Consider the following 41,573-nt stretch of genomic DNA (forward strand, 5'->3'; position numbering starts at 1 on the left):
GATGGCGCTGCCGCTGATCCGGGAGTCGGTGATCCCGGTGACGGTCACCGGTGATCAGCAGGTCGAGATGCCCGTGGACCGGGCGGCGCAGGCACCCGGGAGCGCGGAGGTGTCCTACCAGGACCGGTGGACTGACCTGCTCCCCGTCTACGGCGGCGCCCACCTGTCGACCAGCGGCGGGGGTTGCAGCACCGCTTTCGCCATGCAGCGCAAGGAGCCTACGAGCAGCAACATGCGCGACATCATGCTGACGGCGGCGCACTGCCTGACGGACGATCCCATCGGGGCCAAGGTCAAGGTCGGGCAGACGAGTGCGGTCGTCCTCGACAAGCTGCCGTACAAGGACGTGGCCGTCCTGGACATGAAGGCCCTCAACACCGGTCAGGGCCGGACCTGGTACGGCCCGTACATGGGGATCAGCGGCCTGACCGTCAAGAACGTCAAGGGCGCCAAGGGCAACTACGTCAACGAGTACGTCTGCGCCAACGGTTCCAGCACCGGTACGAGCTGCAACGCGAAGGTGGACGCCACCGGAGTGGTGTTCGACTACGGATACAGCGGTGGGCCCGTCCACGGCCTGGTCAAGACCAGCTCCACCGACGGCACGAGTATCGCCGGCAACGGCGACAGCGGCGGTTCCGTCTTCCAACTCGCCGGTGACGGCAACAGCGTCTACGCCAAGGGCGCGTTCGTAGCCTTCAGTACCTGGCCGCACGACCTCACGTCCTGCAAGGGCGCCCCGGCCAGCTCGACCCGCAAGTGCTCGAAGGTCATCTACTACTCGAGTATCTACAACGCCCTCAACCTGGGCTGGGGCTCACTGGTCACGGCGAACTGACGCCGATGCCGTGACTTCCCGGGGCCGTCCCTCTCATCGCGGAGGGCGGCCCCGGAGCGGGCCCCGCCGACGTTTCACCGAGGAGCCGGAGCGCGAAGGGCAGGACGGTCGGGGCGAAGACCGTCAGTAGCCGAGCATCATGTTGTACGTGGTCCGCTCCTGGTTTCCCGGTCGAGGAACTGAGGACCGGTCACGATCGGGGCGGAGCAAGAATAGAGGCGGACGGCAGCGGGACCTGACGTTCACCGCGTAGCGCACCCGGTGTTGCCGCTACTGCCGAAGCCGGTCAACCACGGCCCCCACTGGCCCCGCACCCATGTCGCATCACGTGAGGGACAGGGCCCCGGGTACCGCTTCCGTGACCGGAGGCGGCTGCCCGTGGAGGTGCCGCGCGGTGGTGGCCCGTGGGCCGCGCGGTACCTCCTCAGGCCCCGCCCTCAGTGGTCGGCGGCCCGCCGGACGAGCAGCAGTTGCGTGCGCAGGAGCGGACGATCGATCCCTCCTGGACTCGGAGTTCCTGCGGATCCACGGCAAGCGCGACCGACTCGAAGCCGCTGGTGATCCCCAGGACGGCCTCCTTCAGCTCAAGCCGTGCCAACCAGGCGCCCAGGCACTGGTGCAGCCCCGCCCCGAACGAGAGATGGCCGGGGCGCGGCGACATCGACAGTGCATGCATGTTCGCGGCCTCGACGGAGGGAATGACGGTCTCGCCCGCCGCGACGGTCACCGACCCCAGCCGCACCTCCTCGCGCGCGGCCCGGGCGAACGCGCCTCCGCTGATGTCGTACGGGACGGTGCGCCGGTACGAGGCGACGGCGTCCGGGATCCGGTCCGAGTTCCGCCGCAGCACCGAGAGGGCCTCCGGATCGGTCACCAAGTCCAGGAGGTGGAAGCCCAACCGGCCGGCCGAGGTCTCGTAACCGGTCACCAGGAGCGGCACGAGGAGAAGGACCGCCGCGTCTTCGTTCAGTCGGCCGGCAGCCACCATCCCGGCCAGATGGCTGCTCAGACCGGCTCCCGGCAGGCCACGCACTATTTCAGCGTGGCCGCGTAGCCGAGCAGATCGTCGTGCGCCGGGTACACGGCGACGGGGGCGGGTCCGCGCTGATCGCGAGATCGGCCCACCGGTGGAACTTTTCGCGGTCCGCGGCGGGCACGCCCAGCACCTCGCAGATCACGTCCACCGGAACGGGAAGGCAGTAGGCGGCGATGGCGTCGAAGCTCTGCGGATCCGTGGGAAAGGCATCGGTCCTGACACGCACCAACTAGACGGGCCCGGGGCCGCAGGGCCTCGGCCGCATCGAGGCTGAAGAGGGGGGTGACGCACTCACGGACCCGGTCGTGATCGGAGGAGTCGAGGGAGAGCAGCGAGGTACGCACCAGAAGGCTCGGCATGACCTCGGAGACCGCGTCACCCGCAAGCTCCCGGCTGAATCGGGGGTCGCTGGGGACGGACCACGGCCAGCACTGGTTCGCGCCGCCCGGCGCAGGCGAGGTCGCGCGCTTGAGATCCGCGCTCAGCCCACGATCGCGATCGGCCGGAAGGACGACGGTGTTCAACTGACTGGCATGCCGGTGGTGCGGTTCCTGGGGTGGTCCTGGGCCAGTGCCTCCCGGTACGCCGGGTAATAGCCGCCGGCCGCTCCGGTCTCCCGCAGGAGCAGGTTGCAGGAATTGGTGGCTTTGACATGTGCCGCCTTGGAGTAGCGATCACTCAAGGGTGCGGCGTGCTTGCGTGATCCAATGCTCGTGCGACAAGTCGTTCCCCCGTGACGTCGCCGCAGGCAGCCGCACAGACGGATTGTGCGGCTGCCTGTTGACGTTGTGCGCACCACACTGTGTCCCGCTCGCCGCGCATGGAGCGCTGTCTACTCACGTGCGCGTGCCGGCCCCTGCGCACGATGGAACACCGTACCGGGCCGTGAACGAGGAGAACCCATGCGCAGAGCACTTATTGCATCGATCGGCATCCTGGCCGCACTGCCGTTCTTCGGCACGGCGGCCGCCGCCCATGCCGCCGAGACCCACACCGTGAAGCTCAGCAACGTCAGGATCGAGGTGGACGACGACGACTTCTTCAGCTGGCAGAGCGGGGTGTTCACGCCCCAGCTCTCGGCCAAGACCGTGTCCGCTGGATCCCTCCCGGTGAGCTGGGACGTCTCGAAGTGCATGGATGAGGTGCGGGTCGATATCCACCTAGTGGCCCTGGTCGTCTCCTCCGGCACCGTCCAGGTTCAGGCCGAGCTGCGATTGTTCGAGGGCGACCACTGCGGGGCGATCGACTCCGACGGAGCGGACGACCCCGACGGCAACGCGGACGCGTTCGTCAACGCCACCGCGGGGGGCGCCGCCAGGCACCTGCACGGGTACGTCGACAACACGGACGAACTGCTCGACAATTCACACGCATTCCTCGACCTGGACGTCGAGGTGTCCTGAGCCTGGCGCACGTACGCACCGGGCCGTGAGTAGCGCTCCCTCACGGTGCCGGCGAGGCTGCGGGAGAGCGTTCCGCAAGGGAACCAGCACCGTCCCATGGGTCGCTGACCTGTCGTTTCGTGGACTGTGACCTACATGATCAGCTAACGGTTGTGCTGGGCATGGGGAGTGGGCGGGGGGATGGGTCATTCCGGACGGCTTGCGGGAGTGGGCAAGGCCGTTGTCGCCGACGGCGCGGGTTCGCCCCAGGGCGGCGGGGTCGCGAACATCGATGATGAGGCGGTGTTTGCCGCAATCGTCTACGTACTGGTCAGCGGCTGTGCACCTCCTCGCGCTGGACATCGCTTGCCCTTCAGGTATCGATTCCGTTCGCCCACCACCAGCGGCCGAGCAGGCTCACGCGCCCGCGACAACGGATGTTGCCGCTGACCGCGAGCCGGAGGGTTCTGTAGTAGCGACGGCGTCCCCCGGCCCCGGTCGTCTCACTGCTCTCCGCGCCGGCGGGGATGGTCCCTCCACGCAGGGCCATGCACCTCGTGCATCTGACTCCCGCAGGTCGCCCCGTCTCGTGCAGGACGATGCCAGCGGTCTGCGTGCCCGCGCGGTGGACGCGGCCGCCCGCTTCCTGGCCGAACACCAGAACGTCTTTGATGACGCCGAACGAGCCCAGCAGACTACGCGGGGAGCGCACGCAGCCTGATGCATCTGCACATCGACGTTCCCTGGATTCTGCAGGTCGCCGAGGCTGCCGGAGCGGACGATCTGGCTCCCGGCGACTACGGCGTGCCCGTATCGGCGGTCGCCCGCCACCAGGCAGAGCTGTTCGAGCAGCCCGTCTACGACGGGCCCTACGCCAAAGCGGCCGCCCTCGTGCACACGCTGGGCCGGTGCCTCTGGCTGGAGCGCTCCGACCTCGCCGTCGCCGCCGCTACGGGGCGTCATGTACCTAGAAGCCGCCGGGATCACCGTCAAACCCACCCGCGAGGATGCCGTCGCCCTCAAGGATTTGCTACTCGACCACGCCTGCACCGCCGGGAAGATCGCCGTCCTGCTGCGGGCATGGCCCACCGCCACCGCCATCTGACGCACACAGGACCCGGAGCTGCCCAACCGGGGGCGTCGGCCGGAACCTGGGGCGCCGCGCCGGCCGGGTTCGGGACCCGGCCGGGAATGAGCGGTGAGGCACCTTGCCTCGGTGCCGCGCTCTAGCTTGGCGCTTTCATGAAACGTGCTGTCCTGTCCGACAGGCGGTCGCCTTGGGCGAGGCACTTTCCAGCAGGTACGGAGATTGGCTGCGGGTCGGGCTCCGGACGCCGACGGGCGGGGGACCGTGACTTCGGGCGGTCGGACAAGCAGAATGTTGCCCCTGGCAGGTGAAACGTCGCGGCCCTGCTGAGGCCGGGCAACGCCGGCTTGAACACGGCCATCCACGACATCAGTGCCGCCCGCCTCGCCCTGACCCAGCTGCTGAGAAATACCGGCGCGGTCGACAGACCCTCATCTGCTGCGATTCCGCAGGCGGTACTCAAGAGTTCGCCGCCTGGCTGGCCCGGCACGGGCGCCGGCTGGACGGGCCGAGGCGCGGTGAAGGTGGAACGTCGCTCAGTTTCAGTTTCAACTGACCGACCACCGGCTCGGTCCCACCCCGGGGCGGCCCCCGCCGAGCACGAGCCGACCCACCGCCGTCCCGCAGGCCGAGCCCCGGCCAACCATGACCTCCAGGCTGGCCGAAGGGCCGACCGCGTGCGGGGCGTGCGGGCCGGATCTGCCGCCAGTCGAGAATGAGCGAGACGACGGGCAGGGACAACTCCCGCTTGTCAAATGCGAGATGGATCTCGGTGGTCGACCGCCCCGGGAACAGCCGAGCGCCAGGCGAGCCGCCGCAGGTGACGGTCTTCCGGTTCCTCCCCCGCCATCGCCACCTTCTCGCGGGCAGCTGCAGCATGTTGACGAGCCTGGCTGATCGTGGAGCCGACCGACACGGTCCACTTCACCGCCCCGACATAGGTGTCCTGGACCTGAACCTGTTCCAGCAGACGGGCCCGGGTCCCGTCCGTTTCCCCATCGGGCGAACCGCTCATACGCGGGTGACGGTGCTGGGAGCGATGCGGTGGCTCTGCACAGCGGCGACCAACTGAAGCCCGTCAGCATCGGGGACAGGAGCAGGCCACGACCCCACCCGTCCAGGTCGGTGACCGGGTTTGTCGGCACCTGAGGCCGGGTGACGCTGGCGACAACCGTGTCGATATGGCGTGTTCGGGCGAGGCCCGGTCCCCGGACACCTGCTAGGGGGCAGGGCCACCGGGCGGCCTCGGGCGTTGTTGCCGTACCGAAGCGTTCCTCGTCCTCACTCGAAGTGGATCGACCATCCTTCGATCGTCCCCGTATCGGCCGGAGCCGTGTCAGAAACCCGGAGCTTCCACACACCGTTCCTCTGCGTTCCGGCCGGGAAGTCAGAAGTGGACAGGGTCGTGATGAGGTTGTCCCCCCGCTCACCCGGTGTGGGGTTCTTGAGCACGGAAACGGCACCGGTGGGAGATATCAGTTCCACCTTCAGATCGCCCCGGTAAGTGTGCTTGATGTTCACCCCGACATACACCTTCGCCGAAGCAGGAGTCGGCGCATTGGCTATGGTGATGGGGGTGGCGGTCACGGTGCTGTTATCGGCCAAGGCGGTGTTGTCCACGACACTCGCGGAGGTCACCGGAGCTGCCCCGGCGCAGGACGGGTCGCCACCGGTGACGGGCAGGACGTTGACCGACGTCCAGGCCTTCTGCGTCTCCTGGTACTCGGCACTGCAGTAACCGAATATGTCGGCCGCCGACTTCAGGGTGTCGATCCTGGCGCGGGAGAACGTCTCATCGGACACCATGTACCGATCAAGCGCACGCAGCCAGATCTTGGCGGCCTTCTCCCTGCCGATGCCGGCAAGCGTCGTTCCCTTGCACAGAGGACTAGTGCCAAACGGCGTAGTGTACGGTCCTTCGGCGAGGAGGAAGAAGAAGTGATTGCTGATGGCCGCCGAAATGTGTGCCTCGAGAGTGCTCACCTGGCTGCTCCAACAATTCGGCGTTCCAGGCACCGAGCCCGGATTCACCATGTTCCGGGATCCGTCTCCCACGATGGGGGCAGGGGTCATCTCCCCGATTTTGTAGTCCGGCTTGTCGAAACTGTTACCCGCCGCGAATTCCGACATCGTTCCCAGGATGTCAGCGGTCGATTCGTTGAGGCCACTGGCCTCACCGATTCCCTGGAAGCCAGCGGTTTCTTGCACGACTCCGTGCCCCAGCTCGTGTCCCATGATGTCGATGGTGCCTCTCGACAACGGGGCAGTTGGAGAGCCGTCTCCCACAAAGATCTGCTTGTGCGTTGGGTCCCAATACGCCGTGGTGAGATTCTGATCGTAGTGTACGTTCACGAAGTTCTTGAGACCGTCATCTGTCACCCCGTTCCGGCCCAGCTGATCTGTCATGTAGTCAAACCACTTATTTTGCCCATACTGGGCGTCAACGGCAGCAGATTCCGGATGAGACTGCAGGCCATTTCCCCACTCGGAGTCCGGACCAATGATGTTTTGCGCGCCGCAGATACTGGGGCAGGTACTCTTGGTATTGTTCCAGTTCAGTACCCAATCCAACGCAAATCCGCTGTTAAACGGGCGGTTCTCGACGGGGACGTCACCGACGGTCCGCCCGTGCCCAGTGCCTGTTCCAGCCTCACGCATGTCGGACCACGATGCTACGACGGAACCCGAATCCGCAGCCACGAGGTAATGGCTCGAGTCTTTTTCTGAACGAGAGCTGTGGACGAGCACGTCCCAGACGAGCTTGGGCCCGGCCGGTGCATCTTTGCGAGCTATGGCATCGACTTTGAGCGAAGCGCTGGATCCGGTTGTCGGGTAATCAACCTGAGCGAGCGCTGTGGATATCGCGGAATCCTTTGAGATCTGGGCGTTAATATCGAGTGATATGGGTTGGGACAGTGCAGTGCCGAATGACTCGACCTCATCACTCGCGCCGATATTGAGTACGATGTCGGAACCCAGGACTGGCAGCCCCTTGTACGTTCTGTCCAGACGGACTGTCGCCCCGCCCTCCGGCCGGGCGTATACGCTCCTCGGTCGAAAACCCTCGTCGCTGGACGAGGCGAGCTGCTGACGGCGGTTCGCCGCCGCGCTGATCGACAGCTGCGTGAAGTGGGTAATCGTGGCGGTGTGTTCCGGCGCCGACTCCTTGTCATCGGCGGCAGCAGGCTGCTGCAATAGGGCTATGGATAGCGTGGACACTAGCGACGCAGAAAGCGCGACGCTCGATAGCTTCTTCACGGGGGATCCTTTTGTCTGAGCAGTATGACAATTTACATGGTGCGACGCGCCACATGGATGTACATCCAGGGGAGTGAGGTTCGGGCGACCCGTTCCGAGAATGGCTCTGCCATGAATGTCGTAACAAGCAATCCCCGGTTCCCGCTCGCGGTAGCCCAGCGCGTCGTATGGCGCCCTCAACGACGAAGCCCGTCGCTACTCAGCAATCACTGCTGATCCGTTGTCTCAGTGCGCGCGGGCCCATTCGCAATTGCTCGCTGACTGCACCCACCGCGGAGGCGGCACAACCTGGTGGTCCGGAGCTCGCAGCCCCGCAGGTTGGCCCGCATCGCCCGACATGGCAGCATCGGATGCGGAAACATAAGAGATCAACGTGAAGTCCCCGGCGAACAGGAAGCTTTCGAAAGGGCCTGTCGACCAGGGGCTCTACGACTTTCCGGGGCTGCCCTCACACCTCAGCGGCTCGCAAAAGCATTTTGTTGAGGAACTCACTGCGAAGAATCACCACTTTCTGGTCTGTAGCCTCGGCTGGCAGGCTCGCCATGGCCGAGCCGATCAGCGCGACGACCAGTGCCGTCGCCAGGCCGACATTTTCCGTGTAGGGGATTTTCCTTAATCTCCGAATTTCAGATACTGGCTCACCTTGACTACTCGGGCGAACTACCGAGCCAGGTTGGGTTGAGGTATCGTGATGGCGACATAGGCTGAGAGTCAGGTGCTGGCCACATCGGCTGACGCGGCTGGCTCGCGCCGCCGTGACCTGCACATTCGTGTGATCATCAAGACTATGCATCAGCCCTGGACACTCAGGCAGGTGACGTCTTTCAAAGGCTATCTCCCGTCAGCGGTGCCGAGTGAGTAATTTCTTCTCGTCTCGCTCCGGTTCGGGGTGTTCTTGCGTGAGGGATCCGTCACGTTCCAGGATCGTGGCCCGGCTGGAGGTCGCACGTGTTGCTCGGATCACGTGCAGCTGAGTATTCGAAGGATTCGGCACCGTACGGAGCAATTTGGCCCCGGTGTCCTGACTCAGACACCAGCCGCAAAGTACCGGGGGTGATTACGTTCTCGCCGCCAAAGCGGCCTGTTCGTCGTGTTTACGCGGCATTCAGATGACGGTGGCGGGTAAGCGGTGCTGGCGCTTCTTGCGCCCTCGGTGATGACGAGCCATCTGGAGATGTCGCGCAGGCTTATCTCCTGCTCATGCGGGTGGAAGGCTACGAACAGCAGTGGCCCTCCTGGTTCCGCGCAGTTGGCCATCCGGCCGATCAGCAGACGTGTTGCCACCGTGCTCCGGAATCGTGCAGCTACCGATCGACAGTTGGGGACGGTCGGTCTGTGTCTTGCCGAGGCTGCGCCGAACCGCGGTGCGCCGCTGTCTTCGTCCTGGTACCGGGCACCCGTGCGGCAACCGCTGGGGCATCAGCCGGCTCGACTTGCACCGACCGTCCAGCATCAGATCAGACCCATCGCGTAACACTCAGTCCACCACCGAGGTCTGCCCCGCCCGTAGGTGGGCGGGCGTGAGCAGGGCCTGGTGGTCGGTGCTCAGACGCCGCCATCGGGAGCCGATCTCGCGACGGTGCTGCCGCGGGCGGGTGGACAGGAAGCACAGGGCAGAGGTGAACGCATCGGCAACGAGCCCGATTACTTGCCCCGGAGCCGTTCCACCTCCTCCGGCGTCATACCGGAAAGGATGCCCACGATCAGGCAGGGGCACCTGACTCATGGCGTCCTACTAGTGGCGCATCGACCTGAGCCAGAGCTACGCTGCTGGCTGAAAAAGTGTCGTCTACGCGGACCCGCATGGCGGGTGCCGAGCTGGAGTGCTGATGCGAGCAATCAATACAGCTTCCCATTGGCCTCTGGTCGGGCGACAGACCGAGCTGGCTCAGTTCGCAGCGTTTTTAGGTGATCCGTCCGCTCAAGGGTTTATTCTCAGTGGTCCTGCTGGTGTTGGGAAATCGAGGCTCGCTTCTGAGTGCCTTTGTCAAGCGCGTAAGCGAGGTTTCGCGACCGGTGAAGCCGTTGCAACGAAAGCAGCGGCAGTCATACCGCTTGGCGCCCTAAGTCACCTCCTGCCGGATGGACTTGAATTATCTAATCCAGTTGCCGCCTTTGCGCACATAAGAAATCATTTTAGAACACCTCGAGCAGCAAAGTGGGTTGTTTTTGTTGATGACGTACATCTGCTGGACTCGACGTCGGCAGTGCTACTCAATCAACTAGTCGCTGCAGGAACGGTGCGACTCGTAGGTACGATGCGATCGCAAGCTCGACTGAATCCGGCAGTTGAGGCCCTATGCTCCAAAAGCACGATTCAGAGGATAGAGCTTGGCATTTTCAGTCAAGCTCAGATAGAGCAGATCATAGGCGAGATCCTCAGGAAACCTGCTACCCAGAAGGCTCTTCATGTCCTGCATCGCAACTGCGGTGGCAACGTACTTTTTTTGCGTGAACTGCTCATATCGAGTGTCCAAGCCGGAGTTCTAATCGACAACGGGTATTCATGGGACTGGGAAACAACGCAGGAGCCGCGCGCCGAGAAATTGAACCACCTTATTATGGATCGAATCGCGATCCGATCGAAGAATGAGCGGGTCATTCTCGATCTCACGGCGCTCTGTGAGCCTATCTCGGCTTCGTCCTTGGTCTCACAAACCTCTACGAGCGATGTGGATTCGCTTGAATCAGAGGGCTTGATCAAGGTGCACATGGCTGGTCGGCGAGCCGAGGTGCAACTCGCGCATCCGTTGTACGGGGAATTCCTTCGCACGGCAATGCCTCAGCGCCGCAAGAAGCTACTGCTGAAGCAACAGATCGCCTGGCTTCAGCAACACGCCGGCCGTCGTAGGGAAGATGCACTGCGTCTAGCATCTTGGAATCTTCAGGCGACCGGGACAGCAGATCCGGAAGTGCTTATGAAGGGCGCTCTCCTGGCCCGTCATGCGCACGATTACGCTCAAGTGTCTGAGCTCCTCGCTGCTCTCCCCGACGACTGCATTGATTCATCTGTACTGACGCTTAAAGGCGAGGCGCTGTACTACCTGGGTAATGATGAGGAAGCTGATTCCACTCTGGCAACAGCCTTTGAGGCCGCAGCGAGCGAGGAAGAGCGCATCTCGATCATGCTGCCACGCATGCTCAATCTCTTCTGGGTTGCTGGCAGAAAACGAGATGCCCTACGAGTGATCAAGGAAGCACGGCAGAGCCTGTTGAGCCGATTCGGCGGCATTTTCCTGTCTCTGCTGGAGAGTAACATATACAGTTACTCCGGCGAACCTGAACGGGCTCTTGCCATCTTTCGGCAAATCGAGTCCACGTCTTCGGTTTCTGAACTTCCGCCCGGTGCAGCGCCTCTCCTCCAGTCGATGAAGGCTGGCGCGCTAGCGGTGACGGGGCGCACTCGCTCGGCCATCTACTGGGCTAAGCAAGCTTATCAAGAGTCTCTGAAGAACGATGATCGTGCTTTGCTCCCTCATCCTTCTGCGCAGCTAAACTCTTTGGTTCTGGCACATACCGAGACCGGCGAGATTGAGACGGCTACACGGGTGGGTGAACAGGCTTATCTGGATCTGGTGAATGCGGAGGTGCAAACACCGACAGTAACGGTATGGACGGCGTACTTCATTGCGCGGGCTTTCTGGATAGGTGGCCATGTCCGAAGCGCTGATCATTGGTACAACGAAGCGCTATCTCTGGCGAGAAGCACTCGTAACAAAACAGCGTTGCGCCTGATCCTGTCGAATAAGGCTGCTGTGTGCGCCGTGACAGGACGCGTTGCGGAGGCGGCCATATTGGTTCGAGAAGCGGAAGATTATCCCAACCTCGAACTGTTCGCCGGCGAGGAGCTACTGGGCGAGGCGTGGCTCATGGCTGTGAATGAACGTCCGGATGACGCATGCTCCATCCTTGTGCGTGCGGCCCACCGTGCGCGGATGACAGGGCAGACTACGTCCGAATCTCTTCTACTTGTGGATGCTGCGCGGCTCGGAAGTGAATCCGCAGATCTCGGCAGACTCGAGATAGTCGCTACGCAGTCGGACAGTGATCTCTGCAAAGCAAGGTATGAACTAGCTCTGGCCATGAGGGGCAGGAACTCTGAGAAGCTTGTCGCATTAACTCGCGACTTCACGCGGATGGGGGTAGACGTCCTGGCCGCAACTTCTGCAATGACGGCTTCCCGGATTCTACAGGCGGCCAATGACACGAAGGGGATGGCTGCAGCAGAGACTCTTGCCGCCTCAGCCGCTGCTCGCTGCGAAGCAGTCTCTCCTGTTTTCTGCCCGGCTCCATCTAATCCTGTAAGGTTGACTCCCCGCGAGCGAGAGATAGCTTTGCAGATAATTGACGGTGTGTCGCCCGGGGAGCTGGCAGAAACGCTGCACCTATCATTGCGTACTATAAACAATCACCTGCAAAACGTGTACACCAAACTGGGTGTAAAAAATAGACGCCAACTAGCCGGCGTGAAGGACCAAATAGTGCAGAGATGACATTGGGCGGGAACTTGCCGGCGGGAACAGGCAGGCCGTCAAAGCCATGGTGCTCACCGGCCAGGAGGGCCGCGTGCTGTTCCGCAGCCCGGCCCGCCCGGTGACTGCGCGGGCATTACCTACGCCCACCAGTAAGGGCTGGTCAGGCCCTGGCTGACGTTTCCCGCGGTGAAGACGCGGGCCTGAACTCCCCTCAGCAAACCGCAAAGCGGGCCGCCCGCTTCCTCGGCGTGCGAACCGCCCTCGGGTCGAGCCCGTCGTCGTCGAATTCCATGCGCCTCGAGAGCTCTGGTGTGGTCGTCGAAGAGGGCACGAAGAGGTCCGGCTCGCCCACGCGGATTCGGGCGCGCTCGCTCGCCTTCACGCCTGTGACCGTCCGGCGGCCTCGTTGCGGTTCCCGTGTGGTCCGGTTCGCATGTGCCTGTCCGGTTCCTGCCGAAGCCCTCGGGAGCGAGGGGACACGCACCGGGACGAACTGCGACATCCCGGGTCGCCGCCGGCGGTCACCGCGCTGCCCATCCCGCTGGTGCGGCGCGCAACCGCGGGCGGCAACCGTCTCAGCCCTGCCGTCACCGGTCCGAGGGCCGCAGAGACGGTAAGCGAGTACTCATGAGGGCATGCGGAGACGGGGGGAGGATGGCCACGCCGTGCCGGCGGACCCCGGCCGGATCGGCACGCTGTGCCGTGTACACCAGCCGTCCACCCAGGGGTTTGACGATGAAAGACATGAGACGCAGGGCCTTCCTCGCCAAGACGGCGACCGCCGTGGTCGCGTTCAGCACGGCGACGGGGACGTGGATCACCGAGGCGTCCGCCACGACGCCCGCCCCCGACTGGGCGCACGTCCCCGTCCTGGAAGGTGTGCTGGACTTCCACCCAGCCACGATCCAGGAGGACAGCACCGACAACGGGAACATCGTCTCGGTCACGCCGGCCGCGGTCTTGCGCCCGAAGAACGCCTCCGACATCCAGAAGATGATCCGTTACTGCGCGCGTCTGGGCATTCCGGTGTCGGCCCGCGGCGAGGCCCACACCACTTTCGGGCAGGGGCTGTGCCCCGGCCTCGTCATCGAGATGCGCAGTCTGCAAGGCATCCACGAGATCACCGCCTCCTCCGCCCACGTGGACGCCGGGGTGCTGTGGTCCGAGCTGGTCACCGCCGGTCTGCGGCAGGGCGTGACCCCGCCCGTCTTGACCGACTACACGGACCTGTCCGTCGGCGGGACGCTTTCCGTGGGCGGGGTGTCGCCCAACATCCACCACGGGGCGCAGGTGGACAACGTCCTCGAACTGACGGTGGTCACCGGGCAGGGGGACATCGTCGTGTGCTCGCCCGCCGACAACCGGGAGCTGTTCGAAGCGTGCCTCGGCACGCTCGGCCAGATCGCCCTGATCGTCAGCGCCCGGATCGCCATGGTGCCGGCCCCCGATTCCGTGCGTCAGTACACTCTGCTGTACGCCGACCCCAAGCAGTTCTTCACCGACCTGCGCACCCTGCTCGCCCGCGCCGAACTCACCTCCGTGAACGGTGCGTTCGACGTCGCGGACAACGGCGTGACCCATGTGATCCAGGCGGCCGCGGCCCACGCCGACGGCACCCCTCCGGACGATGCGTTCCTGCTGCGCGGGCTCACCCAGCCGGCCGGGTCCGCCCTCACGTCGAACAGCACCTACGCCGCCTACACGGTACGGGTCAACGAGCAGGTGAACGGGTTCCCGCGCGTTTACAAGGGCTACGCCAAGCCGTGGTTCGACGTGTTCGTGCCCGACACGCAGGCCGAGGCGTACGTCACGACCGCGCTCTCCGCGCTGCGTCCGGACGATGCGGGCAGCACCGGCGGGATACTCCTGTTCGCCATCAAGAGGTCGAAGCTCACCCGCCCGTTCTTCCGGACGCCGCACGACGGCGAGTGGGTCTTCCTGTTCGACATCCTGACCTCGTCCGGGGATACCGTCCCGCCGTACTGGGTGGCGCAGAAGCTGAACCGCAACCGCACTCTGTACGAGCAGGCCAGGGCCCTGGGCGCGACGCTCTACCCCATCGGCTCAACCCGCATGAGCCACGCGGACTGGGAGCAGCACTACGGCGCCGAGTGGGGCACCTTCCAGGACCGCAAGCAGCGCTTCGACCCCGACCAGGTGCTGACGCCCGGCCCGGGGATCTTCTGACACCGGTCCGGTGCGACTGTCCCTCCTCCGCCACGGGGAGGGCGGTCGGACCAGTGCGGGGTCACCGAGTAGCCGCTACTCATGTCCTGTGCACCCTCATGGGGGAGCATGAACCTCGCCGGGCGACGAGACACTGCCTGGGGCGCGCCGCGTCCTTGCCGCCCGCGCACCCGGAGGAAAGGGCGGAGAAGGCGTTGACCAAGGTCATCGGGCTCATAGGCGGTATGAGCTGGGAGTCCACGGCGGAGTACTACCGCCTGATCAACCAGTTCACCCGGGACCGGCTCGGCGGACTGCACTCCGCGCGGTGCGTGCTGTACTCGGTCGACTTCGCAGAGATCGAGCAGCTCCAGACAGCCGGCCGGTGGGACGAGGCGGGCGAGATCCTCGCGTCCGCCGCCCGCGCACTGGAGCGGGCGGGCGCCGAGCTGCTGGTGCTGTGCACCAACACGATGCACAAGGTGGCCGGCCACATCACCGCCGCCGTCGGCGTACCACTGCTGCACCTGGCCGACACCACCGCGGAGGCGGTCCGTTCGGCGGGACTGCACCACGTAGGCCTGCTCGGTACCGCCTTCACCATGGAACAGGCCTTCTACCGTGACCACCTGGCATCCACGGGCCTGCGGGTGACGGTTCCCGGCACGGCATCGCGGGCCCTGGTGCATCAGGTGATCTACGAGGAACTCTGCCTCGGGGACGTGCGGGAGGAATCGCGCCGTGCCTACCAGGACGTCATCGGTGAACTCGTGGCGCACGGTGCCCAGGGCGTCATCCTAGGCTGCACCGAGATTGAATTGCTGATCGGTGCGGAACACAGTCCGGTTCCCGTCTTTCCCACGACTCGACTGCACGCCTGGGCGGCGGTCGACGCGGCATTGCGGACCGACTGAGTACATTTTACTCACGTCCTGATAATTCCCAGTTCCTACGGTGGCGGTATTGACGCATTGCGTTGATACCGCCGATGGAAATGGGGACCGGATATGAGTGTGTACGGGCAGGTGCCACTTCTAGACCCGCTCGTGGGACGAGAAGGCGAACTGAGGGGATTCGCCGAAGTCTGGAACGCCGGCCGCTGCCACAGCGTCATCATCTCCGGCCCCGCCGGGGTGGGGAAGACCCGGCTCGCCGAGGCTGCGCTGACCTACGCCGTGGAACAGGGCTGGAGTGCGGGACGGGCACTGGCGTCCACGGCGGCGGCCACCGTCCCTCTCGGTGCCGTCGCCCATCTCCTGCCCCGCGACGTCGACCTGTCCAATCCGGTCACCGGGTTCGCCGCGGTCGTGCAGGCCTGGAGAGGACGCCGGCCGGCAGAACGCCTGGCACTACTCGTCGACGACCTGCACCTGCTCGACGCCACCTCCGCCCTCCTCCTCCAGCAGCTGACCGGCACCGGTGCCGTACGGCTGATCGCCACGGTCCGCAGCGGAGAGCCCTACGGCGAGGCGATTGAAGCCCTGCTCGGCGGCGACGCCGTGCACCGCGTCGACCTCAGCGCCTTCGACGAGAAGGCCACCGGCGAGATGCTGGCCGCTTCCCTCGGAGGTCCGGTCGACCGGAGCAGCGTGAGGGAGCTGCACGCCACCTCCGGCGGCAATCCCCTGTTCCTGCGCGAGCTCGTCCTCGGGGCACTTCAGCGCGGCGCGATCACCACGGACGGCGAGATGTGGGCCCTCACCGGCAGTCGCCTTCAGGGAACGGTGGAACTGACCGGGCTGATCCGGGCGCGTCTCCAGGCCGTCCCGGAAGCCCTGCCGGTTCTCGAGCTGCTCGCGTGCTGCGAGCCCGTGGCGCTCGCCGATGCCAGGCAGATCACCACCTGGGATGAACTGGCCGCTCTGGAGGAGAAGGGATTCCTGCACGTCACGACGGAGCAGCGGCGCACAACGCTGCACTTGGCTCACCCCCTTCACGGCGAGGTGCTGCGCTCGGCCATGAGCCCGCAGCGCCAGCGCGAGATCCTCCTGGCGCAGGCGGACCGGATCGAGGCGTACGGCTCGAACCGGCGGGACGACGCGCTGTACGTGGCGCGGTGGCGGCTCATGGCCACCGGTACGGCCGACCCCGCCCTGCTGCGGGAAGGGGCGGTGCTCGCCCGCTACGCCCATGACTACCACCAGGTGACCGCCCTCCTGGGCGCGCTGCCCGAAGCGGAGCAGACGACCTACACGCGGTTGATGGCGGGCGAGGCCTTCTTCCAGATGGGCAAGTGCACCGAGGCCGAGACGGTCCTGGCCCGGGCGAGCGCCCTGACCACCAGCGAGGAGGAGACCGTTGCCGTCGCCCTCGCCCGGACCTCCAACCTGGTGTTCAGCGACCGCCCGGTCGAGGCCGCGCTGGCGGCCAACGCGCAGGCCGCGGCCAAGCTCACCGACCCGGGTGCCCGGCGGATGCTGCGTATCAACGAGGGTTACCTGCGGGTGGGTTCCGGTCAGCCGGTGGAGGGACTGGCGCTCCTGGACGACCTGGACGAGGACGGCGGCCGGGCCATGGACGTCAACGCCTGGCTGCGCGGTGTCTTCCTGCGGCCCGCGGCCCTCGCCGCCGTCGGGCGCACGACCGAGGCCATCACCGCGGCGGAACGGGCCTTCACCGTCCACCAGGAGCTCGACGAACAGGCGCTGGTGTCCCACCCCGCCGTCGAGAGGATCCCGCTCGTCGTCGCGCTGACGGACGCGGGACGCCTGAAGGAGGCCGTCGCGGTGGGCGAGTACGCCTACGCCGACATCGCCGCCGCCGGCCTCATGGCCCGCATCTGGATCGCGGCCTCGGTCGCCCGGGCGCTGTGGCTGGCCGGACGCGTGGCCTCCGCCCGTACCTGGTGGGCCGAGGCAGCCGTCCTGGCCCGTGGCACCGAGCACGGTTTCGGACTGCGGCTGGCACTGGGCGGAGTGATCGCCTGTGCCGCGGTCCTTGGGGACCTCGCCGCCGCCGAGGCGACCGCGAAGGAATTCGACTGCCTCGACGAACGGCCCGGTCTGATCTCCGTGGAGGAGGACCTGGGCCCGGCATGGCTCCAGGCCGCCCACGGCGAGTCCGCGCGGGCGTGCCAGGTCCTCGAAGGGATGGCCGCCCGGGCCCGTGCCAGTGGACAGGTCACCGCCGAGGCCATGTGCCTGACGGACATTGCACGGCTCGGCGGAGCGGACGCGGTGGCGGCCCGGCTCGCCGAACTGGCCACGGTCTGTGACGGCGAGCTGATGCCCGCACGGGCCCGACTGGCGGCTGCGCTCGCGCAGCAGGACGGGGACGGCCTGATGGCCGCCGCGCGGCAGTTCAATGCCATCGGAGCGGATCTGATGGCCGCCGAGGCCGCCGCGGCCGCGGCAGGCGCCTGGCGCCGCGACGGCGAACGGCGCAAGGCCGCCGCGGCGACGCAGCGGGCAGCCGTCTGGGCGGCGCAGTGCGAGAACGCTCACACCCCCCTGCTGGACGCGCACGCCACGATGGCACTGCTCACTTCCAGGGAACGGGAGGTGGCGGTGCTGGCCGCCGGCGGCTACCCGAGCAAGGACATCGCCGCGAAGTTGCAGCTCTCCGCCCGCACGGTCGACAACCATCTGCAGCGGGTCTACGCGAAGTTCGGCCTGACCACCCGCAGGGACCTCAGCAGCGTCCTCCAGGACGCCACCCTCGCCGCGCTCCGTCCCCCCGCCCAGGCCCGCCGTAGCGGCACCTGACCGGGCCCGCACCCACCGGCCCGCCAGCCGTACCGAGCGGCCCATAGGTACGAACTACTCATGGCGCGGCGGCCCATCCTGTCCAGGATGGGCCGCGCGGGGTCGGGGCGGGCGCGGGGCCGTATCTCCGCTGTTCGCAGCCCCGCCGGTACTCACCAGGAAGGCTTGTGCATGAGCGTGGGATCGGCCTCCATCGGCCTCTTCACACCGGACTACTACCAGGACCCGCACCCCGTCCTCGCCCGGCTGCGGGACGCGGCGGCGGTGCACGAGTTCACCTTCCCCGTCGGGGACATCCGGATGAAGCTGCTCACCCGGTACGAGGACGTCCGGGCCCTGCTGGCCGACGGGCGCTTCTCGACGGAGGGCAGGACCTGGGCGCGGCAGGACTTCCGCGACGCCGGGCTGGTGACCGGGGCCGGCACCGTCCTGCAGTACTCCCTGCCGGTGATCGACATGCCGTTCCACACCGAGGTGCGGCGGCTGGCGATGCCCTCCTTCACGCCCGCGCGGTCGAGGATGTGGCGGGACCGGATCGACGGATTCGTCCAGCGGGCGCTGGACCGCTGCGCGGAACAGGGCGAGTTCGACGTCATGGACGACTTCGCCGCCGACGTGACGGCCCAGACCGTGGGCGCCTTGCTCGGGTTCCCGGAGAACCGCTTCGCCGAACTGGCCCGCACTATCGAGCAGGGCTTCCCTACCGACCCCGCCCTGATGGACCAGGTACCCATCGCCTTCGGCAAGGTGTGCGCCTACGCGCGCGAGCTGATCGACGAGAAGCGGGCCCGTCCCGGCCAGGACCTCACCTCCGACTTCGTCGCCGCGGCGGACCAGGACGGCGGCATCGGCGAGGACTACCTCGAGGCGCTGGTGGCGGTGGTGATTCTCGGAGGGGCCGACTCGTCGCGCAGTTTCATCGGGAACTCGGTCCTGGCCCTGCTGGACCATCCGGGCCAGTGGCGGGGCGAAGAACCGGCCGCTTCTCCCGTCGGCCCGGAGGCGGTCGAGGAACTCCTGCGGTACACCAGCTCCCAGGCCAGTGCCTTCATCCGGTTCGCCACGCAGGACTGCGACCTCCTGGGTGTCCCCGTGGAAGCCGGCACTCCGGTACTCGCGTCGCTGCTGGCGGCCAACCACGATCCGGAGGTCTACCCCGAGCCGGGGAAGCTCGACTTCGCGCGCCAGGGGCCACGGCATCTGGGCCTCGGGCACGGCCTGCACAACTGTCTGGGCGCGGCCATGGCGCGGCTGCAGGGTGAGGTCGCCCTGGGAGCCCTCACCAGGAGGTTCCCGGGCTTGGAACTCGCCATGCCCCGGGCGGAGGTCCGCTACGCGGAGCACTGGTTCATGCGGCGGGTGATCGCGCTGCCCGTCTCGGGCCGCTGAGGAGAACGGCTACGGACGGCCGCTCCCGCAGGTCGACCGTGACGAGCCCGCGCCCGCCCCCGGGCACCTGCACGTCCTGCCGGAGCCGGCGGGCGTGCAGGACACGGAGGTGGTCCTCGTAGCCGGTCAGTGGCGCGAGCCGCGACGGTCCGCCGGTCCCGCGCGGCGAGGCTCACGTCGGTGACGTCGATTCAGTACCGCCTACCGGCCGAGTGGTTCAGGAATCCGGGCGAGAACGATCCGCCGAATCCGGCGGCGGCGTGAGCGAGGACCTCCTCATGTCCCATGCCGGTCGCGACGACCGCGTACCCGGTCGACGCCGTCGAGCACTCGAGTCCGACGGGCAGCGGCGGCAGGATCAGGACACCGCCGTCGGCGGGCGGGAAGTGACCGTCGGCGGCATCCCGGTAGAGGGAGAGGAGCGCGTGCATGGCGGCCACGAGCGCTTCCTGCGGGGTCATCGGCCCGGTGCGCCGGTCCGGCCCCGGGGCCAGGGGTGCGGCCACCAGGCCCAGGCGCGGGGCCCGGTGCGGTGTCAGCAGGCCCAGGAGCAGACGGGCGTCTTGATCAGGTAGTTGATGCGGACCTTGCCCGAGCCGCTGGTCGAGACGATCTGGCTGTACTGGGGAGCCGCGCCCGGCCTCACCGTGTAGCTGTAGTTGGCGCCGCTGAGCTTGTCGTCGGGATTGAGGCCGTCATCGTGGTCCCACATGTTGGTGGTGACGTGGAAGACGTGTCCGGCCTCCATGGAGTGCATCGTAAGAGTGTCGGTGTTGCTCCGTGAGGTGGCCTGGTCCTCGTAGAAACCGGCCCCAAGACCGCCGGCGAAGGGGTGGCTGCATCCGGGAACGCCTCCGCAACCGGACCCGATGGTGGTGACGGGGTACACCTTGCCGGAGCGGAGGGTCCGCCAGCAGTCACGCCAGCCGTTGCAGTCCCCGATGATGTGACCGCTCGTGCCCGGCGCGCCCTTCCAGTCGGCTGTGGTCAGGTAGTGGTAGTCGTCGATCCAGCCGCCCCAGTCCTGCCACGCCCCCAGCGATCCGTACAGCTCGACGGCATCGTCGTAGTAACCCGCGTCGTCATTGTCGTTCATACCGATGAATTCCACGGACAGGAACTGGACGCTGACGTCGTAACGCCGCGGATCGCTCGCGGCGGAGCTGGGCGATGTGGCGAGTGCGATGAGTCCGAGAACGGACAGGAGGGCCGCCACGATTGTTCTGGTTTTCACGCTTCCTCAATTCTCTTCGAGCTGCTGACAGATTCCTCCCGGGAGAGTCGGCGCCAACAGAGTGGTGATTGCTCAACGAAATGCGGACCGTGCGGTCCCTCTCACATCCGGGTAGTGGGCGGGGGACCGGCGCTGTACGAGGCCGCAGTCACGGGAACCGCGTCGCTGGGCCGCATTCTGGCGACCCGGACATCGTGCGGGTCGGTGTGGCTGAAGATGAAACACATGCGGTTCCATGCTCGGCGCAGGTGCCTCATGACGCCCAGCGGTGTCAAGATCCGCTGCTCGTGCTGGAGCAGGAGACGGCGCTCCTCCCGGTCGGTCAGATGTTGCACGGCTTCTCCTTGGACGGAATGTCGGACGGCTGTGCCCCGGTACGGGGCGAAAACCGGCTACGGACCGCGGAGGAATGGCTGATCCGCCCGCACCGCGTCGCGGTGCGAGGGAGCCCGCAGGTCCGAGCCTCGTCCTCATGATGGAGAAGGAGGGGGGTGTGCAACATGAGTAGCCGGTACCTGCCCGCGCGCCGTCGCGCGGGCAGGTACCGGCTGCGGCTCCGCCGGAGCCGAGGAGGCGCGGGCGTCAGCGCCGGGCGCGCTGGGCGTCGACGATGCCCGTCACCGTGTCGTCGGTGACGCCGAACCTGCGCTGCACCTGCTCGGACAGGGCCGGGAACTGTCCAGCCACGCTACTGAGCATCCTCAGCTCCAGCGGCGCCACATTGACTTCGCACAGGTTACGGGTCACGGCCCGGACGACACCGTCGGCGACCTGCTGGGGCGAGACGGTGCGCATGCCCGGGGGCAGCGCGACGCCGGTCGCGGCGAACATGCCGGCGTCCCTGACGAAGCCCGGCTGCACCAGGGAGACGCCCACCCCGGCCGGTTGCAGGTCCTGGCGGAGCGCCAGGGCGAAGCCGCGCAGGCCGAACTTGGTCGCGTTGTACATGGCGGTCGCCTTCGTTGCGGCCTTGCCGGATATGGACCCGACCAGGGCGAGGTGTCCCCGGCCGGCGCGCGCCATCCGGGGCGCGAGCAGTCGCGACAGCATGATCGGGGCCTCCAGGTTGACCATGAGGGCGCGCCGGATCTGCTCGGGGGTGTACTCCAAAACGTCCCCGCTGGCGGGGAGCGCTGCGTTGGCCACGAGGATGTCGGTGTCACCGCACGTCTCGCAGAGGCGGGCCACGTCCTGCGGGTCGGCCAGATCGGCCGGAACAGCCCGGGCCCCAAGCTCTCCCGCCAGGTCGTTGAGAGCGTCCTTGCGGCGTCCGGAGAGGACCAGCCGGGCTCCCTGTGCCGCGAACGTGCGGGCGATGGTCTCGCCTATCCCGCCCGTCGCACCGGTGATTAAGACGTTCGACCCCGAGATGCGCATGTATGACGTCCTTTCCCGCCCAGGAAGTGCCCGATCGCACGCATCGTAGGCCCCGGAGGTGCGTCGCCGGCGGTGTCATCCGCTGTGTGAGTAGCGCTTACTCATTTCCCGGGAGGTGCCGGCTCGCATGGTGGACGCGGCCGGCCGTCGGCCGGACTCCGGCGAAAGGACACCCGTGTCTCCCGATCTCCTGTTCACCCTCCTCAACGGCGTGGCCGTGCTGTCGTGGATCATGCTCGCCGCGATGCCACGCAAGCGGTGGGTCACGCACGGGCTGACCGCCGTGTGGACGCCCGCGGTGTGCGCTGCCGTCTACACGGTCGTGGTCGCCGCCACGTTCTGGAAGGCCGACGGCAGCCCGTCGTCGCTGACAGGGGTGGGTGAGCTGTTCCGGGAACCCTGGATGGTGCTCGCCGCCACGGCGCACTATCTGACGTTCGACCTGCTGATCGGCAGCTGGGAGGTGCGGGATGCGCAGAAGCACGGCGTCCCGCACCTGCTCGTGGTGCCCTGTCTGTTCCTCACGATGCTGTTCGGACCGGTCGGCTGGCTCGCCTACCTCGGTGTGCGGCTGGCACGTGGCGTCCGCCGACCCGGTCATGGCCTCCCGGCGGGGAGGAACTCCCCGTGCAGCAGGTAGGGCAGTGGGCACGGGAGGTCCAGCCGGGCCAGCTCCTTGCCGACGTCGGTGGCGTCCAGAATGCTCAGGAAGGTCCGGTCGGCCCGCGAGTCGTAGACCTGGCAGAGCAGCCAGCCCTCGTCCTCCTTGCCGCTGCCGGCCGGATCCGGCACGAATTCGGGCTGGCCCGTCACGCAGTGCTCGCCGAAGTCGTGCACCTCGTGGGTGGCCGTCTCCGCGTCGACCTTGACGACCCGGCCCGAACCCGCGATCCCGGCCGCGGTCGCGAAGGCGTAGAGGTAGCGGGTCGGCCGTCCGTGCAGAACCTTGCTGGAGCGGGGTGCCTCGCAGTCGAAGGGGACCAGCTCCTTGCTGGAGCTGCTTCCGTCGGCCGACAGCCGGATCCGGTGCAAACGGTTGGTGAAGTCCGGGTGGCCCGCGTTGTGGTGGAAGGAGGCGGTGAACCCGCGGACCCCGGCGTCGTCGGAGTGGACGTTCATGTCGAGGACCAGATCGTCGCCGTCCTCGAAGGCGTTGGCGAGGTGCACCGGGTAGGAGGGCGGGGCTTCGTACATCCGCGTGGTCCAGGTGGCCCGGTCGATGACGCAGTACCGGGTCGGCTCGTCGGGGTGCCATCCGAAGACCTCGTTCATCGTCGCGAACCCGAGCGTCGCCTTGGTCAGCGGGAGGAATCCGGAGTGGATGGGGCCGAGCGGAACCACGATCTTGGTGGGGGTGATGCCGAAGTCGTGGGGCAGGTAGACGTGGTCCATCGGCAGGTTGACCGAGCGGCGGCCGACACCGTTCGCGTCGACCGTCCACAGGCGCAACCCCGTGTTGATCTCAAGGAAGCAGCGTTCACCGGTGTTGGGGTCCAGGTGGCTCTCCCCGACCAGGTAGAGCTGCCGCCTGGGCAGGGCGCCGCGAAAGTCCTCGTGGCCCTTGAGGGCGAGTGTCCGCAGGTCCAGTGCGTAGGGGATGCCCGCGCCACCGAGGAGGATCAGGGAGTCGCCCATCACGCACGGCACGTGGTTGGGCGTGTCCTTGACTGACTGGTAGCCGGAACTCCACGGGATCAGCGACGGGACGAACATCGAGATCATGCCACGTATGTTGGCGAAGGCCCGGGCTGGCAGGCTGCGTTCGGCCATGGTGCTGAAGGTGGACCCCACCAGGCGTCCCGCGGACTGCTCGCGCCTGCGCACCGGGGTGTCGACGATCTCGCCGCGCAGGGAGACGCCGTCGTCGGTGAAGGTGTACGCGGCGATGTAAGCGTCCGCGTCGCCGAAGGCGTGCGCCAGCGGCGTGCCGTACGCCTCACCCGCTACCGGACCCACCCGGTAGTGCGTCCCACGCAGGCTGTCGGGCACCACACCGGACACGGGCAGCGCGTCGATGCGCAGCGGTGTGGCACGGTCCTGGAACATCGGCACCCAGCGGGGTGCAGGCGGCTGTGTCATGGTCATGTGACTACTCCGATCCTGAGGGACTAGCTCTGTCGGCGTGTGATGAGCCTCGTGAGGGCCATGAGGTCCGAGGCCGCGTTCGTGTCCGGGCAGGTGATGCCGAGCAGTTCAAGGGCCCGGCGGATCCGGCGGGCTGCCTCGCTCCGTGCCCATTCGTGTCCCCCCGCCCTCTCCACGAGGCCGGCGATCCACTCCACGTCACGGGCGTGCACCGAGGCACCCGAGGTGTAGCGCTCTGCCAGCGAGGCACCCTCCGGTGTACCGGAGGCGAGTGCGGCGACGACCGGCAGTGACTTCTTCAGCGCGAGGAGGTCGGAACCCGCAGGCTTTCCGGTGACCGCGGGGTCGCCCCAGATCCCCAGCAGGTCGTCGATGAGCTGGTATCCCAGCCCCAATTCCCGGCCGAAGAGGTCTAGGGACTCAACGACCTCGGCGGGCGCCCCGGCGTAGAGGGCCCCGATCGCGCACGCACAGCCCAGCAGGGCTCCCGTCTTGGCCTCCGCCATCGCCATGGTCTCCGCAAGTCCCACGTCGTTGCGGGTCTCGAAGCGGCAGTCGGCGCTCTGGCCCTCACAGAGTTCGATCATGCAGGCCGTCAGCCGCCGGGCGGCGGCCGGCGCGGCGCGGTGGTCGTCGCGCGCCAGCACCATGAGAGCCAGAGTCTGCAGGGCGTCGCCTGCCAGGATGGCGTCGGTGGTACCGAACACCGACCAGGCCGTCGGCCGGTGCCGACGCAGGGTGTCGGCGTCCATGACGTCGTCGTGGATCAGGGTGAAGTTGTGGACGAGTTCCACCGCGGCGGCAGCGGTGGCGCATGCACCGCTGGTGTCTCCCAGGGCCTTGGCGGACGACATCACCAGGGCGGGACGCAGGGCCTTTCCCGGCGCGCCTTCCTCGGGGACGCCGAACTGGTTCCACCACCCCAGGTGGAAGCCCGTGACCCGTCGCATGGAGCGCGGCAGCTCGTCCACCGCCGAGCGCATGATGGCGTCGATCTCGCTCCGTGCCTGGGCCAGGACCGTCACGGCCCTCGGGTTCTCCTGGTCGAGAATGCGCTGCGTCACGGTCCACCTCGATGGGTCCTGGATGGTCGGTCGTCGCGGGAAGAGAGCCGGGTGTTCCTTTCAAGACCTCGAAGCCAAAGCCGCGTTCGGTGCCCGTCACCACCGCCGCACGAGAGGTCGTCGTACGGCGCGTGCCTGGACCTGGGCGTCCGTGCCGAGGATCAGTCCGTTGACCACCAGCAGGCTCGTGACGGTGAAGAAGACACCTTCTTCCAGCGGCAGGCCGAAGACAGCCCAGCCGCAGGTGTGGTCACCGGAGATGCGCCAGACGCCGAACCCTATGGCGATGCGGTCGACGCTCCACAGGTAAAGGAGAGCGGGCACCAGGATCCGCAGCCGTTCCGTACGCCGTTCCCTGAGCACGTCGGCCCCGGCGAGAGCCTGGACCGCGAGCAGCGGGCCGAACCACACGAGGATGCTCCCGAGGTAGGTGCCGTGCGGACCGGCGAGGGTCAGGGCGAGACCGACGGCGGCCAGCGCCGCCCACCAGCCGGCACAGGTCCGGCGCAATGACGGCACCGGCCGGGGCACGGATGCCGCGGGCCGCTCCGGTATCCGTGCGATGACGCGCAAGGTGAGTGCTCCCACGGCAGCGGTCTGGCCGGCCATGAAGAGGAACTCCTCCAGGGGCACGTGGAAGAGGGCCGCCAGGACCGCTCCCTCGTGGTACTCCCAGACTCCGCGTCGGATGATCCAGCTGTCCCAGGGGGTGGTCCACAGCCAGGCGGCGAGCATCAGGACCAGCAGGAGCCGCGTACCGGTGTGCCGTAGCTCCCCTCGCGTGTCCCGCGTCCGCAGCGAGCGGTGCGCCGCCCAGCAGGTGCATCCGAGCGGTGGCAGGAGGAAGGCGAGCAAAAACTCCGCGTAGGTCATGGGATGCTCCGGCGCAGCCGGCGGCATTCGGCGAAGGCCGGTACCGCCACGCGCAGCCGCGTCGGCAGCCCGACTCCGACGCGGCGGCCCAGGATTTCGTAGTCGGCGTCCTCGATCTTCTCGAGGATGCCGCTGTAGAGGTAGTAGGCCGTCTGGATGCAGGGGCGGCTGGTCGGGGCCAGCATGCGGATGCCACCGACCGCATAGGCGTACAGCTTCCGGGTGCGGTCGATCTCGTACTTGAGCAGTTCCTTGACCCGACCGCTCGCCTTGGTCCGCCGCAGGTCCTCCCGGGTGACGCCGAACTCCTCCAGGTCGGTCGCCGGCAGGTACACGCGCCCCCGGTCGAAGTCCTCCGCGACGTCGCGGAGGAAGTTGCTCAGTTGGAAGGCCTCGCCCATGGCCCGGGCCCGCGGGTACGCCTCCTCCGCGAGCGGTTGCAGGATATGAACCATCTGGAGGCCGATGACGGCCGCCGAACCGTACATGTACCGGTTCAGGTGGTCGAACGTCGGATAGTCCGTCACGGTCAGGTCGGCGGCCATGGAGTCGAGGAAGGCCCGGACGTGGTCGGCGGGGATGTCCCAGCGGCGCAAGGTGTCGCCGAGCGCGGTGGTGACCGGATCGGAGCCGTGGCCGGGGGAGTCGTCGCAGAGGCTGCGCAGGGCCTGCTGCGACCACTGCCGGAAGTGTTCCTCCCGGGTGCGTGGCGGCTCGTTGTCGACGATCTCGTCCGCGTAGCGCGCGAAGCCGTACAGGGCGTGCACGAAGGGGCGTTTCCAGGGAGGCAGCAGGCGCGTGGCGAGGTAGTAGCTGCGTCCGTGGCGCGCGTGCAGGCGACGGCACTCGCTGTAGGCGGCACGCAGCCGAGGTGTCGCGATGCCTGCCGCATCGAGGATATGGCGGTCCACGGTCCTCATCAGCGCGCGCCCCGGGGCCGGCGCAGAGCGGACCGGACCGGCCCGGTGACCCGTTCGGCGGCGAGGCGTCCGCTGATGAGGGCCATGGGGATGCCCACTCCGGGGTGGGTGCCTGCGCCCGCCAGGACGATGTTCTCGCCGGCCAGGTTCGGCGTTCGGAACGGTCCGGTCTGGCGGAACGTGTGCGCCGCACTGAACGGCGTACCGGCGGGACACCCGCGCCGGAGCCAGTCGGCGGGGGTGATGACGTGCCCGGCGCGGGGGTCGTCGGCCAGTGCGGCGTAGCCGTTGCGCCGGAGGATCTCCACGACCTCCTGGCGGTACCGGGGGGCCGCGGTTTCCCAGTCCACGCGGCCGGTGATCAGGTTGGGGGCCGGGAACAGGACGGAGTGGCTGTGACACCCGGCCGGGGCGAGCGAGGGGTCCGTGGCGGTGGGCACGTTCACCATGAACGATGGATCGGTCATCAGGACGCCCTTGTCGATGATCTCGTGGAAGCCCCGTCGCCAGGTCCGCCCGAAGTGGATGTTGTGGTGGGCCGGTGATGTTCCGTCCGTGACGGGACGCGGCGGGCTTCCGGCCAGCCACAGGAAGCAGGACGGGGCGTAGTGCAGTCGGCGGATGCCCCGGGGGACCGTGCCCAGCAGGCGGGGGAAGGCGACGGAGGGGTCCGTGGCGATCACCACGGCGTCCGCGGGTATGCGGATGCCGTCGGTGGTCAGGACCGCCCGGGCCCGTCCGCCCAGGGAGGTCTCGATGCGCTCGGCCGTCGTGTGGTAGCGGATCTTGACGCCGTGGGCCACCGCGGCCTCGGCCATGGCACGGGGGACGGCGTGCATCCCGCCCAGAGGAAAGAACACACCGGACACCGTGTCCATGTACGAGATGATCGCGTAGAGCGCCCGCGCCTGATGGGGAGCGACGCCCGCGTACAGCGCCTGGAAGGAGAAGAGGCGGATCGTCCGAGGATCCTTGAGGTATTGCCTGACCTTCCCCTCCATGCTGCGGAACGCGCCGTACGAGACGAGCCTCGCCAGGTGGGGCAGGGCCAGGTCGAGCGGGCTGTCCATGTTGCGGTTGATGAAATGCTCGTACTCGCAGGCGTACAGACGCTTGAGGAACCCGACCAGGCGCCGGTACCCGACGGCTTCGGCGGGTCCGCAGACGCGTTCTATCTCGGCTGCCATGGCACCGGTGTCGGTATGCACGTCCAGTGAACTGCCGTCGCTGTAATGCGCCCGGTAGGCGGGTGACACGGGCAACAGCGTGAGGCGCTGCTCCAACTCCTCGCCCACTGCCGCGAAGGCCTCCCGGATCAGGTCCGGCATGGTCAGGACGGTTGGGCCGTTGTCGAGGGTGTAGCCGTCCTGCCGGAAGGCGCCCGCCTTCCCGCCCGGCTCGCCGCTCTGCTCCAGGACGGTAACCGACCGTCCCGCTCCTGAGAGGTGCAATGCGGTGGACAGTCCCGCCAGACCGGCGCCGATGACGACGACGTGGTCCGTGATCCCTTGCACGGTGCGGATGGTCACTGGCCGCCTCCCGGGTCCGGCTTCACGAGACGGGCGGGCCGGCACCCGGGCCGGTGCCCGCGCGCAAGTGGCAGAGTGCGCGCGGGCACCGGACGCCTGGAGCGCCGTTGCCCGTCCGGTCGGTCGCGCGCGGTCCCTGCGAAGGCGTGAGACCGCGAGATCGAGAATCGCGATGCACACGAGAGTTTCCTCTGCCCGGTCGGGCGGGAGGTGAGTATTCGCTACTCACCCGGATCGGGTCCGGGACGGTGCCCGGTGGGCACCTTCCAGACCTCTTGGAATGCGTGACATACGGTCGATAACGGGTTTCGGGACGGCGATGTCCGGGCGGATCATCATGGAATGAGGCTATATGTCCACACTCGGCGCATGTCCGGCTATCGAACGTGCTGCTCCGCCGCGCCCCATAGTCGGAGTGACCGCTGGGGTCGCCACTCACCAGGAGGAACCATGGGAACCCGAACCCGGATCGCCGTCAGGGGTGCCGCTCTGCTGTGCGCCGGCCTCGCCGCCGTTGCGGCGGCGTCCTCGTCCGCCTCAGCTGACACCGGGGCGTCGATCGCGGCGTGGAAGCCCCCCGTGGGCATGGAGTTCTCGGGCTCGGGCACCGCGCTGAGCGCGGCGCAAACGCAGGCCGAGCTCCAGATGCACGCCTGGGAAGACGCGAACCACGCGTTATGCGTCAAGCGCTCGTCCACAAGCGGACCGGCCGCCGGGGGCTGGGTCTACGCCATCCAGGCGGAGTGCTTCTTCAGCTGACGCAGCTCCGCCACTGGTTTCCGCCGGGACGGCCCATCGGGCCGTCCCGGCTTTCCTGTCGTGAGGCAGGCAGCGCGGGCCTGGAAAATGAGGACGGGGTACTCATCCGCCTTTGAACGGCGCGGATACGCTGACGCGGACAGGCGGCCGGAGCCTCATCCGGATGTGACCGGAGGCTCGCCGCCCCCGGCGGAACCGGGTGAAGTCCGCCCCCGCACGCGCCGACCGGGGGTACTCCTCGGCGCAGCGTCCCCGCATCATTGCCGGCGCTATGGCGGCACCCGGGCGGAAGGCCGGACGGACTGCCCACCCCTCCGAGCACGAAGGAACGTCATGCTGAAGCGCGGTCAAATCCTCACAGCCATCGCCGGACTTCTGACGACTGCGGTCCTCGCCGGTCCCGCTTCCGCGGCCACCGTCCGGGCGGAGCAGGAGTCCGGCCCCTCGGCCGTCCGGCTCCAGGTTTCGCGCGAGGCGGCCGTCCTCGATGCCGACGCGGTGACCGCGGTACGCAGGCACTGGACGGCCGAACGCCTCAAGCAGGCGATCGGGGCCCCCAAGAGCCTGGAGCTGCCCCCGTCGGTCGCCGGGCCGGTCGGCGAGCCCGATGCCAGGATGCACGAACCGGTCCGCCTGGCCCCCCGCCGGGGCCCGGTCGAAGCGGCCGGGTCCGCAGCTTCCCTGACCGGCACCTTCGGCACCCGCCAGTGGACCGGGGGGCCGACGCGGAAGCCCGCTTCGACGATCGGCAAGCTCTTCTTCGACGACTCGCACGGTCAGCCCGCATCGTGCACCGCCACCGTGGTCGAGGCGGCCACCGGAAAGCTCGTGCTCACCGCCGGGCACTGCCTCATGGACCTCGGCACCACGTCCTGGAACAGCAATGTGGTATTCGCGCCGGGCTACTCGGGCCAGGTGAACTACCAGCTCGGCGGCCTCTGGGTGGCCTCCGGGTACGGGGTCACCGGCGGCTGGAGCACCACCAAGGACTCGGCGCACGACGTCGGTTTCGTCGCCCTGTCCGCTCAGAACGGCCTGGAGATCGAGGACCAGGTGGGCGCCCAGGGAATTGGGTTCTTCGAGGCCGCCCAGCAGAAGGTCCGCCCGTTCGGGTACCCGCACAACTACGGCGGCGGTCAGTACCTCTACACGTGCGACCCGGTGACCACGAAGACGACGTCGTACCACCCGGGGGCCATCGAACTCACCCCGTGCGACATGGGGCCCGGGGCCAGCGGCGGTTCCTGGCTGGCCGATTTCGACGAGACCGGCAAGACGGGCGTCGGCTACGCCGTGAGCGTCACATCCCTGTACCGGCCGTACGCCTTCCCCTTCGAGCCTGGAGAGATCGGGCCGCAGTTCCGCGACCAGGAGTGGGACCTCTACAACCTCATGCTGGGCTACTGACGGCCCCGAACGCCGGGCGTGGGGCGCTGAGGGTCCGGCTACGCGGCGCGCGACGCGATGCTCCGCCAGCCGTAACGTGACCGTTCCACCCGGCCGAAGATCACCAGGTCCCGGCACAGCGGCTCGGCACATGCGGCCGAAAAGCGTTCAGTTCCGCCGTTCGCGATGCCGGCGGCCAGCGCTGCATGCCCATCCCCTGCACCCGTCGTCCCTCGGTCGCACCGCGCGCACCGGACCCGTGAGACGCCATGCCCGTTCGGCACCGGTCATCAGCCCGGGCCGCGGCGGGCACCGGATTCGCGCGGCCGGCTCCCGGGCCGCCGAGTAGCCGTTACTCAGGCCGCACTCCGCAGGATCCGCGACGGTGGGACCACGAACCGGCGTACCTGGATGGGGCGAACGCATGGGCACACAGGCAGTGCGGCACTTTCCGTTCCGCGAGAGCGCGACGGTGGAAGGGCCGGAGGAGTTCTACCGCGATCTGCTCCGGGAGCAGGCCGATCCCGTTCGCGTGGTGCTGCCCCACGGGGGCGAGGCGTGGCTGGTGTGCCGCTACGACGACGTACGGCTGGTACTCACCGATCCGCGCTTCAGCCGGGCCCGAGCGGTGGAGACGGTGAACGAGATCCTGCCGAGTCTGCTGGTGCGGACCTCCCTGCTGTCCCTGGATCCGCCGGAGCACACCAGGGTCAGGCGTGCGGCCGCGGGCTTCTTCAGCCCCAAGTCCGTCGAGGCGCTGCGCCCCAGGATCCGGCGCCTGATCGACCTGCGGATGCGGGAGCTGCCCCGGGCCCCGCAGGTCTTCGACGCGGTCGCGCAGTTCTGCCTGCCCGTGCCCGTGGATGTCATCTGCGAGGTCCTGGGCGTCCCGCAGGAGGACCGGGACGACTTCCACCGCTGGTCCGACCTGGCCCTGAGTATGGTGGCGGACGAGAAGGACATCGCGGCCGCGCACGACAGCCTGATCGACTATTTCGGCAGGATCCTCGACGGCAAGGGCCTGGAGCCCGGACCGGATCTGTGCTCCGGCCTAGCGGCACGGGTCCGGGAGGGCTCGCTGGAGCGGGAGGAGGCGATTTCCCTCGTGGCCCTGGTCCTGATCGCCGGCTACGAAACGTCCGCCTGCCAGCTCGGCTTCTACCTGCTGGACCTGGCCTCCAGCCCCGCAACCTTCCAGAGGCTGAGGCAGCGCCCCGAGCTGATCCCCGCGAAGGTCACCGAGTACCTGCGTACGACGGTGTTCAATCATCTCGGGGGCACTCTGGCACGGGTCGCGGTGGAGCCCGTGCGGATCGGTTCCGTGACGATCGCGGAGGGGGAGGCCGTGCTGCCGGCCTCGGACGCCGCGAACGTGCACTCGCTCGGTCTCGATCCGCAGCCGCAGCACCTGTCCTTCGGTGCGGGCCTGCACCGCTGCCTGGGCGCAGGACTGGGGCAGCTGGAACTGGAGGAGGCGCTGTACGCGCTCGTCGAGCACTTCGACGCGCTGGAACTGGCCGTGGAACGCTCGTCGCTGTGTCTGAAGGCCGGATCGGTGGTGCGGGCGCTGAGCTCACTGCCGCTGCGGGTGTTCCCTGCCGAGGCGGCCGGAGCGCCGTCGGCGGAGAGCACGGCCCACCGTGGTGCAGGCGGACTCGGGGCTGGCAGGCTGCGGTCATGAACGAGACACCGCGTGAGGACCTGGCCGCCAACCGAGCGCTCTGGGACGCGCGTGCCCGGATCCACGGGACCACACCCCAGGACACGTTCTACGACGTGGACACCTTCCTGGCCGGCCGGCAGACTCTCTTCGGCCTCGAACGGGAGCTGGCCGGTGACGTCACGGGTCTGGATCTGCTGCACCTGCACTGCCACTTCGGTATGGACACGCTGAGCTGGGTCCGTCTGGGCGCGAAGGCCACCGGGGTGGACTTCTCCGGGACGGCGGTCGCACGGGCCCGGGACCTGGCCGCCCGGGCCGGACTGGACGCGGTCTTCGTTCAGGCGGACTCCCAGAACCTGCCCGCCGCACTGGCCGGGCGGTTCGATCTCGTGGTGGGGACCTACGGGGTCCTGTGCTGGGTCAGGGACCTCGACGCGTGGATGCGCGGCGCGGCCGGGGCCCTGCGGCCCGGCGGCAGACTGGTCCTGGTCGACCTGCACCCCGCCTATCAAACGGTGGCCGGCCTGGAGCCCCTCGTCGCCGACTGGCCCTACGGCGGCGGCGCGCCACAGCGGGAGACGGTGACCGGGACGTACGCCGGACCGGACGTGCCGATCGCAACGTACGAGGTGTTCAACTACCCGCATTCGCTGGGCGAGATCGTCACGGCCGCCGCCGGTGCCGGGCTGACCGTGGAGCGGCTGGGAGAGCACACGGAGGTCGAGTTCGACGGACGCAACCTGCTGCCCCGCGGCGCCGACGGGCTCTACCGCTTGCCGGTGAGCCGGACCCATTTCCCCGTCCTCTACTCGCTGCGCGCACGCGCACCGCTCGCAGCGGAAGGGTGACGGGCCCGTCGGCAGCCCCCGTGGACGCGCTCTCACCTGGGGGCCCGCCAACGGGATGGGCAGGATTTACTCAGGCACGGGGCGGACGGGCCTGTTTGACTGGCGCGGAGCCGCCCGTGGCGGCGGCTCCCCCAACCCGTCCCCTTCGATTGGCCACCTGTGCCCTCTCTGGTTCCCCCCGTGCTGCGAGAAGAACCGCAGTTCACCCGGCTCTTCGTCGGGCAGTCCCTGTCCGTCCTCGGGGACCGCGTCTCCTTCGTGGCAGTCCCGTTCGGCGTGCTCGCGGCCGACGGCTCCGCATCGGACGTGGGACTGGTGGCCGCCGCCGGGCTGGTGCCCGTTCTCCTGTTCACCCTGCTCGGCGGGGTGTGGGCCGACCGCTTCCCGCGCCACCGCATCATGATGGTCTCCGACCTGGTCCGGTTCGGCGTTCAGGCGACCGCTGCCGTACTGCTCTTGACCGGCCGGGCCACCGTCATTCATCTCGCCGTACTCATGGGGGTCTTTGGCACCGCCGACGCGTTCTTCCTGCCGGCAGCCACGGGCCTGCTCCCGCTCGTCGTGAGCACCGGACGGCTACGGGAAGCCAACGCGCTGCGCGGCTTCGCCCAGTCGACCGGCCTGGTGCTCGGCCCGGCCCTGGCCGGAGGCCTGCTCGCGCTCACCGGCCCCGGCGGTGCGCTGGCGCTCGACGCCCTGACGTTCGCCGTCAGCGCCGCCTTCCTGGCAGGGCTGCGCCCGCGTGCGGCGAGCGCCGCATCGACCGCCGCGGAGCGCACGGCGTTCCTGGAGGATCTGCGCACTGGCTGGCGGCACGTGCGGGGCCGTAGCTGGGTGTGGGCTTCGATGGCCGCCATGGGTGTCTTCCACGTCGTCGTGCTGCCCTCCGTCTTCATCCTCGGACCGGTCCTGGCCGAACGCGAGTGGGCGGGCGCGGCCAGCTGGTCGACGGTGGTCGCCGCCTTCGGTGTCGGCTCCGTCGCCGGGAACGCCTGCGCCTATCGGCTGCGCCCCGCGCGCCCGTTGACGGTGGCCGCCGTGGCACTGGCCGTGGGCACGTGCCAAGCCGTGATCATCGGGTCCGGCGCGCCCCTCGCCGTGATCGCGCTCCTCGAAGCCGTCACCGGCGCCGCCGTCTCCCTCTTCTTCGTCCTGTGGGAGACGGCCCTGCAGACTCACGTGCCCGATCACGCGCTGTCCCGCGTGAGCTCGTTCGACTATCTGTTGTCGGCCGGTCTCATGCCGCTGGGACTGGCACTCGCCGGGCCGGTCTCCGATGCCGCGGGGGTCCGGGCCACGCTGTACGCGATGACCGCGCTGGCCCTTCCGTGCGCTCTGGCGCTTCTGTGCGTGCCCGCCGTACGCCGACTGCCCGCGCACGCTGCGCCGGCACCGGACGCCGCCGGTGTCCGGGCCTCCTGACCGCCCGCCCTTAGGACCGCAGGAGCGCGGGGGGCCGGCGCCCCGTGTCAGACCCCACCGAACTGGGACCGCAGCTCGCCCCGGCTGGTCACGCCCAGCTTCTTGTAGGCACGCTGCAGGTGGTTCGTCACCGTACGCTTCGACAGGAAGAGCTGTTCGGCGATGTCGTGGCTGCGCATGCCCTCGGTGACCATGAGGGCGATCTGCGTCTCCCGGTCGGTCAGCGGGGTGACCGCCGCCGATCGGGTCAGCAGGGGAGTGCTGATGCCCTCGCACCGCAGCAGGTTGTTCTGCGCCGTGTGCGCCGCGGCCGTGGCGCGCCGGTGCTGTCCGCCCTCACGCCACCGGGCCGAGGCCACGGCCGCGGCCTCGGCGGCCTGCAGCCGGGCGCCGACGGCGGCCAACACCTCGGCGCACCGCTCCAGTTCGACCGGATCGCCGGTGGCCAGGGCGGCGGCGAAGCGGACCCGGGCCGGTGCCAGCGCGCCGTCGCACCGGGGCAGCAGGTCGGCCAGCTGCTCGTGAGCCTCGCGGGGTGCGCCCAGCCGGGCCAGGTCGGTCAGCAGGAGCATGGCCGAGGAGACGTGTCCCGTCTCGCGTGCGCTGTGTACGGCACCGCGCAGGATCTGCCGGGCCGACGCCACCCGGCCGCCGAGCGCGGCGCGCCAGGCGTCGCCCAGGCGCTCCTCGCCGCACAGGAAGCCCCGGCGGGCCGGTTCATCCTGCGCCGATGGCCGTGACACGGCACCCGCCGGGCCGAGGTCCCCGCAGAGGGCCGCGCTGGCCGCCGTGTAGCCCCGAACGACGGGCGCAGCCATGGCATTCTCGTGTGTACTCGACAACGCGAGCGCTTCGGTGAACAGCCGGTGTGCCGTCCGCACCCGCCCGGCCAGCCACTCCGCGCGGCCCAGTTGGAAGGTGACCCAGATGAGCGGCATCCGCTCACCGACCTCCATCAGCTGGGTCACGCCGAGCCGGCCGTAGCGGCGCGAGTTGTCCAGCGCGCCTGCCTCCTGGTCGGCCAGGCACAGGTGGATGAAGTTGGTCGCCGGATGGGGCATGAAGATCTGTGCGTCCAGGGCGCTGTGCAGTTCGAAGAGTTCCTCCGCGACCGCCTTCGACTCGGCGGACCGACCGGTGACCGCCAGGCCGATGGTCCGCATGGCCTGGCCGTAGAGCCAGATGGGCGGGAACGGGGCCTTCTGCAACGGCACCTGGCTTTCCTCGACCATACGAAGACCGGTGACGGGCTCGCCGGAGATGAGCCGGTTGGCTCCCTCATTGACGCGCAGCGCCCGCCGTGCGTCGGCTCCCACCCGGTGGGCGGAGGCGTTGCCCACCTCGACGGCCCGGCCCACGTCGGAGGCCGCCCAGGTCAGGTTCATGGTCCTGGCCATGGTCACGGTCAGGATCTCGTGTTCCGACGCGGCACTGCGGTCGGCGCTCTGCAAGATCGCCTCCGCTTCGCGGAACTCAGTGCGTTCCCAGTACGCGTCACCGAGTAACAACTTGCCGGGCAAAGGGAGTTCCTCCGCCGGCACCGCCGTCAGGAGGCGCACCACCATGGCGTAGTCGTGGGCGTGCCTGGCCAGGACCGCTCCTTGCAACAAGAGGGCGGGATCCGCGGTGCCTTCCGCCTCCAGGCGCCAGGCGGCGATGTGCAGGGAGTCGTCACGGCGCCGGGCGCCGTGACGGGTGATCCGGTCGGCCTGCCCGCTGATCAGCTCCCTGCGCGTCGCGGCGGGCAGTTCCGCCGTCACGGCTTCCGCGTACAGGGGGTGGGACAGCTCCAGCGTGGTGCGCCGCTCGTCCTCGACGACGCGGATGATGCCCTTCTCCTCCAGCGCGGCGACGGTTGCCTCGTCGCTGAGGGCCATCGCGTCCCACAGGCCGACCGGTTCGCACAGGGCCAGCAGGGCCAGGACGGGGCGGGCCCGTGCGGGCGCGGCCGCGAGCCGGCCCCGGATCAGCTCCTTCAGTACCGGCGTGCGCAGCAGGCTGTCCTGCGGAATTTCCCAGAGCCCCTCCACGTTGAGCAGGAGACCGTCACGGCGGATGCCCGACACGATCTCCCGCAGGAACAGGGGGTTGCCCTGCGACGCGTGGTGGAGGCGGGCGACGGTGAAACGTCCCACCGGGCCGCCCAGCACCGTGTCGAGCAGGTGGTGCACGTTGTCCACGGGCAGCGGGTCGAGGTCCATCCGGATCAGGGGGGTGCTGCTGAGCAGCGCGGTCACAGCGTTGTTGAGCGGCTCACCGGAGCGGACGGTGCCGATCAGCCGGATCGCCCCGGCATTGACCAGTTGGTGCAGGAGCAGGGCCGACGAGGAGTCCAGCAGGTGCATGTCATCCACCCAGAGGGCGGTGGAACCGCCCCGGGAGGTGCGCTTCAGCCGGCCGGTGATGGCGGCAAAGCTTGCGATGGGGTTGCGCAGGTCGATGTCATCATCCACCAGATGGCGGATCGCGCCCAGAGGGACTGTCGCCGTGGAGGGGGTGGCCTTGGCCCGGCTGGTGCGCGCGCCGGCCGTGCTCGCCTCGGCGAGGAACTCCTCCGCCAGCCGGGACTTGCCGACACCCGCCGTGCCATGGATGACGACGCCGGCGGTCGGGTCGTGCAAAATCCTGCGGAACCGGTCGAGTTCCGGGTCCCTGCCCTCCAGGGGCCAGGCCACCTGTCCGTCCTTGCTCCCCGGCATGAGTCCCTTTCCACCATCCCATCGGGTCCTCAGAGGCACACGGGGTATCGGGCGGTGCCTCCGAGGCGACTTTGCGTCCTGGGTGCGGGCCGAGTCAACCGGGGCCGCGAGGGCGTCGGCCGTCTCGCCCCGCAGTGGCCGGACGCGCGGTCGCGCGCAGCCGGGGGCGAGCCGAACCGGCATGGTGGAGACGTCGTTCAGGCCCTCGACACGTTCACGGTGTACTTGAAAGTTCCCGAGCCGTCCTGCGACGCTGCCGTGACGGCGTCACCGGCTGTCGGCACACCGTCCAGACTCGTCTGCAACGTCTTGGAAGCCGAGGCGCTGAGAACAGCCGAGTCAGGACAAGCGGTGCCGGAACCTGCCCCGTGCAACAGGCTCACCTGCGCCGTGTGGGCGACCGGGTATTCCGGGACCGGAATGTAGGTGCTCACCAGGTGGACGTTCACGCGGACTTGGTCGACACATCCGTGGAAGTCCCAGGAGACTTCCCGGTGCGCGGAATCCACGAATCCGTCGGGGAGTGCCAGATTCAGGGTGACGGTCTGGTCGGGACCCTCGAACAGGCCGCCGACGTCGGTGACCTTGAGGGTGGCGTTGCTGTAGTGGACGCGCACGAGTGGAGCGTCCGCTGCCTGCGCCTGAGCTGTCGTCGCCAGGACGGATGCGGCGGTGGCTAAAGCAGCGGTCAGCATCCTCTTTCTGTTAAGCACCATGATTCCCTGCTGAAGTAGGAGGACCTGTTCGCCCTGGTACGGCGCGGCAGGTCCGGTTGCGGAACATCTGCCTGGCAGCGTAGGCGGTGGGCGCGGGAACCGAATCAGTAGCGGGTACTCCTTCGGCCCGCGGTGCTCGCTGTCAGGCCGTCGTTTGCTGTGCCCGCAGCTCGCCGGGCCGCTGCTCGTGCCAGCGCTGGTCGTCTTCCAACTGTGCGGCGAGGGAGATCAGGAGCGGCTCGCTGTCGGCCGGTCCGAGCAGCTGCACGCCCAGCGGCAGTCCCGCCGCGGTGAGCCCGGCCGGGACGCTGAGCGCGGGCCAGCCCAGGACGTTCCAGGGCCACGCATAGGGACAGCAGGCGATCATCGTCCGGTTGGTACGGCTGTGGGAGAGGCCGTCGAGGGCGCCGATGCGCGGCGGCGGGGTGGCGGTCGTCGGAGTGAGGAGGACGTCGAACCGCCGGAAGATGGCACCGATCCGGCGCTGGAGCCGGCCCTCGGCCGCGCGGGCGGCGCGCAGCGCCGGCCCGGCCAGCAGGCGGCCCAGGCGCGCGTTGCTGCGGGTACGGGGATCCAAGAGCTTCTGTTCGGGTACGCGTGTGCTCCATTGCGCGATGCCCGCCATTCCTCGCGGCACTTGGGTCAGGCCGATCAGGCCGTAGCGCGGTTCGGCCTCTTCGATGTCGTGGCCGAGCGCCGACAGGGCGTCGGCCACGGCGAGCGTGGCCCCGCGCACCTCGGGGTGGAGCGGCGTGGGGGTGGCGGCGAACGCGGCGCGCAGGGACAGAGCGATGCGCAGTCGGCCCGGATCGCGGCCGGCCGCGGGCAGCATCGACGCGCGGGGCGGCCGGTGCCGGTCGCCGGGGTGGTTCCCGGCCGCGGCGTCCAGCAGGAGCGCGGCGTCGGCGACCGTGCGGGCGAGCGGACCCGGAACGGTCAGCCCTTGGAAGGATTCGGCGTCCGGCCAGGTCGATATCCTGCCGCGCTGGGGCTTGATGCCCACCAGATGCGTCCACGCCGCCGGGATACGGACCGAGCCGGCGCCGTCCGAACCCAGGGCTGCCGGGACCAGGCCGGCGGCCACCGCTGCCGCGGCGCCCCCGGAGGAACCGCCGGGGGTGTGGTCCGGGTTCCACGGGTTGCGCGTGGCGCCGAAGGCGGTGCCCTCGGTGAACGGCCACTGGCCCAGCTCCGGGGTGTTCGTCTTGCCGACGATGACCGCGCCGGCCGCCCGCAGTCGGCGCACCGCTTCGCCGTCGGCGGATTTTGGCGCGAAGTCACCGGCACAACCGAACGCGGTGGGCTCGCCCGCCAGGTCCGTGTCGTCCTTGACCGCGACCGGTACGCCCAGCAGGGGGAGCTGCTGCCCGGCAGCCAGCCGCCGGTCGGCTTCGTCGGCTTCGTCCAGCGCCGCTTCCGGTCGTAATCGCCGGAAGGCGTTGAGGGCGGGCTGCGCCGCCATGATGCGGGTGAGCGTCTCCTCGACCAGGACGCGGCTGGAGACGCGTCCTTCGGCGAGGGCCGCGGCCTGCTCCGTCAAGCCGGCGGAAGAATAGGGGGACATGGGCCTCGGCTCTCGTCGGTTCTCCTGTGGTCTTCGTTCGAACATTAGAGGAGAACCGACGGCTTCCGGAGCCCGGATCAGAGCCTGTCCGCAGGGCTGTTGAGTTCCTCCGTCGCTCCGTCGCTCCGGCGCCCAGGCGCGAGCGCGGTGCGGGGCCCGGGCGCGTGCCGCCCGGGACAGGGCGTGCGAGATATGGCGGGACAGGGGGAGTCGATGTGTGTGTGGAAGCGGACCAGGTACCGTGGGGCGGCGTCACCACGAGCTGCTCCGATGGGGTGCTCAGCGCGACCTACTGTTCCCGGGCCAGGTCGGCGATTGTGGCCGGCCGCACTGATCCGTCCAGGTGGCAGTGCAGCTAGCTCGTCGAGGGCTGGTGCGCCGACGGGTGCTCCATGGCGAGGTCCGCTTCGCCCCGCAACTCCGAACGCCTCGTACAGGCTGATGTCCCGGCCGCTGTCAGAGGGCGGTGGTCACCGAGCCCCAGTTGTGCTTCTGCGAGGCGGCGATGTCCGTGTAATAGATGTGCTTGGAGCAGTACCGGTCTTCCTGGCCCAACTTGAGGACTCCGGTGCAGGCCACGTACTCGTGAGGCCACGCGGACATGTTGGTCAGGATGCCGCGCGCGCGGACGCCCTGGAGGTCGGGGTCCACGCTGAACACGCCTGTACCGCTGTCACCGTGGCCTCCGGCGTTGCTCCCGTCCCACGAGTGAGCCTCGACGCTCTGGTAGGTGACGCCCCCGTACCCCGAGGCCACGATCTGGTCGACGGCATCCACGATGAGTCCACAGCGCGTGCCCGAATAGGCACCTTTGGTGCAGACGTAGTCGTTGACGTGGTTGCCGACAACACCGCGCACCGTCATGTACGTCAGGTTGGCGTTGCCCTTGGCGTCACCGAACCAGGTGCGGGCAGCCGATACGCTCTGGCCCTTCAGATCGATGACCGCGAGGTCGCGCGAATCCCACTTCGCCTTGACGAAGTTCTTGGCGACGACCCCTACCCGGACATCGGCGGTCGGGTCATCGCCGACCGGGGTCTTGGCCAGACAGTGCGCGGCCGTGAGCATGAGCGGGTGCCCGGTGTTGTCGTGGAGCGGGAAGCCCACCGTGCAGCCCGGGCCATTGGCCCAGAGGTGAGCATCGCCCCAGTTCGGGGCTGTGTCGGTCCAGCGGTCGAGCGTCGAGGCCAGCGACGGGGATGCGGAAGTCGGCGAGGCCTCGTCGGCGACCACAGCGTTCTTGACGGCCTGGTTGGCGGTCACCCGTACCGGCATGCCCAGGGACTGCACGGCAGCGAGGGCACTGCCCTGGTCGGCGCTGCCGGACACGCCGATAGCCAGTCCCGACGCATCCGCGGCGGGACCGGCGGCGACGATCCGGGTGGCCTGGTCGTTGCGGCGCTGCATGACCTGCTCGGCGGCCTCCAGCATCTGCTCGCGGGTATAGGCCGCCTGGGAGACCAGCACCCGGTCGGGAGCTCCGGAGACGATGTTCTGGACCTCGCCCGGCAGCGAACCCTTCCAGTAGAGCTTGATGCGGTGGTTCGGCAAGTCGATCGCGACGGAGCCGTAACCGGAGCCGCTCTCGGGCAGGGTCCCGATGATCTTGTCGGCCAGGGTGTCGAGCGTCTGCTGCTCGGCCAGGGCCTGGACCAGGAGGCGTACCCGGCGGGTGGCGGGGTGTCCTGGATCCAGGCGTTGCTCTGCACGCCCTTGGTGTCATCCACCGCGAGGGCGTGGCTGCTCGCCTGGACGGTACCGGCCGTGAGCATGAGCAGTACGCTCGCAGCGGTCCCGATGAACCTGATCTTCTTCAGAGTAGAGGGACTCATGCTTGTATCGCCCTCCTAGTTCCTCCCGGGATTCGCTTCCACGTGTGGCGAGTGAAACCGAAATCGCAGATGCGATTGCCCGGGTTGTCAAACGTTGAGATCCTAGGGTGTTTATTCCATGCAGCGGTGAGTAAAAGGTGCTCCAGCTCGTTCCCGGAGCCTTCTATCGGTCTTAGAGGTCCTAACAAAGGCGTTGGACGTGTCTATGTGTGATCAGGCAGGTGGCAAGGCCGAGGAAGGCCTCGTGCATGTCGTCGCGTCGCTCCC

The 41,573-nt window shown here is 68.4% G+C and carries 29 protein-coding genes and 4 pseudogenes; 15 read left to right on the forward strand and 18 right to left on the reverse strand.

The window, feature by feature from the left end; genetic code table 11:
• Positions 1-838: chymotrypsin family serine protease (locus ACZ6CZ_RS34260; RefSeq protein WP_469029279.1), on the forward strand; the 838-nt coding region annotated here is incomplete at its 5' end.
• Positions 839-1,262: 424 nt separating this feature from the next.
• Here the strand turns inward: ACZ6CZ_RS34260 and ACZ6CZ_RS34265 are convergent.
• Together ACZ6CZ_RS34265 and ACZ6CZ_RS34270 are read right to left on the reverse strand one after the other, a co-directional pair.
• Positions 1,263-1,871, reverse strand: coding sequence for a cytochrome P450 family protein (locus ACZ6CZ_RS34265; RefSeq protein ID WP_469029282.1), 609 nt, complete (start codon positions 1,869-1,871; stop codon positions 1,263-1,265).
• Between the two features lie 523 nt (positions 1,872-2,394).
• Positions 2,395-2,556: a hypothetical protein gene (locus ACZ6CZ_RS34270; RefSeq protein ID WP_469029284.1), complete on the reverse strand. Its 162-nt coding sequence runs from the start codon at positions 2,554-2,556 to the stop codon at positions 2,395-2,397.
• A gap of 220 nt (positions 2,557-2,776) precedes the next feature.
• On the opposite strand from ACZ6CZ_RS34270, the gene ACZ6CZ_RS34275 reads away from it, so the two are divergent.
• The 3 genes and pseudogenes from ACZ6CZ_RS34275 to ACZ6CZ_RS34285 all read left to right on the forward strand — a co-directional run.
• Positions 2,777-3,277, forward strand: coding sequence for a hypothetical protein (locus ACZ6CZ_RS34275; protein ID WP_469029287.1), 501 nt, complete (start codon positions 2,777-2,779; stop codon positions 3,275-3,277).
• A gap of 699 nt (positions 3,278-3,976) precedes the next feature.
• Positions 3,977-4,361 (forward strand): annotated as a pseudogene (locus tag ACZ6CZ_RS34280) (fic family toxin-antitoxin system, toxin component).
• A gap of 296 nt (positions 4,362-4,657) precedes the next feature.
• Positions 4,658-4,854: pseudogene (locus ACZ6CZ_RS34285) on the forward strand (IS1380 family transposase); the annotation flags it as partial.
• Between the two features lie 212 nt (positions 4,855-5,066).
• Here ACZ6CZ_RS34285 and ACZ6CZ_RS34290 read toward each other — a convergent pair.
• From ACZ6CZ_RS34290 to ACZ6CZ_RS34305, 4 genes and pseudogenes are all read right to left on the reverse strand, one after another.
• Positions 5,067-5,362: pseudogene (locus ACZ6CZ_RS34290) on the reverse strand (IS5/IS1182 family transposase); the annotation flags it as partial.
• Positions 5,363-5,624: 262 nt separating this feature from the next.
• Positions 5,625-7,601 carry a M4 family metallopeptidase gene (locus tag ACZ6CZ_RS34295; protein WP_469029289.1) on the reverse strand — a complete coding sequence of 659 codons (1,977 nt, stop codon included), beginning with the start codon at positions 7,599-7,601 and terminating at the stop codon, positions 5,625-5,627.
• Between the two features lie 448 nt (positions 7,602-8,049).
• Complete coding sequence (locus ACZ6CZ_RS34300; RefSeq protein WP_469029292.1) at positions 8,050-8,394, reverse strand: hypothetical protein; 345 nt, start codon at positions 8,392-8,394, stop codon at positions 8,050-8,052.
• 699 nt (positions 8,395-9,093) lie between these two features.
• Positions 9,094-9,246, reverse strand: a pseudogene (locus ACZ6CZ_RS34305) (IS5/IS1182 family transposase); the annotation flags it as partial.
• 184 nt (positions 9,247-9,430) lie between these two features.
• On the opposite strand from ACZ6CZ_RS34305, the gene ACZ6CZ_RS34310 reads away from it, so the two are divergent.
• From ACZ6CZ_RS34310 to ACZ6CZ_RS34330, 5 genes are all read left to right on the forward strand, one after another.
• The gene (locus tag ACZ6CZ_RS34310) at positions 9,431-12,094 is read left to right on the forward strand and encodes a helix-turn-helix transcriptional regulator (protein ID WP_469029295.1); all 2,664 of its coding nucleotides are present in this window, start codon (positions 9,431-9,433) and stop codon (positions 12,092-12,094) included.
• Positions 12,095-12,820: 726 nt separating this feature from the next.
• Positions 12,821-14,263 (forward strand): FAD-binding protein, encoded by a 1,443-nt coding sequence (locus tag ACZ6CZ_RS34315; RefSeq protein ID WP_469029297.1) that lies wholly within the window; start codon positions 12,821-12,823, stop codon positions 14,261-14,263.
• A 194-nt stretch (positions 14,264-14,457) separates the two neighbouring features.
• Complete coding sequence (locus ACZ6CZ_RS34320; RefSeq protein WP_469029300.1) at positions 14,458-15,156, forward strand: aspartate/glutamate racemase family protein; 699 nt, start codon at positions 14,458-14,460, stop codon at positions 15,154-15,156.
• 132 nt (positions 15,157-15,288) lie between these two features.
• A complete protein-coding gene (locus tag ACZ6CZ_RS34325; protein ID WP_469029302.1) occupies positions 15,289-17,946 on the forward strand; it encodes a helix-turn-helix transcriptional regulator in 2,658 nt (885 codons plus the stop codon).
• A 171-nt stretch (positions 17,947-18,117) separates the two neighbouring features.
• Positions 18,118-19,335 carry a cytochrome P450 gene (locus tag ACZ6CZ_RS34330; RefSeq protein WP_469029305.1) on the forward strand — a complete coding sequence of 406 codons (1,218 nt, stop codon included), beginning with the start codon at positions 18,118-18,120 and terminating at the stop codon, positions 19,333-19,335.
• A 191-nt stretch (positions 19,336-19,526) separates the two neighbouring features.
• On the opposite strand, the gene ACZ6CZ_RS34335 is transcribed toward ACZ6CZ_RS34330, so the two are convergent.
• From ACZ6CZ_RS34335 to ACZ6CZ_RS34345, 3 genes are all read right to left on the reverse strand, one after another.
• Positions 19,527-19,841: a hypothetical protein gene (locus tag ACZ6CZ_RS34335; RefSeq protein WP_469029307.1), complete on the reverse strand. Its 315-nt coding sequence runs from the start codon at positions 19,839-19,841 to the stop codon at positions 19,527-19,529.
• Positions 19,842-19,870: 29 nt separating this feature from the next.
• Positions 19,871-20,569 (reverse strand): hypothetical protein, encoded by a 699-nt coding sequence (locus ACZ6CZ_RS34340; RefSeq protein ID WP_469029311.1) that lies wholly within the window; start codon positions 20,567-20,569, stop codon positions 19,871-19,873.
• A 582-nt stretch (positions 20,570-21,151) separates the two neighbouring features.
• Positions 21,152-21,946, reverse strand: coding sequence for an SDR family NAD(P)-dependent oxidoreductase (locus ACZ6CZ_RS34345; protein ID WP_469029313.1), 795 nt, complete (start codon positions 21,944-21,946; stop codon positions 21,152-21,154).
• A gap of 175 nt (positions 21,947-22,121) precedes the next feature.
• Between ACZ6CZ_RS34345 and ACZ6CZ_RS34350 the strand changes: the two genes are divergently transcribed.
• Complete coding sequence (locus ACZ6CZ_RS34350) at positions 22,122-22,586, forward strand: ABA4-like family protein (RefSeq protein WP_469029317.1); 465 nt, start codon at positions 22,122-22,124, stop codon at positions 22,584-22,586.
• Here ACZ6CZ_RS34350 and ACZ6CZ_RS34355 read toward each other — a convergent pair.
• From ACZ6CZ_RS34355 to crtI, 5 genes are all read right to left on the reverse strand, one after another.
• A complete protein-coding gene (locus ACZ6CZ_RS34355) occupies positions 22,544-24,025 on the reverse strand; it encodes a carotenoid oxygenase family protein (protein WP_469029320.1) in 1,482 nt (493 codons plus the stop codon). The two genes, ACZ6CZ_RS34350 and ACZ6CZ_RS34355, sit on opposite strands and share 43 nt — an antisense overlap.
• Before the next feature lie 29 nt (positions 24,026-24,054).
• Positions 24,055-25,095 carry a family 2 encapsulin nanocompartment cargo protein polyprenyl transferase gene (locus tag ACZ6CZ_RS34360; protein ID WP_469029323.1) on the reverse strand — a complete coding sequence of 347 codons (1,041 nt, stop codon included), beginning with the start codon at positions 25,093-25,095 and terminating at the stop codon, positions 24,055-24,057.
• A gap of 96 nt (positions 25,096-25,191) precedes the next feature.
• A complete protein-coding gene (locus tag ACZ6CZ_RS34365) occupies positions 25,192-25,968 on the reverse strand; it encodes a lycopene cyclase domain-containing protein (protein ID WP_469029326.1) in 777 nt (258 codons plus the stop codon).
• Positions 25,965-26,888: a phytoene/squalene synthase family protein gene (locus tag ACZ6CZ_RS34370; protein ID WP_469029329.1), complete on the reverse strand. Its 924-nt coding sequence runs from the start codon at positions 26,886-26,888 to the stop codon at positions 25,965-25,967. The genes ACZ6CZ_RS34365 and ACZ6CZ_RS34370 overlap by 4 nt, the downstream gene beginning before the upstream one ends.
• Positions 26,888-28,402 carry a phytoene desaturase family protein gene (crtI, locus tag ACZ6CZ_RS34375; RefSeq protein WP_469029331.1) on the reverse strand — a complete coding sequence of 505 codons (1,515 nt, stop codon included), beginning with the start codon at positions 28,400-28,402 and terminating at the stop codon, positions 26,888-26,890. The genes ACZ6CZ_RS34370 and crtI overlap by 1 nt, the downstream gene beginning before the upstream one ends.
• A 465-nt stretch (positions 28,403-28,867) precedes the next feature.
• Here crtI and ACZ6CZ_RS34380 point away from each other — a divergent pair, with 465 nt between their 5' ends.
• The 5 genes from ACZ6CZ_RS34380 to ACZ6CZ_RS34400 all read left to right on the forward strand — a co-directional run bounded on the left by ACZ6CZ_RS34380 (position 28,868) and on the right by ACZ6CZ_RS34400 (position 34,495).
• On the forward strand, positions 28,868-29,176 hold the full coding sequence (locus ACZ6CZ_RS34380; protein WP_469029334.1) for a hypothetical protein: 309 nt from the start codon (positions 28,868-28,870) through the stop codon (positions 29,174-29,176).
• Positions 29,177-29,509: 333 nt separating this feature from the next.
• A complete protein-coding gene (locus ACZ6CZ_RS34385; RefSeq protein ID WP_469029336.1) occupies positions 29,510-30,583 on the forward strand; it encodes a trypsin-like serine peptidase in 1,074 nt (357 codons plus the stop codon).
• Positions 30,584-30,986: 403 nt separating this feature from the next.
• Positions 30,987-32,243 carry a cytochrome P450 family protein gene (locus tag ACZ6CZ_RS34390; RefSeq protein WP_469029339.1) on the forward strand — a complete coding sequence of 419 codons (1,257 nt, stop codon included), beginning with the start codon at positions 30,987-30,989 and terminating at the stop codon, positions 32,241-32,243.
• The gene (locus tag ACZ6CZ_RS34395; protein ID WP_469029342.1) at positions 32,240-33,073 is read left to right on the forward strand and encodes a class I SAM-dependent methyltransferase; all 834 of its coding nucleotides are present in this window, start codon (positions 32,240-32,242) and stop codon (positions 33,071-33,073) included. The genes ACZ6CZ_RS34390 and ACZ6CZ_RS34395 overlap by 4 nt, the downstream gene beginning before the upstream one ends.
• 180 nt (positions 33,074-33,253) lie before the next feature.
• Positions 33,254-34,495, forward strand: a complete 1,242-nt coding sequence (locus ACZ6CZ_RS34400) for an MFS transporter (protein WP_469029345.1) — start codon at positions 33,254-33,256, stop codon at positions 34,493-34,495.
• A gap of 47 nt (positions 34,496-34,542) precedes the next feature.
• Here the strand turns inward: ACZ6CZ_RS34400 and ACZ6CZ_RS34405 are convergent, their stop codons facing one another.
• The 4 genes from ACZ6CZ_RS34405 to ACZ6CZ_RS34420 all read right to left on the reverse strand — a co-directional run bounded on the left by ACZ6CZ_RS34405 (position 34,543) and on the right by ACZ6CZ_RS34420 (position 41,025).
• On the reverse strand, positions 34,543-37,194 hold the full coding sequence (locus ACZ6CZ_RS34405; protein ID WP_469029349.1) for a helix-turn-helix transcriptional regulator: 2,652 nt from the start codon (positions 37,192-37,194) through the stop codon (positions 34,543-34,545).
• Positions 37,195-37,391: 197 nt separating this feature from the next.
• The gene (locus ACZ6CZ_RS34410) at positions 37,392-37,889 is read right to left on the reverse strand and encodes a hypothetical protein (RefSeq protein WP_469029352.1); all 498 of its coding nucleotides are present in this window, start codon (positions 37,887-37,889) and stop codon (positions 37,392-37,394) included.
• Positions 37,890-38,052: 163 nt separating this feature from the next.
• A complete protein-coding gene (locus ACZ6CZ_RS34415; protein WP_469029356.1) occupies positions 38,053-39,474 on the reverse strand; it encodes an amidase in 1,422 nt (473 codons plus the stop codon).
• Positions 39,475-39,930: 456 nt separating this feature from the next.
• Positions 39,931-41,025: a chymotrypsin family serine protease gene (locus ACZ6CZ_RS34420; RefSeq protein ID WP_469029358.1), complete on the reverse strand. Its 1,095-nt coding sequence runs from the start codon at positions 41,023-41,025 to the stop codon at positions 39,931-39,933.
• Positions 41,026-41,573: the final 548 nt, after the last annotated feature.

It is taken from the genome of Streptomyces sp. NPDC041135 (assembly GCF_055592085.1).

Coding starts and splice junctions, on each gene's coding strand:
- ACZ6CZ_RS34370 (WP_469029329.1), bottom strand. CDS start 26,888: ATGAGGACCGTGGACCGCCATATCCTCGATGCGGCAGGCATCGCGACA.
- ACZ6CZ_RS34390 (WP_469029339.1), top strand. CDS start 30,987: ATGGGCACACAGGCAGTGCGGCACTTTCCGTTCCGCGAGAGCGCGACG.
- ACZ6CZ_RS34395 (WP_469029342.1), top strand. CDS start 32,240: ATGAACGAGACACCGCGTGAGGACCTGGCCGCCAACCGAGCGCTCTGG.
- ACZ6CZ_RS34355 (WP_469029320.1), bottom strand. CDS start 24,025: ATGACACAGCCGCCTGCACCCCGCTGGGTGCCGATGTTCCAGGACCGT.
- ACZ6CZ_RS34385 (WP_469029336.1), top strand. CDS start 29,510: ATGCTGAAGCGCGGTCAAATCCTCACAGCCATCGCCGGACTTCTGACG.
- ACZ6CZ_RS34415 (WP_469029356.1), bottom strand. CDS start 39,474: ATGTCCCCCTATTCTTCCGCCGGCTTGACGGAGCAGGCCGCGGCCCTC.
- ACZ6CZ_RS34275 (WP_469029287.1), top strand. CDS start 2,777: ATGCGCAGAGCACTTATTGCATCGATCGGCATCCTGGCCGCACTGCCG.
- ACZ6CZ_RS34300 (WP_469029292.1), bottom strand. CDS start 8,394: ATGCATAGTCTTGATGATCACACGAATGTGCAGGTCACGGCGGCGCGA.
- ACZ6CZ_RS34315 (WP_469029297.1), top strand. CDS start 12,821: ATGAGACGCAGGGCCTTCCTCGCCAAGACGGCGACCGCCGTGGTCGCG.
- ACZ6CZ_RS34330 (WP_469029305.1), top strand. CDS start 18,118: ATGAGCGTGGGATCGGCCTCCATCGGCCTCTTCACACCGGACTACTAC.
- ACZ6CZ_RS34380 (WP_469029334.1), top strand. CDS start 28,868: ATGGGAACCCGAACCCGGATCGCCGTCAGGGGTGCCGCTCTGCTGTGC.
- ACZ6CZ_RS34405 (WP_469029349.1), bottom strand. CDS start 37,194: ATGCCGGGGAGCAAGGACGGACAGGTGGCCTGGCCCCTGGAGGGCAGG.
- ACZ6CZ_RS34365 (WP_469029326.1), bottom strand. CDS start 25,968: ATGACCTACGCGGAGTTTTTGCTCGCCTTCCTCCTGCCACCGCTCGGA.
- ACZ6CZ_RS34310 (WP_469029295.1), top strand. CDS start 9,431: ATGCGAGCAATCAATACAGCTTCCCATTGGCCTCTGGTCGGGCGACAG.
- ACZ6CZ_RS34345 (WP_469029313.1), bottom strand. CDS start 21,946: ATGCGCATCTCGGGGTCGAACGTCTTAATCACCGGTGCGACGGGCGGG.
- ACZ6CZ_RS34410 (WP_469029352.1), bottom strand. CDS start 37,889: ATGCTGACCGCTGCTTTAGCCACCGCCGCATCCGTCCTGGCGACGACA.